Raw genomic sequence first — 57,671 nt, forward strand, 5'->3', positions numbered from 1 at the left:
GCCATGGCCCGGGGGATTGCCACCTGGCTGCCGCGCTGCCCCACCTGCCACCGCTCCAACCACCCACGCTCCTCGCGCAGCCCACCCGATCTCCCCGTCCACCCGTCGGGGCCCTGACGCAGTAGTGCTAGGCGCAGCCTCGGTGCGCGAGCTGCCCCGCTTCGCGCAGTACTCGGTAGAAGCTCGCCTCGCTTGCCACGTACTCGCCCCTATCCGCCAGCCTGGGGACAATCTGCTTGGGCGAGATGTCGCGGAACTCCTTGCTGTTGGCCACGGCGAGAATGCGCCGCCGCTCCAGCTCGGAAAGCCGGTTGGCCGGCCGGGTATGTGGGCCGAACCTGCCGTCCTGGGCCGTGGCAGGCTTCCTCCAGCGTTGTTTACCGCCGGTGCCGGTACTCCTCCACAGCTCGCGACTGTGGACGCCATCATCTGCGGTGAAGAAGAGGAGACGGTTACCGCGCGTCAGCTCCAGCGGGTCCGAGCCCATGGGGCCGCGCTAGATGTCTCTCAGCAGGGCCGGAGCGGCGCCCCAGCCTGTCTGTAGGCGGCGCTCGCGGCGCCGTCATTCACTGGACCCTCCAGATCGGTGGACATGGGACCGCAGCCGGTGAGGAGTGCCAGCCCCAAGGGGAAACGTTTCCAGGGATTCATTGCGCTGCTCCTTGCGGAGCGGACGTCATGGATGGCCGCCGCCCCGGTAGAGACGCAATCTGGGAGGTGTGCCGTCCGCGGCCAGCTGCTCAGGGGGCGCAGCGGCGGGGGCGGGGGAAGTCGCTCGGGCCTCCTCCGCGGGCACAGCGTCGGCATCCACACGGCTCGCCGCCGAGCCGCGCGAGCTGGCCCCGACGCTCGACGACAGCAAGGCGCACAGGAGGCCCGTCTCCTGGCTTGCGCTCCGTGTCGATCCGGACGTCGTCGAGTGTGACATCCCGCAGGGCCACCATGCTGCCGAGCCGGACGTGGTCCACCCGGGGCTCCGACATGCGCACCCGGCTGGACGCGAAGGGACACTCGAACTCCATGCCCGGTCGCTGGAGGTAGAGCAGCAGCTCCAGGCCGGGGCAACTTCAGTCAGAGGCTACTGGGATACTGACTCGGTCGTATCGGCGCGCGCCAGAAGCTCGGTCAGGACGCGTGCGAGCGCATCGGCCCCGGGGAGTCGCAGGACGGTGTAGTGATCTCCCTGAACGACGTGCACCGCCAGTTGAGTTGCATGGCGGCTCCATCCGCGGTCTTCCGCCTCGGAAGGCTCCAGTTCGGTGTCGCTGCCGCGTAGGACTGTGAGGGAGCCTGGGAAGGTGCCCAGCGTGTGCTGTTGGAGCGCACGGACGTTGGCGGTGAAGACACGAAGCAGCGCGTGGAAGTGCTCCATGCCGGCGTCTGGGACGAAAACACCCGCCTCGCGGTCCTCCTGGAGCACGCGTTCCACCAGTGCCTGCGGGTCACTCACTGCCCCCTCCACGGTCATTGCTGACGCGATACCCGCCGTGAGCGCCAGGTCCAGCGCGAACATCGTTGCAGCGGCCGAGTCGTCGTTGGTGGTGACACCTTGGGCCAGCGAGGTGGAACTGGGCTCAATCAGGGCAAGGACCTCCACCGTCTCACCACGCTGGTGGAGCAGGCGCGCCATCTCGAAGGCGATGACGGCTCCGAGTGACCATCCTCCCAATCGGTACGGGCCCTGGGGTTGCAGGGTGCGGATGGCGTCCACGTAGCTGGCCGCCATGGAGTCGATGGACTCGAGCGGAGGCAGTGTTCCCTCCAGCCCCTGGGCCTGCAAGCCGTAGAAGGGCTGGTCAGGGCCGAGCCTGCGCGCCAGCTCGGTGTAGCAGAACACGGTGCCTCCCACGGGGTGGACGCAGAAGAAGGGCAGTCGCGAGCCACTGCGTTGAATCGGAACGAGCGGCGTCCAAAGCGCGGGTTCGCGCCGTAGGAAGGCGGCCAGCCCCTCGACAGTGGGGGTCTGGAAGAGCGCCGCGGCTGGCAGCGTTCGACCCGTTCGCGCTCGCAGCATGGACAGCAGCCGCACCGCGAGCAGTGAGTGACCGCCCAGTTCGAAGAAGTCGCTCTTCGCGCTGATTGGCGAGACACCGAGCAGTTCCTCGAAGAGACGCGCCAACTCAAGTTCGTATGCGTCGCGCGGCGGGACGTAGACCTCATGCCGCGGAGACGTTTCCTCGGGTAGCGGAAGCGCCCTGCGATCCACCTTGCCGCTCGTGTTGAGTGGTAGAGCCTCCAGGGTGACGAAGGCCGAGGGCATCATGTGCTCGGGCAGCCGTTCCTTGAGGAACGGCCGGAACGTACCGGAGTCGACGGTGGCCGCGGGCTCCGCGACCACGTATGCCACCAAGCGCTGCAGCCCTGGCGTGTCTTCTCGGACCAGGACCACGGTGTCGCGCACCGCGGGGTGTTGGCGCAGCGCGGACTCAATCTCTCCCAGTTCGATGCGGAAGCCGCGCAGCTTCACCTGGAAGTCGATGCGGCCCAGGAACTCGAGTTCGCCCTGGGGCAACCAGCGAGCCCGGTCTCCCGTCCGATAGAGACGGGCGCCGGAGGCCGTGCTGAAGGGATTGGGAATGAACCGGTCGGCGGTGAGCTCAGGACGATTCAGGTAGCCACGCGCCAAGCCCGCTCCACCAATGTAGAGCTCACCTGGCACACCTACCGGTACAGGCTGCAGGTACGCGTCCAGCACGTAGGTTTGAGCGTTCGCCAACGGACCGCCCAGCGATGGAGGCAGGGATGCTCCGCGCACAGGACGCAGCGTGGAGTCCACGGTGCACTCCGTGGGGCCGTAGACGTTGAAGCACTCGATGCGGGGATGGGCGGAGAGCCGGGCCCAGAGCGCCTCGTCCAGTGCTTCGCCCCCGGCCAACACTCGCAAGGGCCGGTGGGCCGCGAGGCCCTCGTCCAGCAGCAGGCGCAGCAGCGACGGGGCACAGTCCAGCACGTCAACGTCATTCTGCTCCAGCCACGCCAGCATGATGCGCGCATCCTCTCGAGCGGTTTGCGGCACCACGCACAGCGCATGTCCGTCCGCGAGCTGCACTAGGTGTTGCACGGAGGCGTCGAAGGACAGTGACGCGTTGAGGCTGACCCGTAGGGGCTTGTCCATGCCTGCGTAAGCGGCGGCCGCCAGCGCCGCGCGCAGGTTCATCACCGAGGCATGCTGTACCATGACGCCCTTGGGCTTGCCGGTGCTGCCTGAGGTGTAGATGACGTACGCGAGGTGTTCGGGTTCACTGAGCCTCGGTGGATTGGATTCGGACCGCGGCTCGTTCGTGGGAGCGGCGTCGTCCACGCAGAGGACTTCCACCTTGTGCCCGGCGAGCTTGTCCGCGACGCGCTGCTGCGTGAGCACGCAGCCGACGTTTGAGTCGCTCACCATGTAGGCCAGGCGCTGGGCGGGATAGGCCGGATCCATAGGGACGTAGGCGCCGCCTGCCTTGAGGATGGCGAGGACGCCGACGACCATGTCGACCGAGCGCTCCATGCACAAGCCCACGCGGACTTCGGGCCCTACGCCTCGAGTACGCAGGGCCCATGCGAGTTGGTTGGCCCGACGGTTGAGTTCGGCATAGGTGAGCGAGTGCTCATCGTCGAGCACGGCGAGGGAATCGGGAGAAAGGGCTGCACGGTCCTCGAACCGCTCGTGCAAGCATCCTTCCCAGGCGACCTCTCGGAGCGTGGCATTCCACGCCCCCAGCAGCGTGTCGCGGTCGGCCGGTGGGAGCAGCGCTGCCTGATCGTAGCGGCCACCTGGTCCCGCGGCCACGGCTTCCAGTGCGCGCAGGTAGTACTGCCCCAACTCCCGCGTCCGCTCCGCTTCGTGCCGAGTGCCCGTAGTGGAGATGGAAATCGACAGCGACGAGGTGTCCGGGTCCTGGGTGAAGGTGACTCCGAGCGGGAGTTCCATCCAGGCTGCGCCCAGCATCTCGTCCACGAAGCGCAGCCCCTTCTGTTGGGACAGCCCTCCCGCGACGTGGAAGTGGATGAAGTTGAAGAGCGTGTCGAACAGAGGCTGACCGCCGCGTTTCTGCTGGAGCCGCGCCATGGGGTAGCGGCGGTGCGGCATCAACTCCTGCTCATGCTTCGCGACCTGCTGGATGAGCTCCATCCATGTGCCGCCAGGTAGCGTCACTGGGAAAGGCACGCTGTTGAGGAACAGGCCAATCATCCGCTCACCATCCACGACTTCCGGACGACCATTGGTGACGATGCCGGTGACGACGGAGGTGCTGCCTTCGACGAAGCCCCGGACGCGCAGATGCACGGCCAGCAGCACCGTCTTGAGGGACACACCCGCCTCGTGGGCCACGCGTACCAATGCCTGCTGGAGAGAATTGGGGATGCGCACTTCGTGGTTGTGCAGCACGCGTTCGCCGTCCCTGGCCCGGTTCGGGCGAGGGCCTGGCGAGTCCATGGCTTCCATGCGCTTCAGCCAGAAGCGCTCACTCTCCGCGGACTGTTGGGCCTCACGCTCCAACGCGATGAACTGGCGGTAGGTCGCAGCCAGGGGCTGTGCCGGGGGCGCGTTGGAGTCGTCCTGCAATTCGAGGTAGCGGCCGAAGAGCTCCGAGAACAGGGTCGCGGCACTCCAGCCATCGAGGATGGCGTGGTGGAAGACGATGGTCAGTTGAACGCCGCGATCCGTGCGGCGATGCACGGCGACATGGAGCAAGGGCGCCTGGGTCCACTCGAAGGGCTTGATGCGCTCCGCTTCCACCCACTCCCGCAGGAAAGCGTCCTGCTGGGAGGGTTCCAGATGCCGAAGGTCCTCGATTCGCAGCGGTGGCCTGACCTCACGGTGGACGAGTTGGAGGGGCTCCTCGTAGCCATCCAGATGGAAGGAGGTTCGCAGGATGGCGTGACGCGCAATCAGTTCCTGAAACGCCTGACGCAGCAGCGGCTCGTCTAGCTTCAGCTCCAGATGGAAGCTGAACATGTCGTGGTAGATTCCGGCTGAGGCATCCAGCGCGCTCTCGAAGAGCATGCCCGACTGGAGCGCGGCCAGCGGGAAGGCATCCTCCACGTCTTCCGGCAGCCGCTTGCGGTCCGCTTCGGACACGAAGCCGAAGGGGGCCACGTCATGTGCGGCAGGGGAGGACTCTCCGGCGTGCTTCACCACGCCGGAGAGCTGGCGGATGGTCGGGTGCTGCAGCAGCTCCATGATAGGCAGCTCCAGGCCCCGTTCGCGTAGCTTGGCGATGACCTGGATGCTGCGGATGGAGTCTCCGCCCAGTTCGAAGAAATTATCGTCGATGCCGAGCTGGCGCAGGCCCAGGACCGCGGCCCAGATATCGGCGATAGCCTGCTCGGAGGCATCTCGTGGTGCCTCGAAGGATGCGCCCGTCAGCGCTCGGTCCGCGTCGGGGGCGGGCAGGGCCTTGCGGTCCACCTTGCCGTTTGCCGACAGTGGCAGGGACTCCATCGGAATGAAGATGGCGGGGACCAGATACTCGGGCAGCTTGCGCAGGACGTGGTCGCGTAGGGCACGTGCATCGACAGACTCCACGCCGTCTTCGCCCACGACGTAGGCCACCAGGCGCTTGTCTCCTGGAGAGTCCTCACGAGCGAGGACGACAGCCTCCTGGACGCCTGGAGCCTGCTGGAGGACGGATTCGATTTCGCCCAGCTCGATGCGGAAGCCGCGCACCTTCACCTGGAAGTCGGAGCGGCCGAGGAACTCCAGCGAGCCGTCCGCCCTCCAACGGACGCGGTCGCCGGTGCGGTAGAGGCGAGCGCCCGGGGCGGAGGAGAAGGGGTGAGGGAGGAACTTCTCAGCCGTCAACTCCGGGCGGCTTAGGTAGCCCCAGGCGAGGCCGTCGCCACCGACGAAGAGTTCGCCAGGGACGCCGACAGGGACGGGCTCCATGCGCGAGTCGAGGACGTAGGCCGTGGAGTGCCCCAGGGGCCTGCCAATGGGGACGGAGGTGCCGAAGGCCTCCCCCGCGCGAAGGGAGTGGGTGGCGGAGAAGGTGGTGTTCTCGGTGGGGCCGTAGCCGTTGACGAGGACTGCGCCGAGGGGAATGCGCTCCAGGTGCTGACGGACGCGCAGAGGCGGCAACACGTCACCGCCAGCGAGCACCTGCCGGACGCCGGCTAAGGCGTTGCCCTGGTGAAGCACCATCTGCTCGAAGAGGGCAGCGGTGAGCCAGAGGGTGGAGACGCGGTGGTGAGTCAGCAGTGCGGCGAGTTCATCCAGAGAAGGCGTGTGAGGCGGAGCGAGGACGAGGCGAGCACCGTGAAGCAGCGCGCCCCAGAGCTCCAGAGTGGACGCGTCGAAGGCGACGGGGGCCAGCTGGAGGAAGACTTCGTCAGGGCCGAAGTGGATGAAGGGGTTGGCGAGGACGAGGCGAGAGACTGCGCGGTGGGGTATGCAGACGCCCTTGGGCCGGCCGGTGCTGCCGGAGGTGAACATGACGTAGGCGAGATCATCACCGCCCACGTCCGCGGATGGAGGCGCGCCATGTGGCAAGGCGGCGATGAGGTCCGCGTCCGTGTCCACGCACACCATCAACCCGCCCGAGCTGGGCAGCTCATCGGCGAGCGACTCCTGCGTGACGAACACGCTGACGCCGGCCTCCTGAAGCAGCAAGGAAATGCGTTCAGCGGGGTAGTGGTGGTCGATGGGCACGTAGGCGCCGCCTGCCTTGAGAATGGCAAGCAGGCCCACCACCATGTCCGGCGAACGTTCCAGGCACAGGCCCACGCGGGTGCCTCGGGAAACGCCATACGCGCGCAGGTGGTGCGCGAGCTGATTTGAGCGGCGGTCCAGCTCCACGTAGGTGACGACGCTCTCACCGCTGATAAGCGCCATGGCGTCTGGCGTGCGAGTCGCCTGATCGGAGAAGAGAACGTGAGTCGGTGTATCGCGCGGGAACACGGCGGACGTCGCGTTCCAGTCGACCAGGAGCTGCTGACGCTCTTCTGTGCGCAGAAGGGGCAACTCGACCAGACGCTGGTTCTCATCCGTGACGATGGCTTCCAGCAGCGTGCGGAAGTGCCCCATCATGCGCGCGGCGGTGGAGGCATCGAAGAGGTCGGTGTTGTAGTTCAGTGCGCCGGAGAGCCCTTCCAGGGTCTCTTCCAGCAAGAGACTCAAGTCGAATTTGACGGTCTCCAGCTCCGTCTCCAGCACATGCAACGATAGCCCCTGCAACTCAAGTCGCACGGGCGGCGTGTTTTGCAGGGTGAAGGTGACCTGGAAGAGCGGCGAGCGGCTCGGGTCTCTCGCGGGTTGCAGCACCTCGACCAGCTTTTCGAACGGCACGTCCTGGTGTTCAGACGCACCCAGCGCCGCCGCCTTTGCCTGAGCCAACAGCTCACGGAAGGGGAGCTCCGGCGACATGCGGGCCCGGAAGACCAGCGTATTGACGAAGAAGCCGATGAGCCCTTCCAGCTCCGGCCGGGTGCGGCCCGCGATGGGCGAACCGACGCAGAGGTCCTGCTGACCGGAGTAGCGCGAAAGCAGCAACTGCCAGGTCGCCAGCAGGACCATGAAGGGCGTCGCCTCCTGACGACGCGCCAGTGCAGTCACAGCCTCGGAGAGCTTCGCGGGCATCCTCACCGGGAGGAGCGCTCCCCGGTACGTCTGCACCGCTGGGCGCGGCCTGTCGGTAGGCAGCTCCAGGGCCGCGGGGGCTCCATCGAGCTGTTCACGCCAGTAGTTCAGCCGTGAGTCAAGCACCGGCCCCTGCATCCATTCTCGCTGCCAGAGGGCGTAGTCGGCGTACTGCACCGAAAGCGGGGGCAGCTGTGCATCGCGGCCCTGGACGGCGGCTTCGTAGCCCTCCGCCACCTCCCGTACCAGCACGCCCACGGACCAGCCGTCGGACACGATGTGGTGCATCGTGACGAACAGGACGTGCCTGTCCGAAGCCAGCCTGAGCAAGCGCGCCCGGAAGAGCGGGCCGCGCACCAGGTTGAACGGGAGATGGGCCTCCTCGTTCGCGAGCTGACGAGCCCGGGCATCACGCTCACCTTCGGGCAGGGTGGAGATGTCCGTGATGGGCAACTCCAGCGTCTTGATCGGATGGACGACCTGTACGGGCAGGTCCCCCTCGTTCCGGAACGTCGTGCGCAGCGCCTCGTGTCGCTGCACCACCCGCAACAGGGACTGCTCCATCGCGCGAGCGTCGAGGGCTCCGTCGATGGCCACCGCCGCGGGGTTGTTGTACGTCGCGGTGTCGGGCGTCAGTTGCTCCATCACCCACAGCCGCTGCTGGACGAAGGACTGGGGCAGTGGACGATCGCGTGGCGCGGCACGGATGGGCGGCAGGGCACTTGCGGTGCCGCGAGCCCGCTCGGAATCCAGACGCGCGGCAAGCGCCGCCACCGTGCTCTGCTCGAAGAGGGCCCGCAGCGGCAGGTCTACGTCGAAGTCCTGCCGCAGCCGCGTTACCAACTGGGTGGCCAGGAGCGAGTGGCCCCCGAGTGCGAAGAAGTCATCCTCGGCGTTGACTGTCTCGACATGCAGCAGAGTGGCCCAGTGAGCGGCGACACGACGCTCCGTTTCCGTGCTGAGCGGGCGTGTGGCGGCACTCCGAGGGGCTTCCGGTGCCGGCAGGGCCTTGCGGTCCAGCTTGCCATTGGGGGTGAGTGGCAGGGCCTCCAATGTGACGAAGGCCGAGGGCACCATGTGCTCGGGCAGCCGCTCCTTGAGGAACGGGCGGAACGTACCGGAGTCCACGACGGTGGTGGCCTCCGCCTCCGCGACCACGTACGCCACCAGGCGTTGCAGCCCTGGCGTGTCTTCGCGTACCAGGACCACGGTGTCGCGCACCGCGGGGTGTTGGCGCAGCGCGGACTCAATCTCTCCCAGTTCGATGCGGAAGCCGCGCACCTTCACCTGGAAGTCGATGCGGCCCAGGAACTCGAGTTCGCCCTGGGGCAACCAGCGAGCCCGGTCTCCCGTCCGATAGAGACGGGCGCCGGAGGCCGTGCTGAAGGGATTGGGAATGAACCGGTCGGCGGTGAGCTCAGGACGATTCAGGTAGCCACGCGCCAGGCCCGCGCCACCAATGTAGAGCTCGCCGGGCACACCTACCGGTACAGGCTGCAGGTACGCGTCCAGCACGTAGGTCTGAGCGTTCGCCAACGGACCGCCCAGCGATGGAGGCAGGGACGCTCCGCGCACGGGACGCAGCGTGGAGTCCACGGTGCACTCCGTAGGGCCGTAGACGTTGAAGCACTCGATGTGGGGATGGGCGGAGAGCCGGGCCCAGAGCGCCTCGTCTAGTGCCTCGCCGCCGGCCAGTACGCGCAAAGGGCTGTGTGCGGCCAGACCCTCGTCCAGAAGCAGCCGCAGTTGTGAGGGAGCGCAGTCCAGGACGTCCACGGAATGCCGCTCCAACCACGCGAGCATCAGGCGGGTGTCCTCTCGTGTCGCTTGTGACACCACGCACAGCGCATGTCCGTCCGCGAGCTGCACCAGTTGCTGCACGGACGCGTCAAAGGACAGCGACGCATTGAGGCTGACGCGGAGGGGCTTGCCCACACCTGCGTAGGCGGTGGCTGCCAGCGCCGCGCGCAGGTTCATCACCGAGGCGTGCTGCACCATGACGCCCTTGGGCATGCCGGTGCTACCCGACGTATAGATGACGTAGGCGAGGTGCTGGGGTCTGCTGAGTCGCGGCGGGTTGGACGCGTCCCGTGAACCGTTCACGAGCCCTGCGTCATCCACACAGAGGACCTCCACCTTGTGCCCGGCAATCTTGTCCGCGACTCGCTGCTGCGTGAGCATGCAGCTGACATTCGAGTCACTCACCATGTAGGCCAGGCGCTGGGCGGGATAGGCCGGATCCATGGGGACGTAGGCGCCGCCTGCCTTGAGGATGGCGAGGACGCCTACGACCATGTCGACCGCGCGCTCCATGCAGAGGCCCACTCGGACCTCGGGCCCTACGCCTCGGGTACGCAGGGCCCAGGCGAGCTGGTTGGCCCGACGGTTGAGTTCGGCATAGGTGAGCGAGTGCTCATCGTCCAGCACGGCGAGAGCATCGGGAGAAAGGGCCGCACGGTCCTCGAACCGCTCGTGCAAGCAGCCTTCCCAGGCGGCCTCCCGGCGCGTGGCATTCCACGCCTCCAGCAGCGTGTCGCGGTCGACCGGTGGGAGCAGCGCTGCCTGCTCGTAGCGGCCACTTGGTCCCGCGGCCACGGCTTCCAGTGCGCGCAGGTAGTACTGCCCCAACTCCCGCGTCCGCTCCGCTTCGTGCCGAGTGCCCGTGGTGGCGATGGAGACCGATAGCGACGAGGTGTCGGGATCCTGGGTGAAGGTGACGCCCAGCGGGAGTTCCATCCAGGCGGCGCCCAGCATCTCGTCCACGAAGCGCAGCCCCTTCTGTTGGGACAGCCCCCCCGCGACGTGAAAGTGGATGAAGTTGAAGAGCGTGTCGAACAGAGGCTGACCGCCGCGCTTCTGCTGGAGCCGCGCCATGGGGTAGCGGCGGTGCGGCATCAACTCCTGCTCATGCTTCGCGACCTGCTGAATGAGCTCCAGCCATGTGCCTCCAGGCAGCGTCACCGGGAAGGGGACGCTGTTGAGGAACAGGCCAATCATCCGCTCACCATCGACGACTTCGGGGCGGCCGTTGGTGACGATGCCGGTGACGACGGAGGTGCTGCCTTCGACGAAGCCGCGGACGCGCAGATGCACGGCCAGCAGCACCGTCTTGAGGGACACACCCGCCTCGTGAGCCACGCGTAGCAAGGCCTGCTGGAGAGGCCCGGGGATGCGCACGTCGTGGGTGTGTAGGACGCGCTCGTCGTCCCGGGACCGGAGCGGGCGCGGACTTGCTGCGTCCACTCCATCCATGCGCCGCAGCCAGAACCGCTCGCTCTCATGGGAGTTCTGGGTTTCACGCTCCAAGGCCACGAACTGCCGGTAGGTGGCGGCCGGGGACGGCGCGGCAGGGGTTTCAGTGCCCTCCAGCAATTCGAGGTAGCGGCCGAAGAGTTCCGAGAGAAGGGTCGCGGCGCTCCAGCCATCGAGGATGGCGTGGTGGAAGACGATGGTCAGCTGGACGGTGGTTTCCGACCGGCGATGCACGCAGAGCCGCATCAGCGGCGCCTGGTTCCAGGTGAACGGCTGGACGCGTTCCTTCTCCGCCGACACCTGCAAGTAGGCCGTTTGCTGGGGGGCCTCCAGGTGCTGGAGGTCTTCGAACTTCAGCGGCGGTTCCACTTCACGGTGGACGAGCTGGAGGGGCTCTTCGTGGCCGTCCAAGTGGAACGACGTGCGCAAGATGGCGTGACGCGCGAACAGCTCCCGGAAGGCTTGTTGCAGCAGCGGTTCGTTCAGCGCCATCTCCACATGGAAGCTGAACATGTCGTGGTAGATGCCGGCTGAGGCATCCAGCGCGCTCTCGAACAACATGCCTGACTGGAGCGCGGCCAGCGGGTAGGCGTCTTCCACGTCCTCGGGCAGCCGCTGACGGTCTGCCTCGGACACGAGGCTGAAGGGCGCGATCTGGCCCGCGGGGGCCACGCTCGTGGCTTTGATGACACCGGTGAGTTCGCGGATGGTCGGGTGCTGGAGCAACTCCAGCGTGGGCAGTTCCAGGCCTTGTTCCCGCAGCTTCGCGATGACCTGGATGCTGCGGATGGAGTCGCCACCCAACTCGAAGAAGCTGTCGTCGATGCCGACCTGACGGAGGCCCAGGACCTCGGCCCAGATATCGGCAAGGGTCTGCTCGGAGGCGTTCCGCGGTGCTTCGAACGGCGTTCCTGTCCGATTCAGGTCCGCGTACGGGGCGGGCAGCGCCTTGCGGTCCACCTTGCCGTTGGGGGACAGCGGCAGGACCTCCAGCGGCATGAACACCGCGGGCAGCATGTATTCGGGCAGCCGCGCCTTGAGGAATGTGCGGATGCCGCCCACAGCATTCGCGGCCTGTTCTTCCGACCGCGCTGCGGCGGTGGGCACGAAGTAAGCCACGAGACGCTTGTCGCCTGGGGCGTCCTCACGAGCGAGGACGACAGCCTCCTGGACGCCTGGAGCCTGCTGGAGGACGGATTCGATTTCGCCCAGCTCGATGCGGAAGCCGCGCACCTTCACCTGGAAGTCGGAGCGGCCGAGGAACTCCAGCGAGCCGTCCGCCCTCCAACGGACGCGGTCGCCGGTGCGGTAGAGGCGAGCGCCCGGGGCGGAGGAGAAGGGGTGAGGGAGGAACTTCTCAGCCGTCAACTCCGGGCGGCTTAGGTAGCCCCAGGCGAGGCCGTCGCCACCGACGAAGAGTTCGCCAGGGACGCCGACGGGGACGGGCTCCATGCGCGAGTCGAGGACGTAGGCCGTGGAGTGCCCCAGGGGCCTGCCAATGGGGACGGAGGTGCCGAAGGCCTCCCCCGCGCGAAGGGAGTGGGTGGCGGAGAAGGTGGTGTTCTCGGTGGGGCCGTAGCCGTTGACGAGGACGGCGCCGAGGGGAATGCGCTCCAGGTGCTGACGGACGCGAAGAGGAGGCAACACGTCACCGCCAGCGAGCACCTGCCGGACACCGGCCAAGGCGTTGCCCTGGTGAAGCACCATCTGCTCGAAGAGGGCAGCGGTGAGCCAGAGGGTGGAGACGCGGTGGTGAGTCAGCAGTGCGGCGAGTTCGTCCAAAGAAGGCGTGTGAGGCGGAGCGAGGACGAGGCGTGCACCGTGAAGCAGGGCGCCCCAGAGTTCCAGGGTGGAAGCGTCGAAGGCGACGGGGGCGAGTTGGAGGAAGACTTCGTCAGGGCCGAAGTGGATGAAGGGGTTGGCGAGGACGAGGCGAGAGACTGCGCGGTGAGGAATGCAGACGCCCTTGGGCCGGCCGGTGCTGCCGGAGGTGAACATGACGTAGGCGAGATCATCACCGCCCACGGTCGCGGGCAGAGGCGCGTCATGCGGCAAGGCGGTGATGACGTCCGCGTCTGTGTCTACACACACATGCTTGCTGTTGGATGCAGGGAGCCCTTCCGCCAGTGGCTTCGTCGTGACGAGCACGCCGATGCCGGCCTCCTGAAGCAGCAAGGAGATGCGCTCAGCGGGGTAGTGGTGATCGATGGGCACGTAGGCGCCGCCGGCCTTGAGGATGGCGAGAAGTCCCACCACCATGTCCGGAGAGCGCTCCAGGCACAGGCCCACGCGGGTGCCTCGGGAAACGCCGTACGTGCGCAGGTGATGCGCGAGTTGATTCGCACGACGCTCCAACTCCGCATAGGTGACGAGGGTCTCACCACTGACAAGCGCCACGGCGTCTGGCGCGCGAGCCGCCTGCTCGGAGAAGAGCGAGTGAATCGGCGTCTCACGTGGAAACGCCGTGGACTTCGCGTTCCAGTCGACCAGGAGCTGTTGACGCTCCTCGGTGCGCAGTAGGGGCAGCTCGGAGAGTCGCTGGTCGGCGTTCTCAACCACGCTCTCCAGCAGGCGCACGTAGTGGCGATCCATCCGTTCGACGGTCTTCGCGTCGAACAGGTCCGCGCAGTACTCGATGCGGCCGATGAACCGGTCCGGCCGGTCCTCGCGCAGCTCCATCAGCAGGTCGAACTGGGACACGCCCAGATCCAACTCCACGTAACGCGCGAGCAGGCCCGGAATCCGCAGGGCCGGCTGAGGCACGTTCTGGAGGACGAAGACGGCCTCGAAGAACGGATTGCGGCTGGGGTCGCGGGGCGGTTGCAGCTCCTCCACAAGCTTGTCGAAGGGCACGTCCTGGTGTGAGTAGGCATCCAGGCAGACCTGCCGCACCCGGTGCAGGAATGAGCGGAACGTCGGGTCCCCCGAGGCATCCGCACGCATCACCAGCATGTTGACGAAGAATCCGATGAGCGGTTCGAGCTCGGGGGCCCGGCGGTTGGCGACAGGCGAGCCCACCGCGAAGTCCTGCTGGCCGCTGTAGCGGTGCAGCAGCGTCTGGTAGGCCGCCATCAGCACCATGAAGAGCGTGGCGCCTTCCTTCTGCGCCAGTTGCTTGAGCTTCCGTGCCAGCTCTGGCTCGAGCCGGAAGTGGTGCCACCCGCCGCGATACGTCTTCAGCGCCGGTCGGGGATGGTCCGACGGAACGACCAGCGCGGAAGGCTGCGGCGTGAGCTGTCGTCGCCAGTAATCGAGCTGACCGGCCAGTTCCCGCGTTTCGAACTGCTCGCGCTGCCACCGCGCGTAGTCCGGGTACTGGAGTTCCAACTCCGGCAGGGGCGAAGGCTGGCCCTCCTCGAAGGCTTTGTAGAGCGCCATCAACTCCTGGAGGAACACGCCCAGGGACCACTGGTCCGTTACGGAGTGGTGCAGGGTCAACAGCACCAGTGCGTGCTGCGCATCGAGCCGCAGGATGCCGACTCGCAGCAGCGGCCCGGCGGAGAGGTCGAACTCGAAGTTGGCCTCCGCGATGATGCGGCGGCGTACCTCATCTCCCTGCGCCTCCAGGGACAGCGCGGACAGGTCCTCTTCGGGGAGGGTGAGCTCCAGCGAGGGGGCGACCACCTGCACCGGATCTCCGCCGTGGCTCCTCAGCGTCGTGCGCAGGGATTCGTGACGGCGCACCACCTCGTTCACACAACGGGTGAGCAGGGCCCGGTCCAGCCGCCCGAAGAACTCCACGCTCACGTGGACGTTGTAGGCAGCCATGCTGCTGGGATCCAGCTCATGCAGGACCCACAGACGCTGCTGAGGGAAGGATGCAGGAGCGGGTTCGTTGCTTTCGCGCCGGACCAGGACGGGCGCCGCCGCGTGAGGCTGCGCCGACTGCTGCTCTTGGAGGAGCAGGTCGAGAAGGGCGCGCTGCGAGGGAGAAAGCTGCTCGAGGGCCCGAGAGATGTCAGTCATCGAAGTCGATATCCAGAAAGTGGGGGGATCGGGTGCTCCAGCGGGGACTGGAGCTTCCGTTCACGCGGCCTTCACGCCGCGGCGCCGAAGCTCTTCGGCGAGCTCCTGCTCGGAGACGCGGGTGACCCGGTCGAGCAGCTCGCGATAGAGGGACTCTTGTTGCCGCGCCTGGAGGTCGGCGATTGCCTTCGCCAGACCCGCCACGGTGGGCGACGTGAAGAGCAGTGCCAGACTCAGGTCCAGCTGCAGCCGTGAGCGAAGGCGCCCGACGACCTGCGTGGCGAGCAGCGAGTGCCCGCCCAGCTCGAAGAAGTGGTCGTGCCGCGCCACCTGTTCGACACCCAGGACCTCCTGCCACAGGGCCGCGATGACACGCTCCAGCTCATTGGCGGGAAGCTCTTCGTCTCCGGTGCGGACCTTGCGAGCGACCTTGGGCAGCGCGACCGCCCGCTGGAGCCACGCAGTCAGTCGCCGTGACACGTCACCCGTGGCCACCACCACCGGGCCATCCAGGCCGCCCGTGACGACTCGCTGGAAGGCCTCGGTGGCTTCGTTCTCGGTCATGGCATACGGCTCGAGGCCAGGAGCGCGCGCATCGCTGGCGCCGGCCGCTCGCGGCCACGGGTCCCAGGCCACGCTCATCCAAGGCGTTCCTGCGCTCCGGCTGCGGTGAGCCGCGAACGCATCCACGAAGAGGTTGGCCGCCGTCGAAGGCGTGTCGCCGAAGGGCGACAGCACCGCCGCCGACGCGGAGAACAGCATCACGAAGTCCAGCGCCCGGTCGCGCAGGACGTCCTCCAGCACGTACGTGCCGCGCACCTTGGCGCGGAAACGGGCCTCCGCGTCCGGGTTCGTCGCGGAGGGCGGGGTCCGTTCGGGCGGAGCCAGGGGAAGGTCCGCGCAGTGCAGCACCCCGTGGAGCGCGCCGAAGAGCTGGTCCACCTCGGCCAGGACTTCCTGCATCCAGTGCGGCTTGGAGACGTCGGCGCTCAGGACGAGCACCTCTGCTCCGTGTGACTCCAATTCACGCACGCGCCGGATGAGCAGGCTGGCGTCGTCGTCCTCACCCTGGGTGGAAACCCAATCGTCCCAGAGACGCCGGGGCGGCAGCGGCGTGCGGCCCACCAGCGCCAGCCGCGCCTGCTTCGTGCGCGCCAGATGGCTGGCCAGCAGCAGGCCCACGCGGCCCAGGCCGCCGGTGATGAGGTACACGCCGCGCTCACGCAGAGGTCGCGCGGGGGCGGCCGTCTCCGTCAGCCGAACGGGAGACAGCTCCTGGACCCAGCGGCGTGAACCGCGCAAGGCCACCCGGACGTCTCGTGCCTCCGTGGCGAGCTCGGCGACGAGCTGTTCGGCCAGGGCCGCAACGCCTTCTGCGCCAGGGAGGATCACATCGACGCCGCGCGCGGTGATGTGCACGTGTTGCTGCGACAGCACCTGGCAGGGGCCCAACAGGGGCGCCTTCTCCGGCAGCGCCTCCGCTCGGCCGTCCGGGTCGAACAGGTGGTTGGAGATGACCTCCACCCGGAGTGGGCGCGCATCCTTCAGTCCGGCAAGGGCTTGCCCCAGGTGCACCACGCTGTAGTAGCCCAACGCTTGCGCGGCCTGGAACCGCGTCAGTATGGACTCGCGCTCGCCCTGCGGCGTCAGGCTCCACAGGTGGACGAACACTTCAGGCCGGGGTGTCAGGTCCTCCAGCGCGCTCAGCAGCGCGGCGTAGTCTCCAGGTGCGCTCGGAGCCACGGTGAAGCGCCGCTCATCGTCACGGGAGAACGCGGCGCCCGCGTGCACGGTGACGACGTACTGTCCCGCCTCTTCCAACCGAGAGACGAGCCGCGAGGCCAACGGACCTCCGTCGGTGAACACCACCCAGCACCGGGGCTGGGCGAGCGCCGAGGGCGCCAGCGTGGCCGGAGGCGTGCGCCGCCACGAGGGCAGGTGAAACCAGTCCGCGATGTCGGTCAGCTTGCTGGCGCCCGCGGCCTGCGAGGCCAGCAGCGCGGCGGACCGGTCCAGAGGAGCAACCCAATATCGCTGCCCTTCGAAGGGGTACGTGGGAAGGGGGATGCGCCGGACCGTCTCCGTCCCGTGCACGCCGCTCCAGTCCACCTCCACGCCCGCGAGCCACAGCCGTCCCAGCGCATTCAAGAAGACGGCCTCGTCCGGCTGGTCATCCTTGGGATGGCGCGCGGAGGAGACGATGGTGCGCGCGCCGGCGGGCTCGCCTTGGAGCCTTGCCACGGCGGTCAGCGACTGCGCGGGCCCCACCTCCAGCAGGACGCGCGTCGAGTCCTCCAGCAGCACCTGCATGCCGTCCCGGAAGCGTACCGAGTGGCGCAGATGGTCCACCCAGTACTGAGGCCGCGTCACCTCGTCCCCCGTGACGGGCTGGCCGGTCCGGCTGGAAATGTAGGGGCGCTCGGGGGGACGGAGCGTCAGACGGGACACGCGCTCGTGGAAGCGCGGCAGGATGCGCTCCAGCATGCGCGAGTGCGCCGCCGCCTCCACGTGCAGTTGGCGGTGCTCCACGCCTCGCGCCGTCAGCTCCGCCATCAATCGCTTCACCTCCGCCAGTGGGCCGGAGACCACGCACTGCGAGGGCGCATTCACCGCCGCGAGGTCCAACTCCTGGCCCAGCAGCGGCACCACCTCCGCCTCGGGAAGGCTGATGCTCAGCATGGACCCGGCGGGCAGCTCATCCATGAGCTGGCCACGCAGCGCCACCAGGGCCGCCGCATCCTCCACCGACAGCACACCGGCGATGCACGCCGCCGCGTACTCGCCCAGGCTGTGGCCGAGCATCTGCTCCGGCTCCACGCCACATGACATCCACAGCCGCGCAAGGGCGTACTCCGTCAGGAAGATGGCGGGCAGCGCGAGCGCGTTGCGGGAGAGCCCCGGCACCTCCTGGAGGGGCTCCTGGTAGAGCACCGTGCGCAGATCCACGCCCAGGTGCGGGCGCAGGACGCTGGCGACCTCGTCGGCGGCCTCACGGAAGACGGGCTCCGTGCGGTAGAGGCCCGCGCCCATGCCCAGGTGGTGGGTGCCTCCTCCCGGGAAGAGGAACGCCACGGGGCGGCCTCGTGCCTCTTGCTTCAGCGTCACCAGCCGCTCTGGCTCCTCGCCTCGCAACACGCGGATGGCGTGCTCCCGGTCCTTCACCACGGCGATGCGGCGGTGCTGGAAGGCCTGCCGTCCCACTTGCAGCGTGTAGGCCACGTCCTTCAGCGCCTGCTCCGGGTGTTGTTCCAGGTGGCTGGCCAGCGCCTCCGTCGCGGTATCCAGGGCGGTGCTTGTCTTCGCCGACAACGGCAGCACGTACCAGGGACGGGCGTCCGCGGTGGGGGCGACGGCTGGGGCCTCCTCCAGGATGACGTGCGCGTTGGTGCCACCAATGCCAAAGGCGCTGACACCGGCTCGGCGAGGGGAGGGGCCCGGCGCCCAGTCCCTCAGGGTGGCGTTGACGAAGAAGGGACTGGTGGCGAAGTCAATCTGCGGATTGGGCTCCTGGAAATGCAGCGTGGGCGGCAGCTGCTGGTGCTTCAGTGCGAGGACCGTCTTGATGAGGCTGGCGATGCCAGACGCGGCATCCAGGTGGCCGATGTTGGGCTTCACCGAGCCGAGCGCGCAGAAGCCTGTGTCCTGCGTGCTCGTCCGGAAGGCGCGGGTGAGCGCGCGGACCTCGATGGGGTCTCCCAGTTGGGTGCCCGTGCCATGGGCCTCCACATAGGTGATGCTCCGCGCGTCCACCTCCGCGGTCAGCAAGGCATTGCGGATGACGCGTGACTGGCCTTGGACGCTGGGGGCGTTGAAGCTGGCTTTCTGGGCGCCGTCGTTGTTGATGGCCGAGCCACGGATGACGGCGTGGATGGTGTCTCCATCCTCCAGGGCGTCCTCCAGGCGCTTGAGCACCACCAGGCCCGCGCCGTTACCGAAGAGGGTGCCCTGCGCCTGCGCATCAAAGGTGCGGCAGCGTCCGTCTGGCGATGCAACACCACCAAATTGATACAGGTAGCCGGTGCGCTGAGGCGACTGGAGGGCCACACCGCCAGCGAGGGCCATGCGGCATTCGCCCGCGAGGAGCGCCTGGGCAGCCAGGTGCACCGCAACCAGTGAGGTGGAGCAGGCGGTGTGCAGCGAATAGGCCGGACCCTTCAGGTTGAGCCGGTGCGCCACCCGCGTGCTGAGGAAGGCCAGGTCGTTGCCGAGGCCCACCTCGAACGCGCCGAGCATCCCCAGTGCGGCCGGGTTGGAGAAGAGATTGAAGACGTACGTGTTGGTTCGGGCTCCCGCGTAGACGCCGATGTGCTCCCGATAGCGCTCGGGGTCGTAGCCCGCGTCTTCCAGGGCCGCCCAGGCACACTCCAGGAAGACACGCTGCTGCGGATCCATCACCTCGGCTTCCTTGGGGGTGATGCCGAAGAAGGCCGCGTCGAACAGGTCCGCGCCCTCGATGGGGGCCGCGGCGCGCACGTACTGCGGCGACTTGCGCAGCGCCGGGTCCTCCATGACGGAAGGCTCCAGCTCCGACTCCTGGAGGAAGGTGATGGACTCGACGCCATCCCGAAGGTTCCGCCAGTACGCCTCGGCGTTACAGGCCCCGGGAAAGCGGCACGCCATCCCGATGATTGCAATCTCCAGCCCGTTCCAGTGGGTGTCGCCAGCCATGATTTCTTGAGTCCCCAAGATGTTTTCGGGAGCCGGAGGACCCGCACGCTCGCGCGCAGCGGTTCCATTCCGGAGCACGCCGGGGCCCTGGCGCGCGAAACAGCAAGCAACGAAGCAGGCCCCCCAGCGCCTCAAGTAAAGCAGCTTTCAATGTGAAAGTCGCTAGAGCACGAAAAACTTATATGGTGCGTCAAGTTACTTTTTCTAGGTAAATTGACTAGGCAGTTATCGCTGGATTACGGCTGGGGTTACCACAGCAGGCAATGTCATACTGGTACCAGGATGAGCTACCTGGAGTGTAGTTGCCGTTCTCGGAGAGAGCGGGCGAGCACGCGGCAGGCAGGTGCATGTCGGGCATCCGGTGAATGGGATGCTGGCGTCCCCCTGACGTGAGTCCGTCCAGTCCTTCAGTGCATCGAAGCGCCGCCGAGTCTCGTCCCAGGGGCGCTCGGAGCAGCAGCTCGAGCGGTTCGAGCTCCATCAGCCGCGCGCAAGGAAGCAGGGGTAGACAAACATGGGTCGTCACACCCGGTATGAGGGGGACGCGAGTCTCGCGGTAGCCATTGTCGGCATGGCCGCCCGCGTGCCCGGTGCTGAAGACGTGGAGGCCTTCTGGCGCCTGCTGCGTGAGGGCAGGGAGGCCATCACCTTCTTCACCAGCGAAGCGATGAAGGCGTTGGGCGTGGAGCCCGGCTGGCTGGCCAATCCAAACTTCGTTCGCGCAGCCCCTGTCCTGGAGCGGCCGGGGCGCTTCGACGCGGCTTTGTTCGGATACGCCCCACGTGAGGCGGAGTTGCTGGACCCGCAGCACCGCATCTTCCTGGAGTGTGCCTGGTCGGCGCTGGAGCACGCGGGCTACGCCCCGGGCCGGTTGACGGTCTCTACCGGCGTCTTCGCGGGCTCCAGCTTGAGCACTTATCTGCTGTTCAATCTGCTCTCCCGGGCGGAGTTCCAGCAGGCCGAGGACACGTTCCCGGCCATGGTCGGTAACGACAAAGACTTCCTGGCCACGCGCGTGGCCTATCACTTCAATCTCAAGGGGCCCGCGCTCACCGTGCAGACGGGATGCTCGACGTCGTTGGTGGCCACGCACCTCGCCTGTCAGTCGCTGCTGGGCTACCAGTGCGACGTGGCGCTGGCGGGCGGCGTGTCCGTGCACATGCCCCAGCGCACGGGCTACCACTCTCAGGACGGCGGCATCACCTCTCCGGACGGGCACTGCCGCGCGTTTGACGCCAAGGGGCAGGGCACGCTCTTCGGCAGCGGCGCGGGCGTGGTGGTGCTCAAGCGCCTGGAAGATGCGCTGAATGATGGTGACACCATCCACGCCGTCATCCGTGGCTCGGCCATCAACAACGACGGCGCCATGAAGGTGGGCTACACCGCCCCCGGGGTCGAGGGACAGTCGGAGGTCATTGCCCGCGCACAGGCCGTAGCGGAGGTGTCCCCGGACTCCATCTCCTATGTGGAGGCGCATGGCACCGCCACGCCACTGGGAGATCCCGTGGAGGTGCAGGCCCTCACGGAGGCCTTCCGAGCGGGGACGGACAAGCGTGGCTTCTGCGGGCTGGGCTCGGTGAAGACCAATGTGGGCCACCTGGACGCGGCGGCGGGAGTCACCGGCCTGCTGAAGACGGTGCTCGCGTTGGAGCATGGCGAGCTGCCTCCCAGCCTTCACTACGAGAAGCCCAACCCACGCATCGACTTCGAGAGCAGCCCCTTCTACGTCAACGCCGCGCTCAAGCCGTGGCCGGAGGGGGACACGCCTCGGCGCGCGGGGGTGAGCTCGTTCGGGATTGGTGGCACCAACGCGCACGTCATCCTGGAGGAGGCGCCTGTCTCCCTCCCGGGCGATGCGGCGCGCCCATTGCAGCTCCTGGTGCTGTCCGCGAAGACACCCTCGGCGCTGGAGTCCCAGACGGCCGCGTTGCTGGCGCACTTGCAGGCCCACCCGGAGCAGCAGCTCGCGGATGTGGCCTGGACGCTTCAGGTCGGGCGCAAGCCCATGGAGATCCGCCGCATAGTGGTGTGTGAGGACCGGGCGAGTGCCGTGGCGGCGTTGGAGTCCAAGGACCCGCAGCGCATGTTTACCTTGGCCCCGGGCAACAGCACGCCGTCGGCCGTCTTCATGTTCCCCGGCGGAGGCGCGCAGTACCCGGACATGGGCCGTGGCCTCTACGCCTCCGAGAAGGTGTTCCGCGAGGCCGTGGACTGCTGCTGTGAGCTCCTGAGGCCTCGGCTGGGCTTTGACTTGCGGCCCGTCATGTACCCGGACGCGGCGAATGCCGCGGATGCCGTGCAGCGCCTCAAGCGCACCTCGCTGGCGCTGCCGGCTCTCTTCACCGTGGAATACGCGCTGGCGCAGCTGTGGCAATCCTGGGGCGTGAAGCCCGAGGCGCTCATCGGCCACAGCCTGGGCGAGTACGCCGCGGCCTGCCTCGCGGGCGTCTTCTCCTTGGAGGACGCACTGGCGCTGGTGGTGCTGCGCGGCAAGCTCTTCGAAGAACTGCCCGGTGGCGGCATGCTCAGCGTCCCGTTGCCCGAGGCGGAGCTTCGCCCGTTGCTGGGGGATTCGCTGTCCATTGCCGCGATGAACGGACCCGCGCAGTGCGCGGTCGCCGGGACGGTGGACGCCGTCGAGGCGCTGGCCGCCGAGCTGACCCGGCGCGAGGTGGAGTTCCGTCACATCCCCATCGACGTGGCGGCGCACTCGCACCTGGTGGAGCCCATCCTCGCGCGCTTCGAGTCCTTTGTGGGGACCCTGACGCGCAATGCGCCCACGTTGCCCATTGTCTCCAACGTCACCGGCACGTGGATGACGCCCGAGGAAGCGGTGGACCCGGCTTACTGGACGCGGCATCTGCGGCAGACGGTGCGCTTTGGTGACGGCATCCGCACGCTGGCCGCGCAGCCTGGGCGTGTCTACCTGGAGGTCGGTCCAGGCCGCACGCTGGGGACACTGGCGCGCCTGCAGCTCAATGGGCCCAAGGCCCCCTCGGTTCTCTCCTCGCTGCGTCACCCCCAGGACCCGGTGCCGGATGACGCGTTTCTCTCCACCACCGTCGGCCGGCTCTGGGCGGCGGGCATGGAGGTGGACTGGAGCGCGGTACATGGCGGTGCTCGGCGTCTGCGGGTGCCGCTCCCGACCTATCCCTTCGAGGGCCAGGATTACTGGCTGGCGCCGGAGGTGTCCTCCTCGCGTCGAAGGGGTATCGCGCGCAAGAGCGCGGACGTGGCCGGCTGGTTCTATCTTCCCGCGTGGCAGCGTGCGCCGTTGATGCCCAAGGCAGGGCCCGTGACGCCGCGCGGATGGGTCGTCTACCAGGATGTGGGGGGCCTGGGGGCGGCCCTGGCGGAGCGGTTGGAGCGCCTGGGCCACGGTGTCATTCGCGTGACGCCCGGCCCCGGTTTCCGTCAGGTGACGGAGCACGAGTTCACCGTGGATGGGCGAGAGCGTGAGGACCACGCCCAGTTCCTACGTGCGTTGAAGGCTCGGAGCTTCAACGTGGAGCGCGTGGTGTACCTCTGGAGCCTCGATGTGTCCGGGGCGGACTTTGACGAGGCTCAGGCGCGCGGTTTCTTTAGCGTGCTGCGGCTGGCGCAGGCCCTGTCCGGTGCGGAGCTGCCCGGGCCCGTGGAGTTGACGGTGGTGGGGCGCGAAGCGCTGGAGGTGGAGAGCGCCGATGCGGTGGCTCCCGAGCGCGCCACGCTGCCGGCGCTGTGCAAGGTGATTCCGCAAGAGTTGGACACCGTGGCGTGCCGCTACGTGGACGTCAGCACGCCATCAGTGGACGCATTGGTGCGGGAGGTGACGTCGGATGCCCCGGATCCGGTGGTGGCCTGGCGCGGCCCACACCGGCAGGTGCAGGCGTACGAGCCGCTGCGCATCGAAGCGGACACGCCGGTGTCCTGGCCCCTCAAGCAGCGCGGCGTGTACCTCATCACGGGCGGCCTGGGCGGCGTGGGCTTGCGGATGGCGGATTATCTGGCGCGCACCAGGCAGGCGCGGCTGGTCTTGGTGGGGCGCTCCGGCGCGGAGCAGGACGCGGATGGCCGCCGTCAACGTGCGGTGCGAGCGCTGGAGGCCGCGGGAGCGGAGGTGCTGGTGGCTCGCGCGGATGTGGCGGATGAGGCGCAGTTGCGCACGGTCCTGGCGGAGGTGGATTCTCGCTTTGGCGCGCTGGATGGAGTCATCCACGCCGCGGGGCTCGCGGGCGACGGCGCGGTGTCGTTGCTTGGCGCCATGGAGCCGGCGACGTGCGCGCCGCACTTCCGGGCGAAGGTGCATGGCACATATGCACTGGACCGGGCGTTGGCGGGCCGTTCGTTGGATTTCGTGCTGCTGGTGTCCTCCAACGCCACGGTGCTGGGTGGCCTGGGATTGGGGGCCTACGCGGCGGCCAATGCCTTCCTGGATGCATTCGCGGCGGCGCGCTCGCGGACCGGGGGCCCGCGGTGGCTGAGCACCAACTGGGATGGGTGGCCAGTGGATGCCGCCGAGGGCGCGAAGGCGGTCCAGACCAGCATCGACCAGTTCGCCATGACGCCCGACGAGGCGGTGGAGGCCTTTCGCCGGGTGGTGGAGGCGCCGCTGGAAGGGCAGGTGTTGGTGTCCACGGGCAACCTGGACGCGCGCGTGGCGCAGTGGGTACGGCGCGAGGGCGCGGGCGCGAAGAAGGACGCGGGGGGCACGTTGCACTCACGTCCCGCGCTGGGCACTGAGTATGTGGCACCCACCGATGAGGTGGAGCGCGCGCTCGTGCGTGTGTGGCAGGAGCAGTTGGGACTGGAGCAGTTGGGCATTCACGACAACTTCTTCGACCTGGGAGGGAATTCACTCCTGTGGCTGAAGATCGTCGGGCGGATGAAGCGGGAGCTGGGGCGGGACGTGCCCCTCACCAGCGTCTTCGAGGCCCCCACCGTGGCCACCCTGGCGAAGAAGCTGGGACAGGGACCGGCCCCAGCGGAGACCACCGCCTTCGAGTCCAGCCAGAGCCGTGGGGCTCAACGCAGAGAGCGTCGCAGCCGTCGCGAATAGGGCGCGTGCCCGCACTGAAGCCCCCTTCGACCTACGAGAACCTGGAGACGACACCTTGGACAGCAAGCTCCCTCAGGAGTTCGACGACGCCGACGTCGCCATCATCGGCATGGCCGGGCGCTTTCCCGGCGCTCGGGATGTGGACACGCTCTGGGCCAATCTCCGAGAGGGGGTGGAGTCCATCCGCTTCTTCTCCAAGGAGGAGGCCCGCGCGGCCGGTGTGTCTGAGGAGCGGCTGGAGGACCCGTCCTTCGTGCGAGCCGCGGCCATCCTTCCGGAGCCGGAGTCGTTCGACGCGGCCTTCTTCGAGATGCCGCCACGCGAGGCGGAAATCACGGACCCCCAGCACCGTGTCTTCCTGGAAGCGTCCTGGGAGGCGTTCGAGCACGCTGGCTATTCACCGCGTGACTACGTCGGCGCCATCTCCGTGTTCGGCGGCGCCACGCTCAACACGTACCTGTTGATGAACCTGGCGCGGAACCCACGCGTGCTGGAGTCCTTCGAGCCGGTGCAGGTGAACATCGGCAACGGGGGCGACTTCCTGGCCACCCGCGTCTCGTACAAGCTCAACCTGAGGGGAGCCAGCCACACCGTGCAGAGCGCGTGCTCCACCTCGCTGGTGGCGGTGCACCAGGCTTGCCAGAGCCTGCTCAATGGCGAGTGCGACATGGCGCTCGCGGGCGGTGCATCCGTCAACGTGGGGTTCTTCAACGGGTACCGGCACGCGGAGGGTGGCATGGCCTCTCCGGATGGCCACTGCCGGCCTTTCGATGCGAAGGCGCAGGGCACGCTCTTCGGCAGCGGCGTGGGCGTGGTGCTGCTGAAGAAGCTGCGAGCCGCGGTGCGGGACGGTGACACCATCCACGCCGTCATCAAGGGCTCGGCCACCAACAATGACGGTGCGCTGAAGGCGGGCTTCACCGCGCCCAGCGTGGATGGCCAGGCTCAGGTGGTGGCCGAGGCGCTCGCGGCGTCGGCACTGGATGCGGATGACATCAGCTACGTGGAGGCCCATGGCACCGCCACGCCGCTGGGCGACCCCATTGAGGTGCAGGCGCTCACCAAGGCCTTCCGTGCCACCACCCAGCGACGGCGTTTCTGCGCGCTGGGCTCGGTGAAGGGCAACATGGGCCACCTGGACGCGGCGGCGGGCATCACGGGCCTGATGAAGACGGTGATGGCGCTGAAGCACGGCGAGCTGCCGCCCAGTCTTCACTACGAGCGTCCCAACCCAGCCATCGACTTCGACAGCAGCCCGTTCTACGTCAACGCCACGCTCAAGCCCTGGCCCGCGGGGGACTCGCCGCGGCGCGCGGGCGTGAGTTCCTTCGGCGTGGGCGGCACCAACGCGCACGTGGTGCTGGAGGAGGCTCCCCGGTTGCCCGCGAGCGCACCCTCGCGACGTGCATGGCACCTGTTGCCTCTGTCGGCCCGGACGCCCTCGGCGTTGGAGTCGGTCACGACGCGGCTGGTGGAGTCATTGAAGAAACAAGGGGGTGTGAATCTGGCGGACGTGGCCTGGACGCTCCAGGCCGGACGCCAACGTTTCCTGCACCGTCGCTTCGTGTTGGCTCGCAGCGCGGAGGATGCGGTCGACGCGCTGTCACAGCCACAATGCCCTCGTGTATTCACCGAGGCGCAGGACGCGGTGGAGCGGTCCGTGGCGTTCCTCTTCCCGGGCCAGGGCTCGCAGCACGTGGACATGGGGCGAGCGCTTTACGAGGCAGAGCCCGTCTTCCGCGTCGAGGTGGACCGCTGCGCGGAGTTGCTGAAGCCCCACCTGGACGGACTGGACCTGAGAACGGTGCTGTACCCTCAGTCCGAGGCCGCCGAGGTCAGCGGGGCGAAGCTGGCGCAGACGGCGCTCACGCAGCCCGCGCTCTTCACGCTGGAGTACGCTACCGCGCGCCTTTGGATGTCCTGGGGCGTGATGCCGCAGTCGATGCTGGGACACAGCATCGGCGAATACGTGGCGGCGTGCCTCGCGGGTGTCTTCTCGCTGGAGCATGCGCTGAGACTGGTGGCCGCGCGTGGCCGGCTCATGCAGGGACTTCCTTCCGGTGCGATGCTGGCGGTGCCCCTGTCCGAGGACGAGGTTCAGCCGTACCTGCGCGCAGGCGGAATCGAGCTCAGTCTGGCGGCCCTCAATGGCCCCATGCAGTGCGTGCTGTCGGGGACGCACGCAGCCGTCGAAGCGGTGCGAAAGCAGCTCCAGGAGGCGGGGATTCAGTGCCAGCCGCTGGTGACGTCGCATGCCTTCCACTCGTCGATGATGGACTCCATCCTCGACGCGTTCGCCGCGCAGGTGGCCACGGTGCCGCTGGCGGCGCCCATGCTTCCATTTGTCTCCAACGTCACCGGTACCTGGGTGACCGCCGAGCAGGCGACGAGCCCTCGTTACTGGGCCGAGCACCTGCGCGGGACGGTGCGCTTCGCGGACGGCTTGCACGCGCTCCTCACCGACGCCAGGCGCGTGTTGCTGGAGGTAGGCCCGGGCCAGGTGCTGGGGAAGCTGGCGAAGCGTCACCCCGCCTTCACTGCCTCACACGCGGTGCTGGCTTCCACGCCTCCGCCCAAGGACGCCGGGGCCACCGCCGGCATGGCGCCGCTGGCCTACGAGACGCTCGGCCGGCTGTGGCAAGCGGGCGTTCGCGTGGACTGGAAGGGGTTCCATGGCGCGGAGGTTCGCTACCGGGTGCCGCTCCCCACCTATCCCTTCGAGCGCCAGCGCTTCTGGATCGAGCCCGCCGCCGTCGAGACCGCGCCTCGGGGCACGATTGCATCCCAGCCTGTGACGGCGGTGCCCGACGCCACGCCTCAGGCATCGCAGGCGGAACCGGGGGGCGAAGCAGTCCGTGCTCGCTCGTATCAGCCGCGCCCGCAGCTTCGCAGTGCGTATGTCATGCCGGGCACGCCACTCCAGCGGTCGCTGGTGGAGCTGTGGCAGGAGATGCTGGGCGTGGCGCCCATCGGCATCCAGGACAACTTCTTCGAACTGGGCGGTGATTCGCTCATCGCCGTGCAGCTCAGTGGCCGCATCAAGAAGCAGTTGGGCTTGGACCTGCCTGCGTCGAGCCTCTACGAAGGCGTCACCGTGGAGGCCCTGGCGGCGTTGCTGAAGCCAGCGGAAGCGGAGGGGCAGGAGCGCCGTGAAGAGGCGCCAGCGGCGGATGCTTCGCTCCAGCGTCGCAAGCAGACCCTGGCGCGGCAGCGCAACCTTCGTCGCTTCGACGACGATGATGATGCGTGACCGCTGCACCACTTGCTGTGATGGACGGCTCGCATGAAGGGGCCGTCCCTCGTGGGCATCGTTTGGGGCGAGGGCGATGCGGAGGTCCCCACCTCGATGTTTCAGGGCGTCTTGCGGATGCGGCCATTCTGTGTGCCGCTAGCAGCCATGGCCATGGCCACGCGGGAGTAGGCAGACACGTAAGGCTGAAGCACCGTGCGTGACCAGCGCCCCGGAATCCACAGGTAGCTGTACAGCCCGTGCCTGCGCGCGCCACGGCGCCGCTTCGTCTCGTACCCGCTGGCGCCCAGCCAGAGCTTCTTGACGCCGAGCTCATAGGCCCGGCGCAGGGGCTCGTAGAATGCGAGGTTGAAGTACAGCGGCGTCTCGGATGCCCCGGCCTCGGCGCGGCCGACCCGGTAGAACCACATCTCATCGTTCTTGTGGAGTAGCAGGGAGAAGCCGATGGGGTCGCCATTCTGGTAGGCGACCACAGCCTCGGCCTCGGGCGAGACGTGTTGGTCGAGCGCTGCCCAGAACGTGGATGGATGGCGGAGGTGCTCGTTGCCGTACTTGGAGTAGGTCACCTCGTAGAACCGCTCCAGTTGCTCCGCCATCTCTCCCATCCGGGAGACGCGCTCGAAGCGAACGCCCGTATCCCGAGCGTGAGCCATCTCCTTCTTGAGCACCCGCCGGACGTCGCTCTTGAACTGTCCCAGGTAGGCGTCGAAGTTGTCCCCCGGGACATCCATGACGTTGTCGTCGTAGATGAAGATTTCCTGGAACGTCGCCGAGGTGAGCGCCTCTCTCAGCGTCGTGTCATCCCGTTCCACGCCGTAGAAATAGAGCGGCAGCCGTTCGCTGGTGGCGAGCTCCCGGAGCCCTTGGAGGATGAGCTCCCGCGCCTGCTTCGCGACGTCCACGGACTGCGCGGCACAGAGGATGCTGCTCCGCATGCTGAGCGGGCTGGTGACGAAGACGCCGCCATCGAAGCCTGCTCCCGTGCGCCAGGCCACGTTGCGGTAGAGGTCCGCCGCAGCGATGGCTGCCCGGCTCCAGGCCGGCCCGTTGGCGAAGCCTTTCTTCCAACTGGTGAAGAGGAAATGCTCCAGCGAGTAGGGCGTGTAGATGGTCTTGCTGCGGGTGATGAAACACGGGCACAGCGCGACGGGAGTGCCCTGCTGATACGCAATGGCATATCGCAGGGACAGCTCCCCCCGGGCCATGGCGGACAGGTCGACCGCGTCCAACATGCGGAACCAGCGCCGGCCGAAGAAGACGCTCGACTCGGAGGTGAGGGCATCCAGCTCCGCGTCGCTCAGGTGGCTGACGGAGTCGTGGAATTTCAGGGTAAGCGTCATGGCCGGGGGGCTTCGTCGGGCGCGGATCCGCTCAGCCGTTGAGGAGCTGGACGGCGGGGTGCCGCTTGGAGCTGGCGAGGTGCCGCGCGAGGTTGGGGCGCTGCTTCATGCGCTCGAAGAACCCGAACAGCCCAGGGTAGGTGCTCTCCAGAAGATCCTGGAGGCCGTTGTCCACGAGCAGCTCCAGGAAGCCGAAGACGCTGGTGTCCGCCACCGTCACGGAGGGACCGACGAAGAAGCCATCACCGCTGCCGTTGCTCTTCAGCAGGCGCTCGAAGTGCGCGAGCCACTGCGGCAGTTCCTCGCCCAGGATGATGGGGAGCTGCTCGGAGAGCTGGTCTGGCGTGAGCGAGGTCAGGCTGCGCGCACGCGCCGTCACTTCCTCGACGCCGTCGATGATCATGTCGCAGGCGGTGGTCTCCCGCGCATCCTTCCCATAGAGGCCGCGGGTGCGCGCGACGTGACGCAAGATGGCCAGGCTCTGCACCACGCGGAAGCCGTCCGGCTCCTCCCACAGCGGCACCTTGTCGAAGGCCAGCATGCCAGCCGCCTTGATGGCCTCGAAGGCGGGTGTCTTCACCTTGGCCTGCACGTCATAGGCGCCCAGGTCGATGTCCTCGTACTCCGTTCCGGACTCGGCGAGCAGCAGACGGATCTTCTCAGCGACGCCTCGACCCGTGAAATACGACAGGCGCGGCAATGATGATTGAGCGTTCATACAGGGTTCGTGGTTGGAAGGGAGAGGCTCTATACTAGAGTAAACGTATTATTCGGAAGGGGCAGACTTCCTTGAACCCCGAAGCACCCGCGCTTGTCTCCCTTGCTCCAGGAATGGCCCTGTGGCCGTGGGCCGCGCTGCGTGGCGCCGGCTTTCCCGCTCAGGATGCGCTCCGTCTCGCGGCTCCGACAGCGGCCTCCGCCGCCGATACATGGCTCGCGTCTGGGGTTGAGACACCCGGTGACGCACTGCGCACCGTGTTCGACTCGGACCTGCTGGGTATCAGCGCGGCGCTGCGCTCGCTGGCGGGGGAGTCCCACCTGAGCGAGGCCCTCCTGTGGCAGAACCGCCATGCCTACAAGACGGGCGTGGAGCCGCTGGCGGCCCTTCCCGCCACCGCTCGGAACAGCAAGGCCCGGCAGCGTGAGCGGCTGGTGGCCTCCTACGTCCAGCGCTACAGCACCAAGAACGACACCATCGGTTTCTTTGGTCCCGTGGGTTGGGCTCGGCTCACGCCGTCGAATGAAGGGCTGCGCTGGACGCCCGGACAGCGGCTCGTCTCCCGGCGCGCGGTCTATTTCGAGACATGGTGCCTGGATGCGCTCAGCGCCGCCCTGGCGCGCGACGCGTCCCTGCGTCGCTGGGCACCGCCCCGGCTGTTGCCTTACTTCCGGCTGGAGGGGCATGTGCTTCACGGCCCCATGCCGACGCCGGTGGAGCTGGGCCCGGAGCAGGCGCTGCTGCTGTCTCGGTGTGATGGTTCGGCCAGCGCCGTGAGCATCGCGCGGGAGCTCACGGCCGGTGATTCGCCCGCCTTCGCCTCGCAGGATGAAATCTTCACGGCGCTCGAACAAGCGGTGGGTTTCGGTGTCCTGCTCTGGGGCTGGGAGGTGCCGCTCGTCATCCGGCCCGAGGTGGTGCTGCGCGGTGCGTTGATGGCCATCGAGGATGCAGACGCGCGGGCCCGTGCGCTGGCGCCGCTGGAACGTCTGGAGCGCGCGCGGGCCGCTGTCGAAGCCGCGGCTGGGACGCCCACGGCCCTGGATGGCGCGGTCGCGGAGCTGGAGGCTGTGTTCCAGGAGGTGGCGGGGGCGCCGCCGACGCGCGCGGCGGGCCAGACGTATGCCTCGCGGACGCTCATCTACGAGGACTGTGAGCGGGATGGCGCGTTGGTGCTGGGCGCTCCGGTGATTGGCCGGCTCGGAGCCGTGCTGGAGCTGGTGCTGACCGGAGCGCGGTGGCTGGTGGGGGAGGTGACACGGGGTACGCGCGCGGGCCTGGATGCGCTCTTCAACCGGTTGTCCGAAGGTGGCGCACCTGTGTCGCTCACGGCGCTCCAGCTCGCCTTCGTCCAGGGACTCAAGGACCCGGCCTCTGAAGCGGAGCTGATGCCCGTGGCCAAGGCCGTCGCCGAGCATCGTCGGCGCTGGCGTGAGCTCTTTGCCCTGGATCCGGAGGTCCGCCGCCAAACGCGCACTGTCGATTCGCTCCGGCCCCGCGTGCTCGAGGCCTTCGGCGAGGTGGGCCCGGCGTGGCGAAGCCGCTGGCATGCCTCACCGGACGTGATGATTGACGCGGCCAGCGAGGAGGCCGTTCGCGCCGGGGACTACCAGTTGGTGCTCGGCGAACTGCATTTGTGCAACAGCATCTCCTCGCTCTTCGTGGAACAGCACCCAGCGCCCGAGGAACTCTTCGCGCTCGCGGAGCGGTGTGCCACCGGGGTCGACGTGGTGCCCGTGTTCCCGAAGTCCGAGTGGAGCCAGCGGACGCTGCCGTGCCTCTTCCCGCGAGACAGCCTCTACTACCTCTCCGGGCAGGAGCCGCCGCCCCAGCCGGGCGCTCGCGCGCTCCGCGTGGGGGACATGGTGGTGGAGCGGCGTGACGGCACGCTGGAGGTCCTCGACCGCGTGAGCGGGCGCCGCTTCGACTTGATGGAGTTCATGGCCGTGTTCTTGGAGCAGCGCTGCGCCAGCATCTTCGACCTGGCGCTGGCCGATGACTACTCGCCTCGGGTGACGGTGGATGGCGTGGTCGTCGCCCGTGAGCGCTGGAGCGCGCCTGCTTCCGAGCTGGGCTTCGCCGGACTCACGGACCCGATGACGCAATGGCTGGAGGCCCGGCGTTGGCAGCAGGGACTGGGCATTCCGCGCTTTGCGTTCTTCAAGGTGGCGACGGAGCGCAAGCCGTGCTTCGTGGACTTCGACAGCCCCTTGCTGGTGGAGATGATGGCGAAGCTGGTGCGGCGCACGGCGGAGGAGTCGCCGGCTTCACGCGTCCAGTTCTCGGAGATGCTGCCGGACCCCGAGCACCTCTGGCTCACCGATGCGGCTCAGCGCCGCTACACGAGCGAGCTGCGGCTGGTCTGCGAGATGTCTTGAGCAGCCCGAGGCCTTTCAACGGTTTCACCCTTGTTCATTGAAGGAGCCGTACGCCCATGAGCGCGCCCGAGCCGATTCCCGGCGGACAATTCTCTCCAGAAGTCAAAGCGCTGCACGGTCAGCTTTCCCCTGCCGCCGCTGCGTTCCTGGAGTTCACAAAGCGCGTCCCCGAGGCCCTTTCGCGCCACAAGTTCAAGCCGCATGAGGCGTCGCCGTTCATCACCTATGAGCTGCATGCGTGGCCCACCTTCGTGGAGGGCCCGGTTGCACGACAGATGCGAGAGGTCGCCCCGGCGCTCTGCCAACTCATCAAGCGAGCCCCCCGGCGCCTGCTGGGGGCCACGGATCGCGCGGCGGCGTTCTACGGGCTTCCGCATGAGCGGGCGCACGCGGCGCTCGATGCCCTGGCGCGGACGGATGACGCCCGCGGAGCCATTGGCCGTGGTGACTTCATCCATGACGGCACGGCCTTCAAGTGCGTGGAGTTCAACCTGACCGCGGGTGTCGGGGGCTGGGAGACGGCCATCCACGTCCAACAGGTGCTGGCGCAGCCCGCGATGCAGCGCTTCGCCATGGAGCAACGGCTGCGCGTCCGTCAGCCGCGGACGCTGCGCGATTTCTTCTCCAACGTTGTCGACACCGTGCGGCGCGACGTCAACTGGGAAGGGGAGTGCAACATCGGCATCCTCTTCTCCCCGAGCACCTTGCCGGAAGCAGGCCCGGCGGAGCAGGTGAGCCGGTTCTTCACCGCTCAGCTCCAGGAACTCCTCCAGCCCGAAGGCGCGCGCGGCGAGGTTCTCCTGGCCACCTATGGCTCGGTGGAATCAGAGCCCGGCGCCCACCTCACGCTCCGGGGCAAGCGGCTGCACGCCGTTGTGGAGTACGACGCGCGAGACAGGCTGGCGATGGCGGGAGCGACCTACGTCGCGCAGGCCCAGGCCGCGTTCGATGCCCGGACGGTCAGCCTCCTCAACGGCCCGGCGCAGGATGTGCTCGACGACAAGCGCAACCTCGCGCTGCTCTGGGAGCACGTGACGTCGCCCGCGCTGTCCGAGGCGGAACAGGAGTTGGTGCGCCGGAACGTGCCCTGGTCATGCCGGGTCGAACGGACGCACGTCGAGCGGGACGGGGCGCGGTACCTGGTTCCGGAGCTGCTGGCCTCGCAACGCGAGTCCCTGGTCCTCAAGCCGGGCCGGGACTACGGCGGCGAGTCCGTTCTGGTGGGTGGGACGACCTCCGCCGCGGACTGGGACACGGCCGTGCGCAAGGCGCTCGACGTGGGCGGCTGGGTGGCGCAGGAGCGCGTGCACCCGACGCCCCTCCATACGCTGGGACCGGAAGGCACGGTGGTGCCCTACATCGCCGTCTGGGGGCTCTTCGTGCTCGGAGAGACCTACGGCGGGCACTTCCTCCGCATGTGCCCCATGCGGCGGGGCACTGGCGTGGTGAACGTCGCGCAGGGCGCCATCGTGGGCGCCCTCATCGAACTGGAGTGAGGCCTCGGGGCCGCGTTACTGCTCGCGGTACTCGCGGCCCAGCTTCTGCTGCTTGCGGATGCGGCCCACCGCGCTCAGGGCAATGGAGGGGATGAGCTTCGGGCCCAGCCTGGCCAGCATCGACCAGGTCCACCACCAGTAGTTGGTGGCGATGGCGTCCTCCACCGTGTACACGCGGTGCCACCAGCCGTAGGGCAGGTAGAGAATCTCCCCGGCCTCCAGGACGAAGTCGTAGTCGGGGACAAGGCCGCCGGGGAGCTGGTCCGCCTTGCCCCCGTGGGGCGTCAGGTCGTGGGCGCTCACGACGGACCACGGGTGGCTGAGCTTCGCCGGGCTCAGCTCCGCGTCCCGCTTGGGCGAATACAACTGCCACTGCTTGCGGCCCACCATGACGGCGTGCAGGTTGTGGGCGCGGTCCAGGTGGAGCTGGGTGAAGGTGCCGCGCGGGCCCATGAAGAAGAGCTGCTCGGTGAGCTTGCGCTGGACGGCGTAGTCGTCGAAGCGGACGTCCTGGTGCAGCTCCGGCAGGGTGCGGAACAGGTCATTGCCGATGAGGTAGCCCGGCGTTTCGCCGCCCTTCGCCTTCAGCGTGTCGACGTACTCCTGCATGCTCATCTTCCGCACGCGGCCCACGCGCTCCACGCCGCCCGTGTCCTTGGCGTTGTATTGCAGCCACTCCACGGGGACGCTCACGTCGCGGTACTTCGTGGCGAAGTAGTCGAAGGTCCACCGCTCGGCCGCGGGCCAGCCCTTCATGGCGTCGGTGAGGATGACGGGTTTATTGTTCGCTTCGATGCGCTCGTAGAAGGCCCGGCGGTTGTCGAGCGGCATGCGCTCAGGAACCAGGGGTTCTGCGCCCTTATGGGCGGTGGCGGTGCTCATGGCAGCTCTCCCGGGTGGTGCGTCAGGCCGCGCTCTCGCTCTGGCCCTGAGCCTTCTGCAGGCGCTCGAAGTTGTTGTCGATGCCGTGGCGCACGTCCGCCAGCATGTGGATTTCGAACTCCTGGAACGCGAAGGACGGCCAGGCGCGCAGCAGCGTCAGCAGCGACTCATGCGAGTCGGCGTTGAGGATACAGAGGCCCATCTTCGGGAGGACGTAGTAGGCACAGTCGAAGGTGCCGTCCTGGAGGCGAGCGCCCACCCAGTCACGGACAGCGCGGTTGAGGGCGATGGGGTCCTGGGGCTGGGGGCCCGAAGTGCGATCCTTGACGTAGACGAGGTACTTCATCGGGAAGGCTCCTTTGAAAAGTGGGGTCAGCGAGTCGATGCGGGCCGCAGCCTGGTGAGGCTCCGGCGGATGTTCTGCAGCAGGCCGCGCGGCGTCTGTCGCAGGAAGAAGTGATCCCCCAGGAACGTCTGGGTGGCGAACGGACCGGAGGTGAGCTGGCGCCACGCCTCCGTCGCGTCATCGGGCACGTAGTCGTCGAAGCCGCGGAAGGCGGAGAGCGGGCACGCCAGGATGGGGCCCGGCTTCCACGCGTAGCCCTCGCACACGGCGGTGTCCGCCAGCATGGTGGCGCGCATCAAAGTCAGCAGCTCTTCCGCCATCTCGCCCGACACGGCGCGTGACTCACCCAGGCGCCGGGCTTCGGACGCGTCGATGTCATGGGTGGCCGTGGCCGGTGTGTGGGCCTGGAGCGTGTGCGGCGCCCGGTAGCTGGCGACGAAGAGGTGCAGCGGCGCCGGCAGCCCGCGCTCGCGCAGCGCCCGCGTCAGCTCGTATGCGAGCAGTGCGCCCATGCTGTGTCCGAAGAGGGCGTAGGGCTTGTCCGTGTGCTTGGCCAGCACGTCCACCAGGGGCGCGATGACGTCCGGCAGCGCGCGCAGGGGTGGCTCGCGCAGGCGGTTCTCCCGACCGGGGAGCTGCACCGGGCACACCTCGATGTCTTGTCCCAGCTCCGCCTGCCAGGTGCGGAACAGGGAGGCGCTGCCACCCGCGTGAGGCAGACAGAACAGCCGCACCCAGGACGCCGGTGCGGGGACGTGGAAGGCCAACCAATCCGTCATGACCGCACCTCGCGTCCCTGTCCGCCAACGAGCTTCTGGTACACAGCGAGGTTGGCAGCCACCATGCGCGGCAGGCTGAACAGCTCCACCACGCGTTGCTGGCCGGCGAGCCCCATGCGCCGCGCCCGCTCGCGGTCCTCCAGCAGGTTGAGCTGCGCGGCAGCGAGCGACTCGACGTCCACTTCGCGCGGACCTCCCGGTGCGCCGGGGAGCACGGGGACCAGCAGGCCCGTCTTCTCGTGGTCGACGATTTCCGACGGGCCTCCGGAGCGCGTTGCCACCAGCGGTAGACCGGAGGCCATGGCCTCGATGGCCGTGTAGCCAAAGGGCTCGTAGAGCGAAGGCACCAGCGCCAGATCCGCGATTCGATGGAGCAGCCCGAGCTGCTGGCGTGGCAGTTTGCCCAGCAGCTTGATGCGGTGGCGCAGGTGCGCGTAGCGCTGGGTCAGCGTCTGCACCATCTGCGTGGACTCTCGCGAGTCGGTGCCACCGGCCAGGAGGAAGCGCACGTTGGGGCGCCGTTCGAGCACGCGCTCGGCGGCGGCGAAGATGGCGCTGATGCCCTTCATGGGATGGAGCCGACCCGTGTAGAGGACGACCGGGTCATCCGGCGTGGCCACTGTGGCGCGCAGCCGGGCGTAGTCCTCCGGCGCGTGCGAGGGCTGGAGGAAGGGGCCCGCGTCCATGCCGCAGTGGATGGTGTGCAGCAGCGACGCCGGCATCCCATAGGTCTCCCGGATGAGCTCGCTCATGGAGTCGCTCACCGAGATGACGTTCGTCGACCCGTCGTAGAAGCTGCGCTCCTCCTCGAGAATCTCCGGGTCGGGCGTCTGTCCCCACCATCGCTCGGCGGGCTCGGAGATGTAGTGGCTGGTCCCCAGCACCGGCACACCGGTCTCATGGGCCAGCGCTCGCGCGGCGCGGTGGGTGTGCCACTGGTGGAAATGGATGAGGTCTGGCTTCTCCTCGTGGATGAGCTCGCGGCCTCGGTGAATCAGGTCGTCGTTGAAGACGCGGATGCCGCCCACCAGGGAGAGCTTTCCCGCCTGGGAGAGGCTGCCGCGGCTGGGCGGCATCATGTGCACGGTGAGGTTGGGCTCGCGGAGCACGGCGGGCTCGCCGGGCGTGTACGCCAGGACGGTGACCTTGCACCCGCCGCGCGCCAGCCCGCGGGCCAGCTCGTAGACATAGGTGCCCACACCGCCGGCCACGTTCGGCGTGTACTCCATGGCCAGGAGGAGCGCCTTCAGGGGTGGGGAGATAGGAGGTGCCATTGGGCTGTCTCTCAAAAAGGGTGTGGACGCGCGGCTAACGGCTGGCCGCGCCCTCCTTGGCGGTGAGCTCGGCCAGGATTCGCAGCAGGGCCTCCACCTCCGGGTCATCATGGCCGGGGCTCTTGCGCTGCTCGGCTACCAGGGCCGCCAGTCGAGCCACCGTCGGCGCCTCGAACAGCGATTGCAACGGCACCGTGAAGCCGAAGGTGTCCCGCAGCCGTCCCACCACCGTGGTGGCCAGCAGCGAGTGTCCACCGAGCGCGAAGAAGTCGTCGTGGACGCCCACCGGCCGCACGCCCAACACGTCCTCCCAGATGCGCGCCACCACCTGCTGGTCCTCGGTGTCGGGAGCCACGTAGGCCACGGCCAATGCGGGGCGGGAGTAGCCCGCGGCGGGGGCCTCACCGGGCTCCTCCGTTTCGGGGACGCGCTCCGCGGACGGCGCGGCGGCCAGGGCGCGGTGCCCGTCGGGGGAGACCCAGTAGCGCTTGCGCTCGAAGGGGTAGGTGGGCAGCCCGACGCGTTGGCGCCGTGCCTCGCCGTTGAAGGCTTCCCAGTCCACATCCACGCCGGACATCCAGAGCTGTCCCAGCGCGCCGAGCAGCACGGTCGTATCCGCCTGTCGCGTGTCCGGATGACGGAGCGAGGTCACCGTGGTGGGCGCCTGCCGGAGCGCGCCAGGCTGTGACGCGAAGGTGGTCAGCGTGCGGCCGGGGCCGACCTCCAGGAGCACCTGCGCGGGTTGTAGCTGCGCGAGCCCCGCGGCGAAGCGGACTGGCTGACGCAGGTGGCGGGCCCAGTAGGCCGGGTCCTTCGCCTCGGCGGCCGTCACCCACGTGCCGGTGACGTTGGAGAGGAAGGGAATCTGCGGCGCGGACAGCTTCATCCGGCGCAGGCGCTCGGTGAAGGGCGCGACGATGGGGTCCATCATCGCCGAGTGGAACGCGTGCGAGGTGTGCAGGCGACGTGACTGGACGCCACGTGCGTCCAGCCGGGCCTTCAGCGCGTCCACGGCGTCGTCGGGGCCGGCGACCACCGTCATCGACGGCGCGTTCACCGCGGCCACGGACAGCCGCGCATCCAGCGACGACACCAGCTCCGCTTCCGACAGCGCGACGGAGAGCATTGCGCCCGGCGGCAGGTCCTGCATCAACTGGCCCCGTGCGGCCACCAGGGCTAGCGCGTCCGGCAAGGTGAAGACGCCCGCGAGGCACGCGGCCACGTACTCACCGATACTGTGGCCCACCATGGCCTCGGGCCGCACGCCCCAGGACATCCACAGCCGCGCGAGCGCGTACTCGATGATGAAGAGGGCCGGCTGGGCCAACCGCGTCTGCTGCAACTGCCGCTGGGCTTCCTCGGCGCGGTCCGCGGCGGGGAAGAGGACCTCGCGCAGGTCCACCTTGAGGTGCGGGATGAGCCGGGTGGCGCAGTCGTCCACGTCCGCGCGGAACCCACGCTCGTTCTCGTACAAACCCTGCGCCATGCCCGCGTACTGCGCGCCCTGGCCAGGGAACATGAACACGGTGGGGCGGCTGGTGCGCTCCTCGGTGGCGGAGAGCTGCCGGCTGATGTCGCCCAGCGCCGTGAGCGTGTCCTCACGTCCCTGACAAACGATGGCGCGGCGGTGCGGGTGGCGCCGCCTGCCCACTTGGAGCGTGTACGCCACGTCCGCGGGCTCCAGGCCCTTGTTCGCGCGGAGGTGCTCCTCCAGCCGGGAGGCCTGCGCGGCGAGCGCCGTGGGTGTGCGCGCCGACAGGATCAGGAGTTGGTGCGAGCGCGTGGACGAAACCGGAGCGCGGGAGGGCGGCTCCTCCAGGATGACATGGGCGTTGGTGCCGCCCATGCCGAAGCTGCTCACGCCGGCGCGCCGAGGCTCGCGGGCGGGTGCCTTCCACTCGCGCAGCTTCGTGTTGACGTAGAAGGGGCTCGCGTCCCAGGGGATGTTGGGGTTCGGCGTCTCGAAGTTGAGGCTGGGTGGCAGCTTGCGGTGCTTCAGCGCCAGCGCCGTCTTGATGAGGCCCGCCACGCCCGCCGCCGCGTCCAGGTGGCCCAGGTTGGGCTTGATGGAGCCCAGGGCGCAGGTGCGCGGTCCGGCGGCCTCGTCGCCGAAGGCGCGGATGAGGGCCTGCACTTCGATGGGGTCTCCCAGCGCGGTGCCGGTGCCGTGCGCCTCCACGTAGCCGATGCTCCCGGCCGATACGCCCGCGCTGCCCAGGGCCTCGGAGATGACGGCGGCCTGGCCCTCGACGCCCGGCGCGGTGTAGCCCACACGCGCGGCGCCGTCGTTGTTCACCGCGGAGCCCTTGATGACCGCGTAGATGGGGCTGCCATCCGCCAGCGCATCTTCCAGGCGCCGCAGCGCCACCACGCCCGCGCCGCTGCCGAAGACGATGCCCTTGGCCTGCGCGTCGAAGGGGCGGCAGTGCCCGTCCGGCGACAGGATGCCGCCATCCACGTAGCGGTAGCCGCCCTGAATCTGGAGGTTGATGGACACGCCGCCCGCGAGCGCGAGGTCACACTCCTGGTTGAGCAGGCTCTGACAGGCGACGTGGACCGCGACCAGCGACGTGGAGCACGCGCTCTCGATGTTGAAGCTGGGGCCGCGCAGGTCCAGCTTGTAGGCGGCCCGCGTGGTGAGGAAGCTGCCCGCGTTGCCCAGGTTGAGCTGGAGCGGGTCCGCCGTGCGCATCAGCTCCGCGTTCCCCATGAGGTTGAGCAGCAGGTAGGTGCTCAGGGCCTGTCCGCCGAAGACACCCACCAACAGCTCGGGAGTCGGCGCGCCATGGCCCGCGTCCTCCAATGCCTCCAGCGCGCACTCCAGGAAGAGGCGTTGCTGCGGGTCCATGACCTCCGCTTCGCGCGGCGTGTAGCCGAAGAAGGCCGCGTCGAAGCCCGCAACGTCGTCCAGCCGTGAGGCCACCTTCACGAAGTGCGGATCCTTCAGCACCTCGGTGGGCAGGCCCGCCTTGAGGACTGCCTCGTCCGAAAGCGGCTCAATGGACTCCACGCCGTCGCAGAGGTTGCGCCACAGATCCTCCAGGCTGCGCGCGCCTGGGAAGCGCCCGGCCATGCCGGTGATTGCGATCTCCATCCCCGTGTTGCTGTCCGACACGCTGTCCCCCTCTTGCGCTCAGTTCCCCGACTGGCGCCGCTGCTGGATGAGCTCCCGACGCCTGGCTCCGCGGCTTCGCCGGTCACTGGTGGTGGCCGACGCCTGTTCCTGCCCTCGGGTCAGCAGCCGGGCCATGGCGCTGAGCGTGGGGTTCTCGAAGAGCGACACCACCGGCAGGTCCTTGCCGAAGCGGCGCTTCACCTCGTTGATGACCTTCAGGCCAATCAGCGAGTTCCCACCGAGCTCGAAGAAGTTCTCGTGCAGCGCCACGCTCTCCACGCCCAGGAAGCGCTGCCAGATGTCCGCCAGCTCGCGCTCCGCCTCGTCCATGCTGGCGGGCGCCGCGCGCTCGGCCGCCGGCGCGGCGTCTGTCTCCATGGGGCCCATCAAGTCTTGGAGCAGCGAGGCGCTGCGCGCCATGGCCGCTCGGAGGTCCTCGGTGGACACCACGACGTGGGTGGGGGCCTGCGCCAACACGCGCTCGAAGACGTCCACGCCCTCGGCCGGTGTCAGGGCATGGGCCAGCATCGCCTCCCGCATCGGGTTGGCGCCGTCCGGCATCTGCGTCGTTACGGCCTGGCCCACCTCGCGCCAGGTATCCCAGGCCAGGGAGATGATCGGCACGTTCCCCGTCGCCGCGGCCTGGTGAGCGAAGGCATCCTGGAAGGCGCACGCGGCGCAGTGGTCAATCTGCCCGGGCTCCGCCGTGTAGGCGGTGCGAGACGAGCAGAGCACGAAGAAGTCCAAGGGCGTGTCGCGCAGCAGCGCGTGCAGGATCCAGGTGCCCGACACCTTGGGGCGCAGGACGTCCTCCACGGCCTTCTGCGTGCGGAGCTGGGCCAGTCCGCCCGCGGGCACGCCGGCGGCGTGGATGACGCCGTGGAGTTCGCCAAAGGCCTGTCGCGCCTGGCGCAGCACCTCGGCCATCTGCTCGGCGTCGCCCACGTCCGCCGGGAGGACCAGGACCTCGGAGCCGAGGGCCTCTAGCGCCAGCACCTGGCGAATGCGCTGACTCACCCGGTCCTGCTCACCGTGCTCGGTGATCCAGGTGTCCCAGGTGTCACGTTCCGGCAGGGCATTGCGGCCCACCAGCACCAGCCGGGCCTGGACCTGCCGCGCGAGCGACTCCGCCAGCACCAGGCCGATGCCACCCAGTCCGCCGGTGATGAGGTACGTGCCTCGCGGACGCAGGCGCGACGGCGCATCCGCGGCGGGCGCGGAGATGCGTACCTGCTCGAACGACTGTTCCCAGCGGCTCGGGCCCCGGAGCGCCACGGCGCCGTTGGAGGAACCCGTGGCCAGCTCACCCACCATCCGCGCCACCAGGGCCTGGAGCGTCTTGCTACAGCGTGGGGCCTCCACGTCGATCGACCGACATGACAGGCCCGGCACCTCGTGCGGCAGCACGCGGCAGGCACCCAGGAGCGTGGCCTTCTCCGGGGCCAGCACCTCATGTCCGGTGACGGCCTGCACGCCGCTGGAGACCACCGTCATTTGCACGGGCCCGGACGCGCTCTGGCCAGCCAGGGCCTGTGAGAGGAAGAGCAGGCTGAAGAAGCCGGTGCGCTGGGCGTGCTCCAGGCCCGCCAGTCCTTCTCCCGCGGAGTCCACGCTCCACAGGTGGACGATGCGCTCGGGCCGGCAGGAGTCCTCGGCGAGCGCATTCAGCAGCGCCGCGTAGGTCTCCGGGCGGGTTGGGTCCACTTCGAAGACGCCGTCATCCACGCGGCGGAAGTCGGAGCCCTGCGATACCCGGGTGACCCGGCCGCCGCTCTCCGCCAGCCGTGTCGCCAAGGCGTCTCCCAGCCCGCCGGTGTCGGTGAAGACGAGCCAGTTCTGGGGCGCGGCGGTGGTCGCGCGCGGTGCGAGCGTGCGCTTCCAGGATGGCAGATAGAACCAGTCCGCCGCGTCCTTGCGCCGGGCGAGCGAGACGTCGCTGGCGATCGCGATACCGGCTGCATTCGGCTCCAGCCAGTGCCGCTTGCGATCGAAGGGGTAGGTGGGCAGCACCACGCGCCGGCGCTGCTCTCCGGCTTGGAGACGCCGCCAGTCCATGGGCACACCCGCCGCCCAGAGCCGGCCCAGCGTGGTGAGGACGAAGCGCATGTCGGAGCCGGGCTCACGAGGCGCCCGCATTGACGTGAGCACCACGGTGGGCTGGCCACGCTCCACCTGCAGGCGCGCGAGCGAGCCCAGCGTCCGCCCAGGACCGACCTCCAGCAGCACGCGCGACGGGTTCTCCAGCAGGCAACGCACGCCCGGACCGAAGCGCACCGTCTGCCGCAGGTGGCGCACCCAGTACCTCGGGTCGGTGGCCTCCTCCTCGGTCACCCATGTCCCCGTGACGCCAGAGACGAAGGGCTGCGTCGGCGTCTGGAGCTTCAGCCGCCCGACGAAGGCCGCGAACGCCGGCAGGATGGAGTCGATGAGGTGGGAGTGCGCGGCCACGTCGATGTGGACGCGGCGGTGCTCGATGCCTCGCGTCGCCAGGTCGGCGGAGAGCGCATCCACCGAGGCGGTGTCGCCGGCCACCACGCATTGCGACGGTCCGTTGACGGCGGCCAGGGACAGGTGCTCGCCCAGCATCGGCAGCAGCTCCTGTTCGGACAGGGCCACGCTCACCATCGCGCCGGAGGGAAGCTGCTCGAAGAGGCGGCCACGCTCGGCCACCAACGCCAGCGCGTCCTCCAGCGAGAAGACACCCGCGAGGCAGGCGGCCACGTACTCGCCCATGCTGTGGCCAATCATCGCCTCGGGCCGGATGCCCCAGGACTCCCACAGCCTGGCCAGCGCGTACTCCACCGTGAAGAGCGCGGGCAGGCCCACGGAGGGACGAGGAAGGGGCGCGCCTGCGTCCGCGTCGCCCGCCGGGTACAGCACCGTGCGAAGCGACGGTCCGCCGCGGCGCTGGAAGCTGGCGGCGCACGCGTCGAAGGCTTCGCGGAAGGCGGGCTCCTTCTCGTACAGCTCCTGCCCCATGCGCAGGTGCTGCGCGCCACCGCCGGGGAAGAGGAACACGACAGAACGGCCACCGTCCTTGGCCACGTCCGTGAACACGCGCTCGGGGTTCATCTCGGACAGCACCGTGGCCGCGTCCTCGCCACTCTCGCAGACCACGACGCGCCGGTGCGGGAAGGCCTTGCGGCCAATCTGGAGGGTGTAGGCCACGTCCGCCAGGGACTGCTCGGGGCGCGCCTCCAGGTGCGTGCCCAGGTTCTGGGTGAGCGCGTCGAGCGCGGCCGGCTTCTTCGCGGAGAGCACCAGCAATTGCCAGGGCCGCGACGGACCGGAGGGCGCTGGGGGCGGCGGCGCTTCCAGCAGTGCGTGGGCGTTGGTGCCACCAATGCCGAAGGAACTCACGCCCGCGCGGCGCCGGTGGTCATGCGGCTGCCAGTCCCGCAACGCGGCATTCACGAAGAAGGGGCTGCGCGCCCAATCGATGTTCGGGTTGGGCGTGCGGCAGTGGAGGGTGGGGGGGATGCGTCCGTGCTCCACCGCCAGGGCCGTCTTGATGAGCCCTGCTACGCCGGCCGCCGCGTCCAGGTGGCCGATGTTCGACTTGACCGACCCGAGCGCGCAGAAGCTGGTGGCCTCGGTGCCGGCGCGGAAGGCGCTCGTCAGCGCGGAGACCTCGACCGGATCTCCCAGCAGGGTGCCGGTGCCGTGCGTCTCCACGTAACCCACGGTGTCCGGCGTCACGCCCGCCAGGGCGTGGGTGCGGGCGATGACCTCCGCCTGTCCCTCGGCGCTGGGCGCGGTGTAGCCGAGCTTCGAGGCACCGTCGTTGTTGATGGCGGAGGCCCGGATGACGGCGTGGATGTGGCTGCCGTCCGCGAGCGCGTCATCCAGCCGCTTGAGCACCACCACGCCCACGCCGCTGCCGAAGAGCGTTCCCTGGGCCTGTGCATCGAAGGGACGGCAGTGACCGTCCGGCGACGCGATGCCGCCGGGCTGGTGCACGTAGCCCGTGCGCTGGGGCACGTCCACGGACACGCCGCCCGCGATGGCCACGTCACACTGGAAGCCCATCAGTGACTGGCAGGCCAGGTGGGTGGCGACCAGCGACGTGGAGCAACCCGTCTGGACATCCAGGCTGGGGCCCTTGAGGTCCAGGTGGTACGCCAGCCGCGTGGCGAGGAAGTCCTTGTCGTTGCCAATCATCACCTGGAAGCTGTCGCTCGACTCGAGCAGCTCCGGGTGCGTGCGCAGGTTGAAGAGCAGGTACGTGCTCAGGCTCGTGCCCGCGAAGACGCCCACCGAGCGCGACTCCGTATCCAGTCCGTGGCCCGCGCGCTCGATGGCCTCCCACGCGCACTCCAAGAAGATGCGGTGCTGCGGATCCATCAGCGCCGCCTCGCGCGGCGAATAGCCGAAGAAGCTCGCGTCGAACGCGTCCACCTGGTCCAGCACGGCTCCGGCGCGCACGAAGCCCGGCTGTCGCAGGCGCTCCTCGGGAACGCCGCGTGCCTTCAGTTCGTCGTCGGTGAAGAAGCGGATGCCTTCCACACCCTCGCAGAGGTTCCGCCAGAAGGTCTCCACGTCGGGGGAGCCCGGGAAGCGGCCCGCCATTCCGACGATGGCAATGGCCAGATCGTCGCCTTCACTCAGGTTGTCTTCGCTCATGGCTGTCGACGAACTCACGTTCAGGAAGCGAGGTGGGGTAGCGGTCCGGTGGCACCACGCACACTCCCCACGGAGCCCTCATGCCGCGGGGCTCAGGGCGGTGACCGTGACGCGGGGCAGGGCTCCGCGTTGCGCGGAGGCGAGGCTCAGCTGGCTGCCTGGGCGGCGGGCGGCGTGCTCGAGAGAGAGAACGCGTCAGCGAGCAGCTCGTAGGAGCGCATCCGGGCGCGATGGTCGTGGACGATGGTGGTGACGAGCAGCTCGTCCGCCTGGAATTCGGCGGCCATGCGCAACAGCTGTTCCTTCACCTGGTCCGGTGAACCACACACGACGCGTTTGCGGTCGAACTCGAGCGTGGCCAGGTCCTCGGGCGTGTAGGCGTAGGCCTCCGCCTCCTCGATGGACGGAATGGGCGCTTCGGGCCGGCCCCTGCGAGTGTTGATGGTCAGCAGGTCGCTGCTCCGGGCTATTCGCCGGGCCTCCTGCTCGGTCGGGGCACAGATGACGTAGACGCTGACGGCGGAGTTGGGAGCCGCCTGCACGTGCGAGGGCTGGAAGCGCTCGCGATACCCCCGCGTCACCGGTCCACCGTGGATGGGGTTGAAGAAGTGCGCGAAGCAGAAGGACAGACCCAGCCGGGCCGCGAGCGCGGCGCTCTGCTCGCCCGAGCCCAGGGCCCAGACCTGCGGCATGCCCGGCGCCATGGTCTTCAGGCTCAGCTTCTCGAACTCCGGCGTCGCGGGCGTGGTGCCCGACAGGAAGGCGACGAGGTCCTCCAGCTTCGTGGGGAAGTTCTCGTTGTTCATCGGCGGCCCGTAGGCCAGTGCGCGGGCCACCAGGTCCGTGCTGCCCGATGTCCGTCCGATGCCCAGGTCGATGCGGTTGGGGTGGAGCGTCTCCAGCAGCCGGAAGACCTCGGCGACCTTGAAGGGGCTGTAGTTCGACAGCAGGACGCCGCCCGTTCCCACCCGGATGCGAGACGTCGCCGCCGCGACATGCGCGACGAGGATTTCCGGCGCCACGCCCGCGAAGTGTCCTGAGCCGTGATGCTCCGCGAGCCAGAAGCGGTGATAACCGAGCTGCTCGGCGGCTCGAGCCAGCTCCACCGTGTTTTGGAAGGCCGCACGTGTCTGGGAGTCGCTGGCGACGATGGAGTGATCGAGAACACTGAGCTTCACGGCGAGCGTTCCTTCCCGGGCAGACGGCGCCCTCGGGGCCGCTTCGAGACGGGCCGAGTCGTCGCGTGTCCGCGTTTCAAGATGGTGACAAAGCCTATATTAACGCGGTTATCTGCGACAAATGGGATTTGGTTGATTATGCTTGAAAATTGAGAATAGGTGGCAGCCCGGAGTGCGCCTGAATACCAGGGGCTCTTTCATTCCCCGAGGCTCGGTGTGACATCGGCTGTTACTCGACGACGACGAGCGCGCACATCAACGCGCCTTGGGTCGCGTTGACCACGTCCTTGCCCTGACCGGTGGGGTTCAGTCGCACCATGGTTCCGCCGTAACGCTCACCGAAGACAAAGGCTCCCCAGATGAGGATGTGGGCGCCCACGGCGCCGTCGTCTCGCAGGAAGTGGTAGGGGCGGGGCTCGACGCGCTCCTGGACAATCCATCCGCCGTGCTCCAGGGCTTCCTGGATGGCGGCGTCCCAGTCCTCGGCGGTCATCGCGCGGCCAATCAGCACCGACTTGCCGCCATAGGCGCGGCCCGCCTTGAGCACCAGGCCTTCGCGCTTCGAGGCGGTGAGCTCGTCGGGCAGCCACACGGATGCGCCGTCGCGCGTCGTCTGGGTGGCGCGCACGCGGCGCGTCCAGGGAATGTGCCGGCGGATGAGCTCACGCTCCTCGGGAGTAAGCGCGGGTGACGCCTCGTTCTCCGACAGCAGCGCGATGTTGAGCTTGTCGTCGAGCAGCTCCTGCGCTGGACCGTTGTAGAGACACAAGGTGCGCGCGGCGAGCGCGGCGCGGACGCGAGCGTCGAAGTCCGGGCCCACCACTTCGAGCCGATCTCTCGCGTCATGTTCCTGCACGGCATGCAGCCGCCGGCCGCGCATCGTGAAGCAGTGGCCCTCCGCGTCCTTCACCTCGCTGTAGGTGCCGATGAGCACCTCGCCCTTCGCGCCTTCAGCAGCGAGCAGTTCGCTCAGCGTGCTGTTGAGCAGCAGCGTCGCCATCTCCCTGCCCGCGGCTTCGGGCAGCTCATTGTCAGGGAAGAGCACGGCCAGATTGCATTCGCCTTCCCACGCAACGGTCCGTCGCACGTCCTCGACGACATGACTCAGGAAGGCGCGCAGCGTGTCCTGCAGCTGGATGCGCAGGCCCTGCTCCTCGGTGAAGCGCTGGAGCACGGGCTGGTCCATCACCACCTGAGCCTTGAGCCCCGTTTCCCAACCGCCCAGGCCCGCCATCATGTTGACCTCAAGGCACTTGAGGCCGTCGGCCGAGTCGATGAAGTCCCCGCGGCTGAGCGCGCCGCGCGCATCCTCCGTGTTGGCCAGGACCTCCGCCGCCACGCGCGCCCGTTCCTGCGAGACACCGTAGTAGTCGGCGATGCGCCGAGGGTCGCCGTCCAGCAACAGCCGAGGCCCGCGCTTGACGAGCCGGCAGAGCTTGACCGAGACCTCCTCCAGCTCACGGTCGCGGCGCGAGTCGATGAGGAGTGGCCACCGGTGCAGCTCGTAATACATCAGAGGTGACGCTTCGAACTTGTGGAAGCGGTGCCGCGCGAACACCTCGGGCGTCCGCTCCGCGAACTTCAGGAAGGCCACCGCCGCCGCGGACAGCTCACCGTGCAGCGCCTGGATTTCATCGGAGAACTTCAGCTCGCCTGGGGATTCGTTGACGTGTGGCATTTTCCGGGTAATAGCACTTTGACTCAGAGTGCGTATAAAGCGGCTGTTTTACGTGCTCGAAGCGACGGCGGCTCACGCGGAGGCTTCAACCTTCCGGGGCGTCGGCTGAGCTGATCCCGCAGCGCGAGCGGGGTGTTGGTCTGGAGCCGCGTCAGCAGCCGCTGCGCTCCGATGCGCGCGAGCCCAGCACCAGGACTCCGGACGAAAACCGGAATGTGGGTGCTCATAGCTTATGCTGCGCGTTCCCCCCCAGCGAAGGTCTCCGGCTTTTCCACAGCTCCACCCCTTGGAACCTCTCACCATGCGCTCCCACCCGGCCGCGACACTGCTGGAGCTCCTCGAAACGCAGACCCAGTCCCTGGGTGAACGGCGGCTGTACACCTTCCTGGAGGATGGCGGGGATGACGCGGTCCTGAGCTACGCCGGGTTGGATTTGCGAGCCCGGCGCATTGGCGCGGCACTCCAGGCCCTGGCGCGAGCGGGCGAGCGGGCGGTGCTCCTCTATCCACCGGGCCTAGAGTACGTCGCGGGTTTCTTCGGCTGTTTGTATGCCGGGTTGGTCGCCGTCCCAGCCTATCCGCCGGACCCGATGCGGCTGGAGAGGACGTTGCCTCGGCTGCGCGCCATCATTCGGGATGCGCGCGCGAGCGTCGTGCTCACCACCTCCTTCATCCAGGAGATGGGGGAGGGGCTCTTCGAAGGCGCCCCCGAGCTCGCCGCGCTCCGCTGGGTGGCCACCGACGCGTTGCCCGAGGGGACTGAGGCGGGGTGGCGCCGTCCGGAGCCTTCGCGGGACACGTTGGCCTTCCTTCAATACACGTCCGGCTCCACGGGGGATCCGAAGGGCGTGCAGCTCAGCCATGGGAACCTGCTGCACAACCTGGGGCTGATCTCCCACGCGTTCCAGGTCCGCTCGGACAGCGTGGGCGTCATCTGGCTGCCGCCGTACCATGACATGGGCCTGATTGGCGGCATCCTCCAGCCGCTCTACGCGGGCTTCCCGGTGGCGCTGATGTCGCCGCTCGCGTTCCTTCGCCGCCCACGGTTCTGGTTGGAGTCACTGTCCCGCTTCGGTGGCACCATCAGCGGCGGCCCGTGCTTCGCCTTCGACCTGTGCGTGAGGAAGGTGCCTCCCGCGGAGCGTGAAGGGTTGGACCTGCGTCGCTGGGAGCTGGCCTTCTGTGGGGCCGAGCCCATCCGCCCGGAAGTCATGACCCGCTTCTCGGAAGCCTTCGCGCCCGTGGGCTTCCAGCGCGAGGCGCTCTATCCCTGCTATGGGCTCGCGGAAGGCACGCTGATCGCCTCGGGTGGGCGCAAGGGCGAAGGTGTCCTCACGCGGATGTGGGACGCCCAGGCGTTGGAGCGGAACGAGGCGCTGGCGGCCGAGGACGGCCCTGGGGCGCGCCCGCTGGTGGGGTGCGGCCAGACGCTGCCTGAGCAGACGCTGCTCGTCGTGGACCCGGAGACGCGTCGCGCTTGCCCGCCCGAGCGGGTGGGGGAGATCTGGGTCTCTGGTCCCAGCGTGGCCCACGGCTACTGGGAGCGGCCCGAGGAGAGCGAGGCCGCGTTCGGGGCACGATTGGCGGATTCGGACAGCGGCCCCCGGTTCCTGCGGACGGGAGACCTGGGCCTGCTGAAGGACGGCGAGCTGTTCGTCGTGGGTCGGCGCAAGGACCTCATCATCCTCCGCGGCCGCAACCTGCATCCGCAGGACCTGGAGCTGACGCTGGAGCGCAGCCATTCGGCGCTGCGGCCCGGTTGTGGCGCGGCGTTCTCCATCGACGTGGGCGGCGAGGAGCGGCTCGCGGTGATGTACGAGGTGGACTCGCGCAAGCCGTGGACCGCCGAGGACGTGGTGGGCGCAGTCCGCCGGGGTCTGGCGGAGACGCACGAGGTCCAGCTCCACACGCTCGTCCTCATCGAGCCAGGCGCGCTGCCGAAGACGTCCAGCGGGAAGATTCAGCGGCGTGCTTGCCGGGCTGAATTGCTCGCGGGGACGGCTCGGGCGCTGCTGACCTGGAGCGAGTCGGAAGCAGACGCGCCCCAGGCCAAGGCTCCCGCGCCTGACATCACCGCGTCCCAGCCGCTCACCGTGGAGGCACTTGAGGCGTGGTTGCTGGCGCGGATCGCCTCGCGGCTTCGCGTCCGTCCGGAGGAGCTGGCGACGGATGCGCCCATCACTTCCTTTGGTCTGGACTCACTGGGCGCCGTGGAGTTGGCGAACGACGTCGAGACCCTGGGCGTGGTCCTTCGCATGGAGGTCCTTCTTCAGGGGCCGACGGTGGGGGCGCTCGCGCTGACCCTCTTCGCGGCGCGTGGGGCGTCCACTGGCGCCGAGCTGACGCGGGGCGAGGAGAGGACGCCCGCGCCGCTCTCCTCCGCGCAGCAAAGACTGTGGCTGTTCGAGCAATTGGCGCAGGGAAGCGCCGCGTATCACCTGCCGGCGGCGGTACGGCTCACCGGTGCACTGGATGATGTGGCGCTGGAGCATGCCTTCGCTGCAATCGTTCAGCGCCACGCGGCACTCCGGGCGACGTTCCGCGACGAAGATGGCACGCCGTCGCAGGTGACCTCGTCGGTGCCGGTGTCATCACTTCGCCGGGTGGACCTCCGCGACGTCCCGGTGGATGCCCGCGAGGAGGCCGCGCTTCGTCTGGCCCACGAGGAAGCGCGGGCGCCGTTCGACCTCGAGCGCGGTCCGCTGCTCCGGGCCACGCTGTTTCAATTGGACGCGCACGAGCACCTGCTGGTCGTGGTGATGCACCACATCGCCTCGGATGGTGCCTCGTTCGCCATCCTGGCCCGTGAGCTGAGCGCGCTGTACGCGGGTGATGTTTCGCTGCCGCCGTTGGCCTTTCAGTACCCAGACTTCGCGCGCTGGCGCCGCGAGGTCGAGGCGGACGGCGCCCTGGCCACGTCGCTCGACTGGTGGAAGGCGCGGCTGGCAGGGGGGGCCGCGGCGCTGGAACTGCCCGCGGATCGGTCTCGACCGCCCATGCCATCCTATCGCGGTGGCCGCGTGGCGGTGCGGTTCCCGGAGGCGCTGACGGCTCGGCTGGAGGCGTTGGGCCGGAGCGAAGGCGCCACGTTGTTCATGACGTTGCTGGCGGCTTTCGAGGTGCTGCTCGCGCGTCATTCGGGGCAGGCGGACTTCTGCGTCGGAACGGCCGTCAATGGGCGTGAGCGGGCGGGACTCGAAGGGTTGATGGGGTGCTTTCTCGACCTGATCGTCCTGCGCGCGTCCGTGTCTGGCTCATCACGTTTCCGCGAACTGTTGGGACAGACGCGGGAAGGCGTGCTGGCGGCCTTTGCCCACCGGGGCGTTTCTTTCGAGCGGCTGGTCGACGCGGTCCAACCCACGAGGGACCCCTCGCGCGCACCCTTGTTCCAGGTGCTGTTCGTGCTCCAGCCGGAGCCCGGCGCGGGACTGGCGCTGCCCGGCCTGGAGTCTCGCCGCGTGGAGGTGGACCCGGGGGCCACGCCCTACGATTTGACGCTGTCGCTGGCCCGAGGGCCGGAGGGACTGGGAGGGTGGCTCGAGTACGCCACGGACCTGTTTGATGCGGACACCGCCGCGCGACTGGTGGCGCGGCTGGGCGTGCTTCTGGAATCCATTGTCGCGGACCCTGACCAGCGCCTCGCCATGCTGCCGCTGTTGCCTGAGGCAGAGCAGCGGCAGGTGCTGGTCGACTGGAATGACACGCGGGCGGAGTTCCCGGAGGCGTGCATCCATGCGCTCGTGGAGTTGCAGGCGCAGCGCACTCCGGACGCCGTTGCCGTGGTGTGTGGCGACGGGGTCCTCACGTACCGTGAGCTGAACCAACGAGCCAACGCCGTGGCATGGAGGCTGCGCGAGCAGGGCGTTGGACCTGAGTGCATCGTGGGCCTCTTCGCCGACCGCTCCGCGGACCTGGTCGTGGGCCTGCTGGGCATCTTCAAGGCGGGCGGTGCGTACCTGCCGCTGGACCCGTCGTATCCCGAGGCTCGGCTCGCGCTGATGCTGGAGGACTCTGGCGCCTCGGTGGTGCTCGCGCACCGGCATCTGGCGGGCGCGCTTCCGTTCGGCGATAGGACCGTGGTTCCGCTGGATGTGGCTGGCGAGGCCGACGCCGCGCCACCGGGAGCCGTGGGGCCCGACAACCTGGCCTATGTCCTCTACACCTCGGGCTCCACCGGCAAGCCCAAGGGCGTGCTGATTCCACACCGCAACGTCGTCAGCTTCTTCACGGGCATGGACGCGCGCGTGGGGACCGAACCGGGGACGTGGCTCGCGGTGACGAGTGTCTCCTTCGACATCTCCGTGTTGGAGTTGCTCTGGACGCTGGCTCGCGGCTTCAAGGTCGCCGTGCAGGGCGAGCAGGGGGCCTTGGGGGCCGCGCCGCGCCGGGTGACCCGATCGCGCCAGAAGCCTCTGGGCTTCAGCCTCTTCTACTTCGCGGCGGACGAGGGTGCTCCAGGCGCGGAGCGTTACCGGCTGTTGCTGGAAGGTGCGCGGTTCGCGGACCGTCATGGCTTCCAGGCGGTGTGGACGCCGGAGCGCCACCTTCATGCGTTTGGTGGGCTCTATCCCAATCCATCCGTGACGAGCGCGGCCATCGCCGCCATCACCGAGCGCGTAGCCATCCGCGCCGGCAGCGTCGTGCTGCCTCTGCACCACCCCGTGCGCGTGGCCGAGGAGTGGTCGCTCGTCGACAACCTGTCGAAGGGCCGCGTCGGCATCTCCGTTGCGCCGGGCTGGCACGCGGATGACTTCGTCCTCGCGCCAGAGCGGTATGCGGAGCGCCGGGAGCTTGCGCGGCGGGACCTGGACACGTTGCGGCGGCTTTGGCGCGGTGAGTCGCTGTCGTTCCCCAATGGCGCGGGGACGCCCATCGATGTCCGCATCCGTCCGAGCCCCGTGCAGCGCGAGCTCCCTGTGTGGCTGACCGCCGCTGGCAATCCGGACACCTTCCGCGAAGCGGGCCGGCTGGGCGCGGGCGTCCTGACGCACCTCTTGGGACAGCGGTGGGAGGAGCTGGAATCACGCATCGCGCTCTACCGCGAGGCCTGGCGCGAGGCGGGCCACGAGGGCGAGGGCCACGTGACGCTGATGCTCCACACGTTCGTGGGGCACGACGTGGAGCGCGTGCGTGAGACAGTCGAAGCGCCGCTGCGGCGCTACCTGAGCAACTCCGCGGACCTGATGCGCGGGTTGGGCCGGACGCTGGGCGTGGACCTGGATCCCGCATCGGTGCGTCCGGAGGACCTGGACGCGCTCGTGGGACGGGCCTTCGGGCGCTTCTTCGACGGGGCGGGGCTCTTCGGGACGCCGCGCACCTGTCGGGAGCAGGTGGCGCGCATCGAGGCGCTGGGCGTGGATGAGGTCGCGTGCCTCATCGACTTCGGCGTGGACACGGATGCCGTGCTCGCCAGCCTTCCGGCGCTGGACGCCGTGCGGCAGCGCTGCGAGCGGGACTTCCGGCTTCAGTCGCAGGAGGAAATCACCGTGCCCGCGCAGCTTCGCCGGCACGGCGTCACGCATCTGCAATGCACGCCCTCCCTGGCCCAGGCGCTGCTCTTGGAGCCCGGTGCGGCCGGGGCGCTCGTGGGGCTGGAGCGCCTGCTCGTCGGCGGTGAGGCGCTATCCGCGGAGCTGGCGGAACGGCTGCGGGGCACCATGGGCGGAGCGCTGCTCAACATGTACGGCCCCACGGAGACCACCATCTGGTCTTCGTCGCACGCCGTGGATGGTTCGCCGGGACCGGTGCCCATTGGTACGCCCATCGCCAACACGTCGTTGTACGTGCTGGATGCGGAGCTGCGGCCCTTGCCCGTGGGTGTGCCCGGTGAGCTCTACATTGGTGGCATGGGTGTCGCTCGGGGCTATCACGCGCGGCCGGAGCTGACCGCCGAGCGATTCCTCCCGGACCCGGCGTCCTCCAACGCTGGTGCCCGGATGTACCGAACGGGCGACCGGGCTCGATGGCGAGCGGATGGAACGGTGGAGTTCCTGGGCCGCGTGGACCACCAGCTCAAGGTCCGTGGCTTCCGGGTGGAGCCTGGTGAAATCGAGTCCGTGCTGGCGCGGCACTCCGACGTGGCGCAGGCCGTGGTCGTGGCGCGGGAGGCGTCTGCTGGAGGCGCTCGCCTCGTCGCGTACGTCGTCGCCAGGCCGGGCACGGCGCTTTCGGTGGAGGCGCTGCTGGCCTTCTCCCGGCGCTCCCTGCCGGAGCACATGGTGCCTTCGGCGTTCGTGCCACTCGATGCGCTCCCGCTGACGCCCAACGGGAAGGTGGACCGGAAGGCGTTGCCTGCGCCGGAGGGTGTCCGTGACGTCGCTCGGGAGTACGTGGCGCCTCGGACGGACACTGAACGCCGTTTGGCCGAGCTGTGGGCTTCGCTGCTGGGCGTGGAGCGGGTAGGCGCGGAGGACGACTTCTTCGCGCTGGGCGGGCACTCGCTGCTGGCCACGCGCGCCGCCTCCCGGATTCGTGAGGCGTTCGGGGTGGACCTGCCCCTGCGTGAGTTGTTCGAGTCGTCCTCGCCCGCGGCCTTGGGGGCGCGCATCGATGCTCGCCTCCTGGGGGCGTCCGGGGTGCCTCCATTGGTGGCCCGGTCTCACGAAGGCGCGCTGCCGCTGTCCTTCGCGCAGCAACGGCTCTGGTTCCTGGAGCAGCTCGAGCCCGGTGGCGCCGCGTACAACGATGCGGTGGCTGTCCGTGTGGAGGGGGCGCTCGATGTGGCGTTGCTGGAGCGCTCTCTGAGAGAGGTGGTCCGGCGGCACGAAGTCCTCCGCGCCACCTTCCACGATGACGGCGGCACGCCTTCCTGGCGCATCCATCCCGAGGCCCGGCTTGCTCTGGACCGGGTGGACCTGACCGCGCTGTCTGGGGCTGATCAGGCGGAGGCCCTATCGTTGCGATTGGCGGAGGAGTCGCTGCGGGCGTTCGACCTCGGCGCGGGACCGCCGCTTCGAGCCACGCTGCTCCAGGTGAGCGCGCGTGAGCACGTGCTCTTGTTGGTGCTGCACCACCTGGTGACGGATGGCGCATCCATGGGTGTGCTCGTGCTCGAGGTGGCGGCGCTCTATCGGGCCTTCTCCCAGGGGCAGGTTTCGCCGTTGTCGCCGCTGCCGCTCCAGTACGTGGACTATGCGGCGTGGCAGCGCGACTGGCTTCGCGGCGAGGCGCTGGAGGCGCAACTCGCGTACTGGCGGACCCGGTTGGGAGGGGCACCTCGGGCGCTGGACCTGCCCACGGACCGGCCTCGACCGGCCGTGCGCAGCAGCCGTGGCGTGAGCCGAAGCATGCTCCTGGGCCCGGAGTTGTCGCATGCGCTGAAAACGTTGGCCCAGCGTGAGGGCGCCACGCCCTTCATGGTGCTGCTGGCGGGCTTCTCCGCGCTGCTGTCCCGTCATGGCGGGCAGGATGACCTGTGCGTGGGAACGCCGGTGGAGGGCCGTGACCGGACCGAGCTGGAAGGGCTCATCGGCTGCTTCGTCAACACGCTGGTCCTGCGCGTGTCACTGGCGGGCACGCCGTCCTTCAGGGAGTTGATTGGCCGCGCGCGGGAGACTGTGCTGGGGGCATTCGCGCACCAGGACGCACCCTTCGAGGAACTGGTGAAGGCGCTCCAGCCCGAGCGCGACCTGGGCCGCAGCCCGCTGTTCCAGGCCATGCTCGTGATGCAGGAGGACCCGCTGCCGGAGTTGGTGATTCCGGGGCTGCGGCTGAACGTCCAGCCGCAGCCGAGTCTCACGGCGAAGTTCGACCTGCGACTCATCATCACGGACACGGCGGACGGCTTCTCCGCGAACCTGGAGCTGAGCACCGACCTGTTCGAGCCGGATACCGCAACGCGCCTGCTGGAGCACCTGCGCGTCCTGTTGGAGGCGGGCGTCCGTGAGCCGGAACAGCAGGTGCACGCGCTTCCCCTGATGACCTCGGCGGAGCGGCACCGGGTCCTGGTGGCGTGGAATGACACGGACCGCCCTCGGCCAGGAGTGAGCGTCCTGCATCGGCTCATCGAAGCGCGGGTGGACCGCACACCGGATGTGGTGGCGCTGAGCTTCGAGAGCGACACCCTCACGTATCGGGAGCTGGACCGGCGCGCGAATCAGCTCGCGCGCTACCTGCGGGCCCGAGGCGTGGGGCCGGACACGCGGGTTGCGCTGTGCGTGGAGCGTTCGCTGGAGATGGTGGTGGGGCTCCTCGGCGTGCTCAAGGCGGGGGGCGCCTACGTGCCGCTCGACCCGGAGTATCCCCGCGAGCGACTGGAGTACATGCTCGCGGATGCGGCGGCGCCGGTGCTGCTGACGCAGGCTCGGTTGTCGGAACGCCTGCCTCGGGACAGCGCCACCGTGGTGTGTCTGGACTCGGAGTGGGACGCGGTGGCGCGCGAGCGCGAGGAGCGTCTCGACGTGACCGTGGATGGGAGCGGGCTGGCGTACGTCCTCTACACCTCGGGCTCCACGGGCCGGCCCAAGGGGGCGATGAACACGCATGCCGCCATCTGCAATCGGCTCCTGTGGATGCAGGAGGCCTACGGGCTTGATTCGAGCGACCGCGTCCTCCAGAAGACGCCGTTCAGCTTCGACGTCTCCGTGTGGGAGTTCTTCTGGCCGCTGCTGGCGGGCGCGCGGTTGGTGATGGCGCGGCCTGGCGGGCACCGGGAGCCCGCGTATCTGACGGACACCATCGCTCGCGAGCGCATCACCACGTTGCACTTCGTGCCGTCCATGCTCCGGCCCTTCCTGGAGGAGACGGAGCTGGCAGTGTCCTGCGCCAGCCTGAGAAGGGTGTTCTGCAGTGGCGAGGCGCTGCCTCCCGAGCTGAGGGATCGCTACTTCTCGTGCCTGCTCGCCGAGCTTCACAACCTCTACGGCCCGACGGAGGCCGCGGTGGACGTGACGGCGTGGGCCTGCGCACGTGAGGACCGTGGGCATGTCGTGCCCATCGGGCGCCCCATCGCCAACGCGCGGATGTACGTGCTGGATGCGCGGCTGCGTCCCGTGCCAGCGGGTGTGCCGGGTGAGCTGTACATCGGGGGTGCACCGCTGGCGCGCGGCTACTGGCAGCGGCCGGACCTGACCGCTGAGCGATTCCTTCCGGACGCCTTCGCGGCGCAGCCGGGGGCGCGGATGTACCGGACGGGCGATCAGGCCCGCTTCCTGGCGAATGGCGCCATCGAGTACCTGGGCCGCCTGGATGACCAGGTGAAGCTGCGGGGCTTCCGCATCGAATTGGGAGAGATTGAAGCCGTGCTGTCCCTGCACCCCGGCGTGCGTGCGGCGGCGGTGGCGATTCGAGAGGACGTCCCGGGAGACCGGCGCCTCGTGGCGTACGTGGTCGCGCCTTCGGGGGACGTGGCATCGGAGCTTCGGGCCTTCCTCGGTGAGCGACTGCCCGAGCACATGGTGCCGTCGGCCTTCGTCACGCTGGACGCGCTCCCGCTGTCGCCCAGTGGGAAGCTCGACCGTCGTGGCCTCCCCGCACCGGTGCGGGCAGTGCAGGGGCGTGGTGCGGCCCACGTCGAGCCGCGTAACGCGCTGGAACTTGAGATCGCGCAGATCTGGGCGGGCGTTCTGGGCGTCGAGCGGGTAGGCGCCGAGGACCGCTTCTTCGAGCTGGGCGGTGACTCCATCCTCGCGCTTCAGGTGATTGCGCGGGCGCGGCAGGTGGGCATCCACCTCACCGCGCGCCAGCTCTTCCAGCATCCGACGGTGGCAGGGCTGGCACAGGTGGCGACGAGCCGTCGTCGCTTGGGAGACCAGGGCCCGGTTGTAGGGCCCGTGCCGCTGACGCCCATCCAGCGCTGGTTCGTCGAGCGCGAGCTTCCCGAAGCGCATCACTTCAACCAGGCGTTGATGCTGGAGCCCCGTGAGCGCCTGGAGTCGGACGTGCTGGCCTGCGCACTGCGGGCCCTCGTGGACCATCACGATGCGCTGCGGCTGCGGCTGTCGCGGAGTGATACGGGGTGGGCGCAGTCGTGCGCAGAGCCAGGGCGCGACGTGCCACTGCGTCTCGTGGACCTATCCGGGTTGGATGCCGCCGCGCGGGCCGTGGCGATGGAGCGCACCGCCACGGAGGAGCAGGCGGGTTTGGACCTGAATGCGGGGTGCCTCCTGCGCGCCGTGTTGTTCGACCCG

17 protein-coding genes and 1 pseudogene (1 of these 18 running past the window's edge) are annotated in these 57,671 nt (G+C 68.7%); 5 read left to right on the forward strand and 13 right to left on the reverse strand.

The annotated features are described in order from the left end of the window. Positions 1-151: 151 nt before the first annotated feature. The 3 genes and pseudogenes from FMQ63_RS37770 to FMQ63_RS02700 all read right to left on the reverse strand — a co-directional run. Positions 152-322: pseudogene (locus FMQ63_RS37770) on the reverse strand (IS3 family transposase); the annotation flags it as partial. A 756-nt stretch (positions 323-1,078) separates the two neighbouring features. Then, complete coding sequence (locus tag FMQ63_RS02695; RefSeq protein ID WP_011553636.1) at positions 1,079-14,782, reverse strand: non-ribosomal peptide synthetase; 13,704 nt, start codon at positions 14,780-14,782, stop codon at positions 1,079-1,081. Between the two features lie 60 nt (positions 14,783-14,842). Beyond that, positions 14,843-19,450, reverse strand: a complete 4,608-nt coding sequence (locus tag FMQ63_RS02700) for a type I polyketide synthase (RefSeq protein WP_225909262.1) — start codon at positions 19,448-19,450, stop codon at positions 14,843-14,845. Positions 19,451-19,964: 514 nt separating this feature from the next. On the opposite strand from FMQ63_RS02700, the gene FMQ63_RS02705 reads away from it, so the two are divergent. After that, the gene (locus tag FMQ63_RS02705; RefSeq protein ID WP_011553638.1) at positions 19,965-24,488 is read left to right on the forward strand and encodes a type I polyketide synthase; all 4,524 of its coding nucleotides are present in this window, start codon (positions 19,965-19,967) and stop codon (positions 24,486-24,488) included. A gap of 55 nt (positions 24,489-24,543) precedes the next feature. After that, positions 24,544-27,738, forward strand: a complete 3,195-nt coding sequence (locus FMQ63_RS02710; RefSeq protein ID WP_020478747.1) for a type I polyketide synthase — start codon at positions 24,544-24,546, stop codon at positions 27,736-27,738. A 101-nt stretch (positions 27,739-27,839) separates the two neighbouring features. Here the strand turns inward: FMQ63_RS02710 and FMQ63_RS02715 are convergent, their stop codons facing one another. Further along, positions 27,840-29,078, reverse strand: a complete 1,239-nt coding sequence (locus FMQ63_RS02715; RefSeq protein WP_011553640.1) for a GNAT family N-acetyltransferase — start codon at positions 29,076-29,078, stop codon at positions 27,840-27,842. A gap of 31 nt (positions 29,079-29,109) precedes the next feature. Continuing rightward, positions 29,110-29,796: a glutathione S-transferase gene (locus FMQ63_RS02720; RefSeq protein WP_011553641.1), complete on the reverse strand. Its 687-nt coding sequence runs from the start codon at positions 29,794-29,796 to the stop codon at positions 29,110-29,112. 113 nt (positions 29,797-29,909) lie between these two features. Between FMQ63_RS02720 and FMQ63_RS02725 the strand changes: the two genes are divergently transcribed. Both FMQ63_RS02725 and FMQ63_RS02730 read left to right on the forward strand, forming a co-directional pair. Beyond that, complete coding sequence (locus FMQ63_RS02725) at positions 29,910-32,174, forward strand: lantibiotic dehydratase (RefSeq protein ID WP_011553642.1); 2,265 nt, start codon at positions 29,910-29,912, stop codon at positions 32,172-32,174. Positions 32,175-32,230: 56 nt separating this feature from the next. Beyond that, complete coding sequence (locus FMQ63_RS02730) at positions 32,231-33,670, forward strand: hypothetical protein (RefSeq protein ID WP_011553643.1); 1,440 nt, start codon at positions 32,231-32,233, stop codon at positions 33,668-33,670. Between the two features lie 15 nt (positions 33,671-33,685). Here the strand turns inward: FMQ63_RS02730 and FMQ63_RS02735 are convergent, their stop codons facing one another. The 8 genes from FMQ63_RS02735 to FMQ63_RS02770 all read right to left on the reverse strand — a co-directional run bounded on the left by FMQ63_RS02735 (position 33,686) and on the right by FMQ63_RS02770 (position 47,545). Beyond that, a complete protein-coding gene (locus FMQ63_RS02735; protein ID WP_011553644.1) occupies positions 33,686-34,552 on the reverse strand; it encodes a cupin-like domain-containing protein in 867 nt (288 codons plus the stop codon). 22 nt (positions 34,553-34,574) lie between these two features. Continuing rightward, a complete protein-coding gene (locus FMQ63_RS02740) occupies positions 34,575-34,898 on the reverse strand; it encodes a hypothetical protein (protein WP_011553645.1) in 324 nt (107 codons plus the stop codon). 26 nt (positions 34,899-34,924) lie between these two features. Continuing rightward, entirely contained in the window at positions 34,925-35,677 is a 753-nt protein-coding gene (locus tag FMQ63_RS02745) for a thioesterase II family protein (RefSeq protein WP_011553646.1), read from the reverse strand. Then, positions 35,674-36,951, reverse strand: coding sequence for a glycosyltransferase family 4 protein (locus FMQ63_RS02750; protein ID WP_011553647.1), 1,278 nt, complete (start codon positions 36,949-36,951; stop codon positions 35,674-35,676). The genes FMQ63_RS02745 and FMQ63_RS02750 overlap by 4 nt, the downstream gene beginning before the upstream one ends. A 34-nt stretch (positions 36,952-36,985) precedes the next feature. Continuing rightward, positions 36,986-40,066: a type I polyketide synthase gene (locus FMQ63_RS02755; RefSeq protein ID WP_011553648.1), complete on the reverse strand. Its 3,081-nt coding sequence runs from the start codon at positions 40,064-40,066 to the stop codon at positions 36,986-36,988. An 18-nt stretch (positions 40,067-40,084) separates the two neighbouring features. After that, positions 40,085-44,689 carry a type I polyketide synthase gene (locus tag FMQ63_RS02760; protein WP_020478745.1) on the reverse strand — a complete coding sequence of 1,535 codons (4,605 nt, stop codon included), beginning with the start codon at positions 44,687-44,689 and terminating at the stop codon, positions 40,085-40,087. 146 nt (positions 44,690-44,835) lie between these two features. After that, the gene (locus FMQ63_RS02765) at positions 44,836-45,867 is read right to left on the reverse strand and encodes an LLM class flavin-dependent oxidoreductase (protein WP_011553650.1); all 1,032 of its coding nucleotides are present in this window, start codon (positions 45,865-45,867) and stop codon (positions 44,836-44,838) included. 229 nt (positions 45,868-46,096) lie between these two features. Beyond that, positions 46,097-47,545, reverse strand: coding sequence for a hypothetical protein (locus FMQ63_RS02770; protein WP_011553651.1), 1,449 nt, complete (start codon positions 47,543-47,545; stop codon positions 46,097-46,099). Between the two features lie 301 nt (positions 47,546-47,846). Between FMQ63_RS02770 and FMQ63_RS02775 the strand changes: the two genes are divergently transcribed. Beyond that, positions 47,847-57,671 carry the 5' portion of a non-ribosomal peptide synthase/polyketide synthase gene (locus FMQ63_RS02775; RefSeq protein WP_225909264.1) on the forward strand. The gene runs 7,332 nt beyond the window's last position, so the window shows 9,825 of its 17,157 coding nt (coding positions 1-9,825); its start codon is at positions 47,847-47,849; its stop codon lies beyond the right edge, outside the window.

It is taken from the genome of Myxococcus sp. CA005 (genome assembly GCF_006518205.1).
Lineage (GTDB): Bacteria > Myxococcota > Myxococcia > Myxococcales > Myxococcaceae > Myxococcus > Myxococcus xanthus.

Excerpts from the sequence above, each read along its gene's own strand:
- FMQ63_RS02770 (WP_011553651.1), bottom strand. The coding sequence starts at position 47,545 with ATGCCACACGTCAACGAATCCCCAGGCGAGCTGAAGTTCTCCGATGAA.
- FMQ63_RS02700 (WP_225909262.1), bottom strand. The coding sequence starts at position 19,450 with ATGGCTGGCGACACCCACTGGAACGGGCTGGAGATTGCAATCATCGGG.
- FMQ63_RS02715 (WP_011553640.1), bottom strand. The coding sequence starts at position 29,078 with ATGACGCTTACCCTGAAATTCCACGACTCCGTCAGCCACCTGAGCGAC.
- FMQ63_RS02760 (WP_020478745.1), bottom strand. The coding sequence starts at position 44,689 with ATGAGCGAAGACAACCTGAGTGAAGGCGACGATCTGGCCATTGCCATC.
- FMQ63_RS02725 (WP_011553642.1), top strand. The coding sequence starts at position 29,910 with ATGGCCCTGTGGCCGTGGGCCGCGCTGCGTGGCGCCGGCTTTCCCGCT.
- FMQ63_RS02695 (WP_011553636.1), bottom strand. The coding sequence starts at position 14,782 with ATGACTGACATCTCTCGGGCCCTCGAGCAGCTTTCTCCCTCGCAGCGC.
- FMQ63_RS02750 (WP_011553647.1), bottom strand. The coding sequence starts at position 36,951 with ATGGCACCTCCTATCTCCCCACCCCTGAAGGCGCTCCTCCTGGCCATG.
- FMQ63_RS02745 (WP_011553646.1), bottom strand. The coding sequence starts at position 35,677 with ATGACGGATTGGTTGGCCTTCCACGTCCCCGCACCGGCGTCCTGGGTG.
- FMQ63_RS02730 (WP_011553643.1), top strand. The coding sequence starts at position 32,231 with ATGAGCGCGCCCGAGCCGATTCCCGGCGGACAATTCTCTCCAGAAGTC.
- FMQ63_RS02735 (WP_011553644.1), bottom strand. The coding sequence starts at position 34,552 with ATGAGCACCGCCACCGCCCATAAGGGCGCAGAACCCCTGGTTCCTGAG.
- FMQ63_RS02705 (WP_011553638.1), top strand. The coding sequence starts at position 19,965 with ATGGGTCGTCACACCCGGTATGAGGGGGACGCGAGTCTCGCGGTAGCC.
- FMQ63_RS02720 (WP_011553641.1), bottom strand. The coding sequence starts at position 29,796 with ATGAACGCTCAATCATCATTGCCGCGCCTGTCGTATTTCACGGGTCGA.
- FMQ63_RS02740 (WP_011553645.1), bottom strand. The coding sequence starts at position 34,898 with ATGAAGTACCTCGTCTACGTCAAGGATCGCACTTCGGGCCCCCAGCCC.